This window comes from Haloferula sp. BvORR071 (assembly GCF_000739615.1).
Classification (GTDB): Bacteria; Verrucomicrobiota; Verrucomicrobiia; order Verrucomicrobiales; family Akkermansiaceae; genus Haloferula.
Genome location: NZ_BATP01000016.1, coordinates 57,672 through 115,342 on the forward strand (window position 1 = coordinate 57,672; position 57,671 = coordinate 115,342).

The 57,671-nt window shown below is 63.3% G+C and carries 43 protein-coding genes and 1 tRNA gene (2 of these 44 cut by a window edge); 14 read left to right on the plus strand and 30 right to left on the minus strand.

What is annotated here, in order from left to right; genetic code table 11:
* Together BV071_RS07705 and BV071_RS07710 are read left to right on the plus strand one after the other, a co-directional pair.
* Positions 1-225: the 3' portion of a hypothetical protein gene (locus BV071_RS07705; RefSeq protein ID WP_035604514.1), read on the plus strand. Its footprint begins 132 nt before the window's first position; only the last 225 of its 357 coding nucleotides appear in the window; its start codon lies beyond the left edge, outside the window; it ends in the stop codon at positions 223-225.
* 152 nt (positions 226-377) lie between these two features.
* Positions 378-1,241: a sugar phosphate isomerase/epimerase gene (locus tag BV071_RS07710; RefSeq protein WP_052573030.1), complete on the plus strand. Its 864-nt coding sequence runs from the start codon at positions 378-380 to the stop codon at positions 1,239-1,241.
* An 83-nt stretch (positions 1,242-1,324) separates the two neighbouring features.
* Here the strand turns inward: BV071_RS07710 and rnc are convergent, their stop codons facing one another.
* Together rnc and BV071_RS07720 are read right to left on the minus strand one after the other, a co-directional pair.
* A complete protein-coding gene (gene rnc / locus BV071_RS07715) occupies positions 1,325-2,035 on the minus strand; it encodes a ribonuclease III (RefSeq protein WP_035604517.1) in 711 nt (236 codons plus the stop codon).
* A gap of 63 nt (positions 2,036-2,098) precedes the next feature.
* Positions 2,099-2,173 (minus strand) — tRNA-His (locus tag BV071_RS07720).
* Positions 2,174-2,281: 108 nt separating this feature from the next.
* Between BV071_RS07720 and BV071_RS34205 the strand changes: the two genes are divergently transcribed.
* Complete coding sequence (locus tag BV071_RS34205) at positions 2,282-2,587, plus strand: Smr/MutS family protein (RefSeq protein WP_035604519.1); 306 nt, start codon at positions 2,282-2,284, stop codon at positions 2,585-2,587.
* Here the strand turns inward: BV071_RS34205 and BV071_RS07730 are convergent.
* Positions 2,541-3,065: an ATP:cob(I)alamin adenosyltransferase gene (locus BV071_RS07730; RefSeq protein ID WP_035604521.1), complete on the minus strand. Its 525-nt coding sequence runs from the start codon at positions 3,063-3,065 to the stop codon at positions 2,541-2,543. The two genes, BV071_RS34205 and BV071_RS07730, sit on opposite strands and share 47 nt — an antisense overlap.
* Positions 3,066-3,651: 586 nt before the next feature.
* Here BV071_RS07730 and BV071_RS07740 point away from each other — a divergent pair.
* Together BV071_RS07740 and BV071_RS07745 are read left to right on the plus strand one after the other, a co-directional pair.
* A complete protein-coding gene (locus BV071_RS07740; protein ID WP_035604662.1) occupies positions 3,652-4,404 on the plus strand; it encodes a 7-carboxy-7-deazaguanine synthase QueE in 753 nt (250 codons plus the stop codon).
* Between the two features lie 72 nt (positions 4,405-4,476).
* Positions 4,477-4,878 carry a hypothetical protein gene (locus BV071_RS07745; protein WP_035604528.1) on the plus strand — a complete coding sequence of 134 codons (402 nt, stop codon included), beginning with the start codon at positions 4,477-4,479 and terminating at the stop codon, positions 4,876-4,878.
* A gap of 11 nt (positions 4,879-4,889) precedes the next feature.
* On the opposite strand, the gene BV071_RS07750 is transcribed toward BV071_RS07745, so the two are convergent.
* The 4 genes from BV071_RS07750 to BV071_RS07765 all read right to left on the minus strand — a co-directional run bounded on the left by BV071_RS07750 (position 4,890) and on the right by BV071_RS07765 (position 15,662).
* A complete protein-coding gene (locus BV071_RS07750; RefSeq protein WP_035604532.1) occupies positions 4,890-10,076 on the minus strand; it encodes a hypothetical protein in 5,187 nt (1,728 codons plus the stop codon).
* Entirely contained in the window at positions 10,073-12,619 is a 2,547-nt protein-coding gene (locus BV071_RS07755; protein ID WP_035604535.1) for a delta-60 repeat domain-containing protein, read from the minus strand. The genes BV071_RS07750 and BV071_RS07755 overlap by 4 nt, the downstream gene beginning before the upstream one ends.
* A 1,016-nt stretch (positions 12,620-13,635) precedes the next feature.
* On the minus strand, positions 13,636-14,562 hold the full coding sequence (gene trxB, locus BV071_RS07760; protein ID WP_035604537.1) for a thioredoxin-disulfide reductase: 927 nt from the start codon (positions 14,560-14,562) through the stop codon (positions 13,636-13,638).
* A gap of 173 nt (positions 14,563-14,735) precedes the next feature.
* Positions 14,736-15,662, minus strand: a complete 927-nt coding sequence (locus BV071_RS07765; protein WP_035604544.1) for a thioredoxin family protein — start codon at positions 15,660-15,662, stop codon at positions 14,736-14,738.
* Between the two features lie 77 nt (positions 15,663-15,739).
* Here BV071_RS07765 and BV071_RS07770 point away from each other — a divergent pair, with 77 nt between their 5' ends.
* Positions 15,740-17,410: a putative Na+/H+ antiporter gene (locus BV071_RS07770; RefSeq protein ID WP_265594195.1), complete on the plus strand. Its 1,671-nt coding sequence runs from the start codon at positions 15,740-15,742 to the stop codon at positions 17,408-17,410.
* A 12-nt stretch (positions 17,411-17,422) separates the two neighbouring features.
* The gene (locus BV071_RS07775) at positions 17,423-18,028 is read left to right on the plus strand and encodes a riboflavin synthase (protein ID WP_035604546.1); all 606 of its coding nucleotides are present in this window, start codon (positions 17,423-17,425) and stop codon (positions 18,026-18,028) included.
* Here the strand turns inward: BV071_RS07775 and BV071_RS07780 are convergent.
* Genes BV071_RS07780 through fabV form a run of 4 tightly spaced genes read right to left on the minus strand, consistent with a single transcriptional unit; the run spans position 18,006 to position 20,824 of the window.
* Positions 18,006-18,413, minus strand: coding sequence for a DUF2752 domain-containing protein (locus BV071_RS07780; protein ID WP_035604549.1), 408 nt, complete (start codon positions 18,411-18,413; stop codon positions 18,006-18,008). The genes BV071_RS07775 and BV071_RS07780 overlap by 23 nt on opposite strands.
* A complete protein-coding gene (locus BV071_RS32650; RefSeq protein WP_052573033.1) occupies positions 18,410-19,099 on the minus strand; it encodes a GYF domain-containing protein in 690 nt (229 codons plus the stop codon). Before BV071_RS32650 ends, BV071_RS07780 begins: the two co-directional genes overlap by 4 nt.
* Positions 19,100-19,124: 25 nt before the next feature.
* Entirely contained in the window at positions 19,125-19,613 is a 489-nt protein-coding gene (locus tag BV071_RS07790; RefSeq protein WP_075090862.1) for a DUF4190 domain-containing protein, read from the minus strand.
* Between the two features lie 11 nt (positions 19,614-19,624).
* Positions 19,625-20,824: an enoyl-ACP reductase FabV gene (gene fabV / locus BV071_RS07795; protein WP_035604676.1), complete on the minus strand. Its 1,200-nt coding sequence runs from the start codon at positions 20,822-20,824 to the stop codon at positions 19,625-19,627.
* Positions 20,825-21,307: 483 nt separating this feature from the next.
* On the opposite strand from fabV, the gene BV071_RS07800 reads away from it, so the two are divergent.
* Complete coding sequence (locus BV071_RS07800; protein ID WP_081885861.1) at positions 21,308-25,396, plus strand: autotransporter-associated beta strand repeat-containing protein; 4,089 nt, start codon at positions 21,308-21,310, stop codon at positions 25,394-25,396.
* Positions 25,397-25,557: 161 nt separating this feature from the next.
* On the opposite strand, the gene BV071_RS07805 is transcribed toward BV071_RS07800, so the two are convergent.
* Positions 25,558-26,772 (minus strand): substrate-binding domain-containing protein, encoded by a 1,215-nt coding sequence (locus BV071_RS07805; protein ID WP_035604556.1) that lies wholly within the window; start codon positions 26,770-26,772, stop codon positions 25,558-25,560.
* Positions 26,773-26,866: 94 nt separating this feature from the next.
* On the opposite strand from BV071_RS07805, the gene BV071_RS07810 reads away from it, so the two are divergent.
* On the plus strand, positions 26,867-27,259 hold the full coding sequence (locus BV071_RS07810; protein WP_265594196.1) for an AraC family transcriptional regulator: 393 nt from the start codon (positions 26,867-26,869) through the stop codon (positions 27,257-27,259).
* Positions 27,260-27,785: 526 nt separating this feature from the next.
* The gene (locus BV071_RS07815; RefSeq protein ID WP_035604560.1) at positions 27,786-28,427 is read left to right on the plus strand and encodes a response regulator; all 642 of its coding nucleotides are present in this window, start codon (positions 27,786-27,788) and stop codon (positions 28,425-28,427) included.
* 6 nt (positions 28,428-28,433) lie between these two features.
* Here the strand turns inward: BV071_RS07815 and BV071_RS07820 are convergent, their stop codons facing one another.
* The 6 genes from BV071_RS07820 to BV071_RS07845 form a co-directional block, all read right to left on the minus strand.
* Positions 28,434-29,237: a M90 family metallopeptidase gene (locus tag BV071_RS07820; RefSeq protein WP_035604562.1), complete on the minus strand. Its 804-nt coding sequence runs from the start codon at positions 29,235-29,237 to the stop codon at positions 28,434-28,436.
* On the minus strand, positions 29,234-29,980 hold the full coding sequence (locus BV071_RS07825) for a CorA family divalent cation transporter (protein ID WP_035604565.1): 747 nt from the start codon (positions 29,978-29,980) through the stop codon (positions 29,234-29,236). The genes BV071_RS07820 and BV071_RS07825 overlap by 4 nt, the downstream gene beginning before the upstream one ends.
* Before the next feature lie 71 nt (positions 29,981-30,051).
* Positions 30,052-30,813 carry a phosphoribosylformimino-5-aminoimidazole carboxamide ribotide isomerase gene (gene hisA, locus BV071_RS07830; protein WP_035604679.1) on the minus strand — a complete coding sequence of 254 codons (762 nt, stop codon included), beginning with the start codon at positions 30,811-30,813 and terminating at the stop codon, positions 30,052-30,054.
* Between the two features lie 55 nt (positions 30,814-30,868).
* The gene (locus BV071_RS07835) at positions 30,869-32,215 is read right to left on the minus strand and encodes an MFS transporter (RefSeq protein ID WP_265594197.1); all 1,347 of its coding nucleotides are present in this window, start codon (positions 32,213-32,215) and stop codon (positions 30,869-30,871) included.
* A 118-nt stretch (positions 32,216-32,333) separates the two neighbouring features.
* Positions 32,334-33,707, minus strand: a complete 1,374-nt coding sequence (locus BV071_RS07840; RefSeq protein WP_035604571.1) for an MFS transporter — start codon at positions 33,705-33,707, stop codon at positions 32,334-32,336.
* A gap of 2 nt (positions 33,708-33,709) precedes the next feature.
* Positions 33,710-35,419, minus strand: a complete 1,710-nt coding sequence (locus BV071_RS07845) for a hypothetical protein (RefSeq protein WP_265594198.1) — start codon at positions 35,417-35,419, stop codon at positions 33,710-33,712.
* A gap of 194 nt (positions 35,420-35,613) precedes the next feature.
* On the opposite strand from BV071_RS07845, the gene BV071_RS07850 reads away from it, so the two are divergent.
* Positions 35,614-36,750: a DNA-binding transcriptional regulator gene (locus BV071_RS07850; protein WP_035604574.1), complete on the plus strand. Its 1,137-nt coding sequence runs from the start codon at positions 35,614-35,616 to the stop codon at positions 36,748-36,750.
* A gap of 449 nt (positions 36,751-37,199) precedes the next feature.
* Here BV071_RS07850 and BV071_RS07855 read toward each other — a convergent pair whose 3' ends face one another.
* Positions 37,200-37,484, minus strand: a complete 285-nt coding sequence (locus tag BV071_RS07855; protein ID WP_035604575.1) for a metal-sensitive transcriptional regulator — start codon at positions 37,482-37,484, stop codon at positions 37,200-37,202.
* An 80-nt stretch (positions 37,485-37,564) separates the two neighbouring features.
* Between BV071_RS07855 and BV071_RS07860 the strand changes: the two genes are divergently transcribed.
* A complete protein-coding gene (locus BV071_RS07860) occupies positions 37,565-38,779 on the plus strand; it encodes a nickel/cobalt efflux transporter (RefSeq protein ID WP_035604577.1) in 1,215 nt (404 codons plus the stop codon).
* Positions 38,780-38,785: 6 nt separating this feature from the next.
* Here BV071_RS07860 and glnD read toward each other — a convergent pair whose 3' ends face one another.
* Complete coding sequence (glnD, locus tag BV071_RS07865; RefSeq protein ID WP_035604580.1) at positions 38,786-41,530, minus strand: [protein-PII] uridylyltransferase; 2,745 nt, start codon at positions 41,528-41,530, stop codon at positions 38,786-38,788.
* A 178-nt stretch (positions 41,531-41,708) separates the two neighbouring features.
* Here glnD and BV071_RS07870 point away from each other — a divergent pair, with 178 nt between their 5' ends.
* A complete protein-coding gene (locus BV071_RS07870; protein ID WP_035604583.1) occupies positions 41,709-42,014 on the plus strand; it encodes a DUF6172 family protein in 306 nt (101 codons plus the stop codon).
* 3 nt (positions 42,015-42,017) lie between these two features.
* Here BV071_RS07870 and BV071_RS07875 read toward each other — a convergent pair whose 3' ends face one another.
* The 8 genes from BV071_RS07875 to BV071_RS07910 all read right to left on the minus strand — a co-directional run bounded on the left by BV071_RS07875 (position 42,018) and on the right by BV071_RS07910 (position 52,672).
* Positions 42,018-44,150 carry a carboxy terminal-processing peptidase gene (locus BV071_RS07875; RefSeq protein ID WP_035604586.1) on the minus strand — a complete coding sequence of 711 codons (2,133 nt, stop codon included), beginning with the start codon at positions 44,148-44,150 and terminating at the stop codon, positions 42,018-42,020.
* A 169-nt stretch (positions 44,151-44,319) separates the two neighbouring features.
* Entirely contained in the window at positions 44,320-45,339 is a 1,020-nt protein-coding gene (locus tag BV071_RS32655) for a sigma-70 family RNA polymerase sigma factor (protein WP_052573035.1), read from the minus strand.
* Positions 45,340-45,385: 46 nt separating this feature from the next.
* Positions 45,386-46,420: a hypothetical protein gene (locus tag BV071_RS07885; RefSeq protein ID WP_035604590.1), complete on the minus strand. Its 1,035-nt coding sequence runs from the start codon at positions 46,418-46,420 to the stop codon at positions 45,386-45,388.
* Positions 46,417-47,631 carry a hypothetical protein gene (locus tag BV071_RS07890; protein WP_265594199.1) on the minus strand — a complete coding sequence of 405 codons (1,215 nt, stop codon included), beginning with the start codon at positions 47,629-47,631 and terminating at the stop codon, positions 46,417-46,419. The genes BV071_RS07885 and BV071_RS07890 overlap by 4 nt, the downstream gene beginning before the upstream one ends.
* Positions 47,632-47,712: 81 nt before the next feature.
* Positions 47,713-48,744 carry a hypothetical protein gene (locus tag BV071_RS07895; protein ID WP_035604601.1) on the minus strand — a complete coding sequence of 344 codons (1,032 nt, stop codon included), beginning with the start codon at positions 48,742-48,744 and terminating at the stop codon, positions 47,713-47,715.
* On the minus strand, positions 48,741-49,985 hold the full coding sequence (locus BV071_RS07900) for a hypothetical protein (RefSeq protein WP_035604606.1): 1,245 nt from the start codon (positions 49,983-49,985) through the stop codon (positions 48,741-48,743). The genes BV071_RS07895 and BV071_RS07900 overlap by 4 nt, the downstream gene beginning before the upstream one ends.
* Before the next feature lie 45 nt (positions 49,986-50,030).
* On the minus strand, positions 50,031-51,212 hold the full coding sequence (locus BV071_RS07905; protein ID WP_052573036.1) for a VCBS repeat-containing protein: 1,182 nt from the start codon (positions 51,210-51,212) through the stop codon (positions 50,031-50,033).
* A 59-nt stretch (positions 51,213-51,271) separates the two neighbouring features.
* Positions 51,272-52,672, minus strand: coding sequence for a hypothetical protein (locus BV071_RS07910; RefSeq protein WP_265594200.1), 1,401 nt, complete (start codon positions 52,670-52,672; stop codon positions 51,272-51,274).
* 110 nt (positions 52,673-52,782) lie between these two features.
* On the opposite strand from BV071_RS07910, the gene BV071_RS07915 reads away from it, so the two are divergent.
* Positions 52,783-54,069, plus strand: coding sequence for an SGNH/GDSL hydrolase family protein (locus BV071_RS07915; RefSeq protein WP_052573037.1), 1,287 nt, complete (start codon positions 52,783-52,785; stop codon positions 54,067-54,069).
* A gap of 326 nt (positions 54,070-54,395) precedes the next feature.
* Here BV071_RS07915 and ccsA read toward each other — a convergent pair whose 3' ends face one another.
* Both ccsA and BV071_RS07925 read right to left on the minus strand, forming a co-directional pair.
* Complete coding sequence (gene ccsA / locus BV071_RS07920) at positions 54,396-56,402, minus strand: cytochrome c biogenesis protein CcsA (protein WP_035604610.1); 2,007 nt, start codon at positions 56,400-56,402, stop codon at positions 54,396-54,398.
* 1 nt (position 56,403) lies between these two features.
* On the minus strand, positions 56,404-57,671 hold the 3' portion of the coding sequence (locus BV071_RS07925) for a cytochrome c biogenesis protein ResB (protein WP_081885864.1). 7 nt of this gene lie beyond the right edge of the window; the window shows 1,268 of its 1,275 coding nt (coding positions 8-1,275); the start codon falls outside the window, past its right edge — the gene reads right to left on this strand; its stop codon occupies positions 56,404-56,406.

Here is a 57,671-nt window from a genome sequence, read left to right on the forward strand (position 1 = left end):
CTCCCGGATGAGGAGGACCTGCCACCAATGGCGGCGGTCCCACCACCACCGGCAGCCCCGGGGCCTGTCGTGGAGGCCAGCACCCTGGCCATGGTGGTCTGGCAGAATGGCGTGCCCTGCTTGGAGGAATTGCCGGCGGAGGAGCTGGGACTGGTGCAGCTCAATTTCGGACTCCAGCCGGTGATCGCCTATCCGGACACCCTGTGGAAGGATCCTTGGAATTGAGCCGCAGCTGGGGATTCCGCGGATCCGCCCGCCCTTTAGAGGGATTGCCATGAATCGAGCTTGGTCCCTGCGGGGCGCTTTGGGTTAACCTGTCACGGTTACCGGAAAGACTCACAATCCGGGGCACGTTCCAGAATTCCATTCACAACCCGATGAAACGCCGTTCCCTTTTTGCCATGGTGCCCGCCACCTCCGCCCTGCTTGCCCTGCGTTCGCAAGGCAAGCCGATCGATCAAGGTGCAGTGACCGCCGCTGGATTCGCCATCTCCGTGCAAGCCTGGACCTTCAAGCAATTCCCGCTGTGGGAGGCTATCAAGATGGCCGCAGCCGCCGGTGCCAGCGCGATCGAAATGTTCCCCGGCCAAAAGATCGGCGGGCCGCTGAATGACACCCCGCTCGATCAGGATCTCTCCGACGAGAACATTGCCACGCTGCTGGCCCACGCCAAGGAGAACAAGATTACCCCTGTCAACTTCGGGGTGACCGGCATCTCTAACAAGGAGGCCGATGCCCGCAAGGTCTTCGAATTTGCCAAGAAGATGGGTCTCTACGGGGTGACCACCGAGTCGCTCGACGCCATCGATTTGCTGGAGAAGCTCTCGCAGGAGTACGACATCAAGGTTTGCTTTCACAACCACCCGAAGCCTAGCCCCTTGTGGGATCCCGAGAAGACCTGGAACGCGGTCAAGGATCGCCACGCCAACATCGGCTTCTGCGCGGATGTGGGTCACTGGACACGCTCCGGTCTCGATGCTCTGGAAGTGATCAAGAAGATCGCGCCGCGCGTGCGCTCCTTCCACATGAAGGACCGCGAGGCGATCGGCAAAAAGGACGACCACGATCAACCTTTCGGCACCGGCGTGATTGATATCATCGCTATCCTCGACGAAGTCCGGAAGCACGGCTTCGCCGGCAACGTGAGCATCGAGTACGAGTACAACTGGGACAAGTCCTTGGCAGAAGTGGCGCAATGCGTTGGCTACCTGCGCGCTTATAGCAAGTTCGCGAAGGCCTGAAGCGTCCTGACTTTCAATCAGCCCGGCTCTACTGTGGTGGGGCCGGGCTTTTTTACGCTCGAGGAGGTGACACGGAAGCAGGCTCAGGAAGCCTTCTCGGTCTTATCCTTGTCCTTCTCCCAGACGCGGGCGCGCAGGGCCTCCCCCGCAGCGCGGGCTTCGGCCTCCTTCTTGCTCTTGCCCTTGCCGATGGCGAGGATCAGGCCCTTCCAGGATACTTCCGCTTGGAAGACCTTGCGGTGGTCGGGGCCAGTCTCACCGAGAATCCGGTAGTTCGGCGCCTGCGGGGAAATCGCCTGCAGGCATTCCTGCAATTCGCCCTTCGGGTTGCGCTCTTCAGGGCTACCAGCCAGCGCCTCGATCTCGGACTGGAACAGGCGCAATACCAGATCGCGCGCACCGGGATAGCCAGTGTCCAGATAGACCGCGCCGATCAGCGCCTCGAAACCATCGGCCAGCGTCGACATCCGGCGGCGGCCGCCGGTCGCTTCCTCACCCTTGCCTAACAGCACGTAGCTGCCGAGATCGATGGTAAGGGCGAAGCGGGCCAAGGCACGGCGAGAAACGAGTTGCGAGCGCAGCTTCGTGAGACGGCCTTCCGGGAAATCCGGAAACATCTTGAAGAGATCCTCCGTGAGGATGAGTTGCAGCACGGCGTCCCCCAAAAACTCCAAGCGCTGGTTGTCGAAATGAGGGCGCTGGGACTCGTAGGCGAGGCTCGGATGGGTCATCGCTTCTGCAAGGAGAAGCGAATTGCGAAATTTGTATCCGAGGCGGCTCTCGAGACTTTCCATGGCACACGTGCCGTGCAGATCCGCCTCTTCAGACCGGAACGCCCGCGTTCCCGAAAAAAGAGGTGGGGTGACCGACGGGACTCGAACCCGCAACAACCAGAATCACAATCTGGGGCTCTACCATTGAACTACGGCCACCATTTTAACGGCGGGCGGGAGAACTAAGCGAACGATCCCCACTTGCAAAGCCCAAAATGCAAGGCAAGTGGAAGACCTCATTCTGCGGAACCGGCGAGGCTAACACCCATGAGCGAAGAACCCCACCGAACCCCCATCACTCCGGAGCTGGATCTGCACACCTTCCGCCCTTCCGAAATCGGGGAATTACTGCCGGAATACTTCGCAGAATGCCTCCGTGAGGGCATCCGCGGGGTGCGGGTCATCCATGGCAAGGGCACGGGGACCCTGCGGGAGGGTGTCCATGCCCTGCTCAAGCGCCTGCCTGAGGTTCAGGAATTCCACTACCCCGCGGCAGAAGGCGGCTGGGGCGCGACTTGGGTGGTGCTCAGGCCGCTCGAGCCAGAATCCACAGCAGATCCGACAGGCGATTGAAGAACAACCGCAGGTGCTGGGGAACCTCCTCCCCGCTCTCGTGAAGCACCAGCACCGCCCGCTCCCCCCGCCGGGCCACCGACCGGGCGAAATCCAGCCCGGCCCTAGCCAAGGAATGGTCGGCACCGGGCCTCGCCCAGTCCTTGAAAACGATGCCCCGGGCCTCGAAATCCTTGGCCCTGGCTACAATCCATTCGAGATCCCCCTCCCCCACGGCCGCAAAGCCGGCCTTCGCATAGCGATCCTCATCCCCCGGCAGGCAAGCGAACTGACCCATCAGCCCGATCAGAAGCTCCTGTACCCGGGCAATAATCTCCTCGACTTCCGGCATCGCGCCGGCGGCGCGGGCCAAGCCGAGGGCAGAATTCAGTTCATCCACGGCCCCTAGCACTTCCATCCGAAGGGAGGTCTTTGCAATACGGCGGCCGAAGAGGAGATCGGTTTCGCCGTCGTCGCCGCGGCCGGTGATAATGCTCATGGGCGGAGGAAATCACCGAACCGCCGGGATCCAATCCCAATCAATCCCTCCGGGTATCCAGAAGCTCCCAGCCCTCGTGGGTCCACACCCGACGGTAGCCCGGACAAAACGGTATGGCACCCACTTGCTTGGCCAGAATCCAGTTTCGGTCCTTCAGAAAAAGCAGGTAGGCCGCCACCGCTCCATCGTGGAGCCCCGCCGCAGGTGGCTCACGGAGAGGCACCGCCAGGCCAGGGACCCGGTCCTTTCCGATGCCTCGAACCTCCCAGCCGCTTTGGCCGATGCCAGCATTGACCAAAATCTTCTCCGCACTTGGTCGACACCCTTGAAACACCGCCTCCATTGCCTGGAAGTCAAACTGCTCCGGCCGGTAATTGGGATCGGTAGGAAAGAAGGAGAAGCAGGCCTTGAACAGAAATGCCCAGCCCAAAAGGGCAGGGATCCAGAGCCAGCGGTGCTTTATTCGATTCAGGTCCGCCGATTCGACAGAACTACCGCTCCAAGGTCAAACCAGCGACGATGAATTCCGCGCAGAGCACTTGGATTGATGATTGGAAGATTGCCGATTGGTGAGTTCTCTTCCGGCGTGCTCCTGTCCCGCCTGAACGACGGCCCGGAAATCTTCTTCACCCTGCAGGGCGAAGGGGTTTCCGCGGGGCTGCCCGCGGTCTTCGTGCGATCCGCGCTCTGCAACCTCCACTGCCGCTGGTGCGATACCGACCACACTTGGAACTTCGAGGGCACGCCCTGGAAGCACGACAAGGACGCCGATCCGGCCTACCGGAAGCACAAGAAGGCCGAGGTGACGATTGAGGTGCCGCCGCAGGAAATCGTCGCCCGGGTGGCCGCCCATCCCTGTCGGCGGGTGGTGCTCACCGGCGGGGAGCCGCTGCTCCAACAGGAGGCGTGGCTGGAGGTGATTTCCGGTCTGCGGGCGATCGATCCGGCCTACGTTTTCGAGGTCGAGACCAACGGGACCCGGATGCCCAGCCCTGAATTCCGGGCGGCGGTGAACCAGTTCAATGTGTCGCCCAAGCTGGCGAATTCGGGGATGGAGGCGAAGCTGAGGATCGTGCCGGGGGTGCTGGAATTCATAGTATCGGATCCAAAGGCGTGGTTTAAGTTCGTGGCCGTCAATGAGTCAGATATCGTTGAAATTGAGTCACTTTGCCGTGAATTCAAGATCCCGTCGGAGCGGGTGCTGCTGATGCCGGAGGGGCGCACCGCGGCGGAGCTGGATCGGCACGCCCAGAGCATCGTGGCCCACTGCCTGCTGCATGGCTGGCGCTTCTGCGACCGCCTGCACGTCCGCCTGTGGGGGGACAAGCGTGGAGTTTGATCATCAAGCCGCAACTTTTCACTCGCTCCCCGGTTTCTCACAACGGAAACTGGCCCCTGACCACCCTCCACCATGAAGCGCGACAACCATTCCGATTTTGAGAAGGACCCCGTGTGGGAACTCCTGCGGGAAAGCGCGGCCAAGCGACCCAGCCCGAACTTCGCCTCGAACGTCCTGCGGGCCGCCCGCTTGGAAGGCCAAGAACAGGTGAAGCCGTGGTGGAAGAGCTTCCTGATTCCGCTCTCCGCTGGCACGGCTTTGGCCGGTGCCGCCGCGTTGGTGGCGGTGGTGATGAGCATGCAGAGCGCTGCTCCGCAAGGTCGTGGCCCGGACAGAACCGCCGAGGCTCCCATCCCCAAGGAATCTTCCTTGGCTGCCTTGGAGGACACCGCCCAGACCGAAGTTTTCCTGACCGCTTGTGAGAACCTCGGTGCTTACAAGGACGAGGAGCTGGTCTCGATGATCGGCTTCTGAGAACCCAGCACCTAATGGGTGCGGGTTACTACGAGTCTCGCGAAGCGGGGGCCGTTCCATGGGAGCGTGATCCGTTCGCGGGTGAGCTTGCCTTGGGTGCCGACGATGGTGGCGGCTGGGCCGGGGAGCCAGGTTTTAAGGTCGTAGGAGACCTGCCAGGAGGCGTCGATCGGGGCTACTCCGGCGAGGCCTGATAGAGCGGTGCGGTCGAGGAGGGCCTCTACCTGGAAGCCTTGGGGGGTAATGGTTTGGGTGATCGGGAAGAGGGTTCCGGCGAGCGGATTGCTGCCGAGAGCGAGTTCCATGAGATTGCTGACGCCGTCGTTGTCCGGGTCGGCGGTGTCGAGGGCGTTTGGACCGCTGAGTGTGGGGTTGGCGGCGAGCCAGCGCTGCCAGGGATCGGCGATGGGAGCGGTGCTGGATAGATTGATGCGGGCGATGCCGCTGACACTTGTATCCCCTGCTGCCCGGGTGAGGCGGAACCAGTAGGTCTGTGCCGCCACCGGCTTGAAGGCGACCAGGCTGGCTCCGGCGCCGGGAAGCGTGGAGGCATTGTCGTTCTCTGTGAGGATCGCGGGGATGGTCGGTGGATCGGTGGTGAAGACCGTGAGGACGGTGTCGTATTCGCTGCCGAGGGTATCGACCCAGACGCCATTGCTGTTAGGTGCGGTCCACTTCCACCAGAGGCTGGCCTTGGAGGGGTTTAGGCTGGTGGCATAGCCGGGCTCGCCGGTTTCGATGCTGGCGCCGGTGCTTTCCACGCTGTCGGTGGCGCTGCTGCCGTTGAGGGTGCTGGCATTGGCGAAGAGATCATTCGCCGGGCCGCCGAGAGAGAGCGCGAAGCTCGAGGTGGTCTCGTTGTAGGGCCGGGTGGCGACCGCGATGTGGTAGGTCTGGCCAGCTACGACGTTTGCCGTAAATGATGGGGCGCCCGGCGCGAGGAAGCCCGAGGTGAGCCACTGCTGGCGGGTATTGCCGCGATAGAGCTGCAGGGCGAGCGAAGCGGTCGATTGCAAGCGCAGGCTGACCGGGCCGGTGGTGGATGGGGTCCAGTCATACCAGACCGAGCGGCCGGGCGGGAACTGGGTGGCGCTGCCGGTGCCATTCGAGTTCGAGTGGTCGGGTTCGAAGGGCTGGCAGGAGGCATTGGTGATGTCGCCATTGATCGTGCCGAAGGCCGCGGCGAGAACCTGGGCGTTTTCCCAATTGTCATTCGCCGGCGCTGCTCCCGGCGCGGGAGCGAGCAGTGAAAGTGTGGCGGCACGGGTTCGCTGCAGACTCGATTGGGAAACGAAGACCCACTGCTGCCCGACGGTGCTTTTGAGGCGCAGCGTCGGTGCACCGCCATTGGTGCGACTGGCTCCTGCGGTCATTGTGCTGGTTTCGCCATCGGCAAAGGCGAGCAGGGCATCCGACTCGGCCAAGGCACCCGAAAGCTTCAGCTCCGCGATACCGGCGGTGGACGCGGTCCAGCGCCAATAAAGACGGTTCTCCGTCTCATTGCCGAGAGTCACCGGGATCGACCATGAATCGCCTGACAGCGCCAGCGCGCTGTAGAAGCGGTCATTCGCCGGTGGGGCTTGAGCGAGAGACTCGCGGAGCTGCACATCCACCGGCCCGGGAGCCAAGGTGGAGACCTTGACAAAGTAGAGCACGTCCGGCACCGCATCGAAGGTGATGGAGACATCACCCGAACCCGGCACGGGTTGTCCCGAGCCGGCATTGGTCACAGAAACCGTGGTGCCACTACCGGGAACGCCGACGGCACGCCATTCCATGCGCACGCAAACATCGGTGGTCCAGGCCCACCAGAGCGTGCGACGGGCGGTCGGTGCCTGGACGCTGTCGACCTCGTAGGCACCGGTGGTGTTTACGGTGAAGGGATTGGCAGTGGGCGCGATCAGGTAGGAGTTGTCCAGATTGCCATTCACCGGCACCACGCCGAGCTTCACCCAACCCGGGTCGGCGACCGCAGAAGGAGTATCGACCACGATGCGATAGGTTTCCCCGGCAAGGGCATCGAACTCCAGACGGCCCCAATGAGCATCCGAGGTTTGCGCGGTGATCGGGACCAAGCTGTTCAAGGCCGAGCCGCGATAGACCGCGATCCGCGCGAGCAGACCGGTGGTTTCCGTCTCCATCCAGATCCGGGCGTGGCGGGTGGTCTGCGGAGTCCAAGCCCACCACAGCGATTTCGCGGCGGCGCGACCGCCGGGCGCGGGTTCGCTGGCCTCGAAGCTGGCACCGCGCGGATAGGCCAAGGACTCGGCTTGGTCGGTATTCCAGACAATGGCGTTGGCGAAGGCATCATTCGCGGGTGCGGCGGCAGCGGTGACCAGATTGAGGATGATCAAGCCGCGGGTGCTGTCTGTGGAGTCCGCGGCGATCTTGTAGCTGGTGCCTGCCACCGCGGTGAAATTGAGCGTGGTGAATGGAGCGGCAGTGGCGGCCGAGGCTATCGGTGAAAGCGAAGCAAGCGCGCTGCCGGTGTAGACGGCCAGGCGCGGAGAGGCGGTGCTGCCATTGGTGTCGAGGGTCACGGGGCCGCTGGCAGCTGCGGTCCACTCCCACCACACGGAGTTGGTGGCGGCGGTGCCCGCATGGACAGGCTCGCTTGCTTCATTCCGTGCGCCGACATTGTCGGAACTGGTCCGCACGACATTGCCGCTGATCAGCGTGCGCGCGGCGAAGTTGTCGTTCAGCGGCGCGGCGGACATGGTGATGGAGATCGTGAAGTTCCCCGTGTCAGTCGGATTGCCATCGACGGCGATCTTGTAGATCGAGCCGGAGCTGACCGTAACGCCGAATTGCGATTGGGCCTCGGTGGCAGAGGGAGCACCAGAGCCCAAGGTCACGGCTGGAAAGAGCGAGTTGACCGCCGTTCCTGTGTAGATCCCCCAAGCGGGAGCGAAGCGCGGGGCTGTCACGCGGATCAGAGCCTTGCCGCTGGAAGGAGCAGTCCACTCATACCACACCGAGTGCCCGGAATTTCCGGCGGCGCTGGGAATCGCAACCTCGCCCCCTTCAGCCGTGGCAGCGGTCACGGTGCCACTTGCCGTTACCGCGGCACCGCTGAGAACGAGGCGGTTCGCGAAGGCATCATTCGGTGGAGCGACCGCCGGGGCCAGCGAGAGCTGCACGCTGCCCTCCTGGAAGGAGTTGCCATCCACCTGAAAGAAATACTGGGTGCCGTTGGTGGCATTCAGAAAGAGCGCGCCGCTGCTGTTCCAGCCGCCCGATTGATCCTTCGCCACGTTGGTCAAGGCGTTCAGCGCACTGCCGGTGTAGATCCCCAGCACGGAATCGAAGCTGCTACCCGCGAGTGAAACGCGGTAGCGGCCCGCTGCCGGTGCGGTCCACTTCCACCACACCGTAGAGGAAGCGTATGGATCACTCAGGCCTGAAAGTGGTTCGGAACCGGCATCCTCACGGCTGGCATCTACATTCGTGCCATTGGCTGTCCACGCGCTGCCGGTCATGTTGATCGCGTTCGCGAAGTTGTCGTTCGCCGGAACCGCGATGGCGTGGATGTTCAGCTTCGAGCTGCCGTTGTAGTTGTTCTCACGGCGGAGCTGGATCGCATACTCGGTGCCGCTGGTGGCATCGAGTAGGATGCGGCCGAAGGTATTGCCCGCAGTCGAACCAATCTTCTCGCTGCCAACGCTGACCAAGGAATCCAGTGCAGTGCCGGTGAAGACCTTCACGCGGTTGAACTGCACGCTGCCAGCGCTATCGATCACGAAGCGTGCCGTGGAAGGCGCGGTCCAGCGATACCAGACGGTCGGCGGGCCTAGGCCATCGATGCCCGGTTCATTGTTCTGCCAGCTCGCGAATTCGAGATCAGTGGTATTCGTTGCAGTCGGACCGGAGAGAAGGAGGCGGTTCGCGAAGTCGTCGTGGGCAGGCGACTGGATCATCCGCAGCGAGAAGCGGACGCGGTTGTATTCATCCCCTCCCCTCAGGCGCACCACGGTGCCGGAAGTGACCTGATAGAAGAAGGTCACCGCGCCGAGCGTGGGACGGGTGCCGGAACGCGGGTCGGTCGGCAAGAGCGTCAGAGCATTGACTGAGGCCCCGGTGAAGGGCTCGACCGTGCCTTCCATCATCGCGACGGCCAGCACGCCGGTGGAGGGGGCGGTCCAGTTCCACCAGATCGACTTCGATTCATCCATCGCCGCAGCCGGTTCGCCGGCCTCGCGGGTGGCGTAGGTGGTCCAGCCATCGCCGGAGGGCGCACTTCCTGTCAGGGTGGTGGCATTCGCGAAGTCATCATTGATCGGTGCCGACACCTGCTTGAGCGCCAGGCGGCAGACGCCGTGCTCGGCGAGGCCATTGACCACCGCGCCCTGGAGCTGGATGCGATAGGTCGTGCCCGAGACCGCCTTGAAATTCACCCGGCCACCGCCGAAGGCCTGGCCCAGCGCGAGACCGAAGGTGTCACTGGCATAATCGATGCGGGTCAGGCTGTTGACCGCAGCGCCGGTGTAAACGGCGACCATGTTGTCAAAGTCGCTGCGCTGGGTATCGATGCTGTAAGTGCCACTGCCGGGTGCGGTCCAGTTGAACCAGATCGTATTGCCCGCATTCCCCGCGATGCCCAGCGGCTCCCCGGCTTCAGAACCGGCGAGGCTGTTGGTTGCGAAAACTTCCGTATCCGTCCCACTGATCGGGGAGGCCGAGGCGAAGTTGTCATTCACCGGAAAGAGAGCACCGGAAACCCGGGTCAGCGAGACCTGCACCCGTGAGGGCAAGAGCGCGTCGGCGGTGGCGGTGGGAGAGAGATTATCCGTCCCAAGGACCTGGATGTAGTAGGTCTTCCCGGACACCACATCCATGTTTGCCTGCGCTGAATGGGCCCGCTCGAAGTGAGAGGAGGCGTAGGAGATCAAGCGCAGGTCATCGAGCGAGGTGCCGCGGTAAAGCCCGAGCATGACGTCCGCCTCGCTGCCCCAAGTGCGGACGCGGTAGGTCGCAGTGTCCTTGGCGGTCCATTTCCACCAGATGGTCTGGCCATTCGGGTAGCCATTGAGGATCGGCTCATTGGCCTCGCTGGTCGCCTCGTGGAGCGTGCCGCTGGCAAGCCAGAAGGTGCTGGTATCAGCGGTGGCGGAGGCGAAGTTGTCATTCACCGGCGGCGCGGCGGAGGCGACCGCGAGGCTGGCAAGAACGCTGGCGAGAAGGGAGCGAAGGGCGTTCATTGCGGAAGAGCGGCCGGGGGTTCGCCAGCGGTGAGAATCAAGCGGAAGTAAACGTGCTGCGGCGCGGGCGTGATGCGGGCGATCCGGAGGTCGCCCTGCGCTTCGATCGTGATCATGCGGGTGATGCCATCGGCAGTGTCGCCGCTTTCATGCCACTGCTGCAGATCGGTGGACCACTGGACGCGGGCCACCGGCCGGCCCTCGACTTGGCTCTCGGTCCACTCGATCCCCGGCCCCTCGACCGGAGGCAAAGGTTGTGCTGGGCAGAGCCAATTCGTGCCACTGCCGAAGTAGGCGAGGTAGAGATCGCTGGTTTCCTCGGGCGGAGGCGGTGGCATTGTTAGAAGCGAAGGCCCGCCGCCAGAGGGTGAGATCTTGATCAGGCCCCGCTTGGTGAAAACATTGTCCCAGCCGGTGAAGCTGCCACCGACCATCAGGCCGGTGCCGGTATCGGAGACGATTGAGGTGACCTCGCCATCCTCCGCGGTGGATTGGAAGGAAGTATCCAGTGCGAGCGAGGGCAGCGGGAAGCGGGCGATGCGCCGCCATACGAAGTTCGCAATCGTGTCGAAGGCACCGCCGACATAGAGCGCGCCGTTGTTGATGCGGAGGATGTTCACCGCATTGTTAGGCGCGGGATTCCATGCGGTCGCGGTGCCTGCCCCGCCGAGCGGAAGCTGCGCGAGATTCGCCCGCGGCGTGCGGGCCATGCGGGTGAAGCGGCCACCGGCGAAGATAAAGTTGCCATCATTCGCCAGCGAGAAGACCGCTTGGTTCGGGCGCGGCTGCCAGGCGATATCGGGAGCATTGCCGATCAGGCGAGCGAGGTAAGGTGCGACCCTGAGGTTCTGCCCCTCACCGAAAGTGTTGAACTCGCCGCCGACATAGACCTCGCCGTCGATTTCCAGCAGCGAATGCACCGCGCCATCCGGCAGCGGCTCGAAGGTACCATCAATCGCCCCGGTGGCATCGAAGCGCGTGAGGTTTGGCCGCGTGAAGCCATCCACGAATTTGAAATTGCCACCAATCATCCAGCCGGTGCCGTGCTTCATGAGGCAACTCACGAGATTGTCCGGCTGCGGGTGGAAGCTCGGGTTCCAAATGCCGGTGGTGGAGTTCACGCGGATGCAATTGTAGAGGCCATCCGGCATCTCGAACTGACCGGCGAGCAGGAGGTCGCTGCTGGCGGTGAAGTTATCCGCGCCGGTGACCATCGGGTAGTTGCCCTTGAGGTTCGGGTTCCAGGTGCTGTCGATGACACCGGCGGTGCTGAGGCGGAAGGCAGCGCGGCGGGTCGTGCCATTCACGCGGTCAAAGTCGCCCCCGACGATCCACGAGCCGCCACCAGTCTCCAACTTCATCACCAGCACCTTGCCTGCGGCTTCGATCTCGCCGGGATAGGTCGGTGCGGCACTGCCCAATGCTTGTGGGAATTGCGCGAAGCCGGAGCCTGCCAGTGCACCGGAATCGAAGCGGCCACCGGCCCAGACGCCTTGTGCGCCATCCGGCACGATGGCCATGACAGCCCCCTCGATCTGCGGGACGAAGGAGACATCCACCGCGCCGGTCTTGAGGACGCGGGCGATCTCGCGGACGCCATTCGCCGCAGCCATATTGCGGAAGTCGCCGGCGGCGTAGATGGCGCTATCCGCCAGCGCCAAGCGAGTGATCAAGCGGTCGGGCTGGGGCTTCCAATTCGAGTCGGAGGTGCCGTTGGTTAGATTGGCGCGGGCGAGGAACTTCGTGGAGGAGGCACCCACCTGGGTGAAGGAGCCGCCGAAGTAGACGTGGGTGGCATCAAGGGCGATGTCGTAGACTTGGAAGTTCGGTGCGGGTCGCCAGGTGTTATCGGCTGCGCCGCTGCTGAGGCTGGCGCGGCCGAGGTAGGAGACGGTGGTGCCGCCCAATTGCGTGAAGCGCCCGGCGATGTGGAGCCAGCCATTCGCAGCGATGATGCGGTCCACCTGGCCATTCGCATCGCACTTCCACAAGGAGTCGGGCTTGCCCGTACCGGTGGTGGAGACCAAGGCGAGTTGCTGGCGAGGCAGGCCGCCGACATCGCTGAAAGCGCCGCTGATGAAGAGCCCCTGCCCTGGGACCATGGCTAGACTGATGACATCGCCATTCGGTGCGGGGCGCCAGGTGGCATCGACGGCGCCGGTGGTGTCATTGACGCGGGCGACGAAGGGGCAACTGGTGTTGTTCACCACGGTGAAGCCGCCGCCGAGGTAGAGCCAGGGGGCCGCGTGGACCATGGTGGTTACGGCGCTATTCGTAGTGACGGGAAAGGCTACGCGGGTGCCGTTGGATTGGATGCGGAGGAGCTGGGTCTCGCGAGTGCCGTTGTAGTAATTCGTAATGCCACCGAGAACGAAGCTGCTATCGGGCATCGGCTGGATCGCGCGGATATCGCCGCGGATGCGCAGATCGGCGATCTGGGTGGAGGTCTGGGCTTGGGCGGATGAGAGCGCGGCGAGCCAGAGGTAGAGGAACGCACGCCAGAGGGCGCGCGCCGCCGGGGGGAGAGCAGGCACAGGTTTCATCGGAATCTTCGTTGCCGTCCGGCGGCGAAGGGGGCATGCCGGGCGGGGGGTGACAGCAAGACTATCCGAGGCCTAGGGAAGCGGTTTGGGGCCCGGGATTCAATTAGATTCCGGGGGGGCGGGCAGGTTGCAAAACGCAGGGTCTCTCTTGCTTTGGTTCGGTCTGCTGTTCCGAGCGGGCTTTTCGTGGGAAGGCAGAGGAACCACGGATTCGCACGGATTTACGCGGATTAAGATCCGGTTGTGGGATTCTTTGTTGGTGTTGATCGGTGGGTTTGGGCTGGGGTTGGGAGGAGGGATTTTTAACAGGAGGAAGGCAGGAGGAAGACAAGGACTCTTCTAAGCTTGCCGATTGAGGGCGAAGTGGAGGCGTAGAGGTCTGAGGTGGCGGAGCGGGTGGGCTGATTCTTTCCGGCAGGGCTGCGAGCTGTTAGATGAATTCGAGAGCTGCGAATGATCGCAGCAGTCCGAGGGCGGCGGGGCCGCGGCGGGAGGGAGGACGCGAGAAGGGAGGTGTGGCAGGATTTGGGGTAAACCTGCCCAGCCGGAACGGCGTAGACGTTCCGCTGCGGGTGGTGGGGCGCTGTGGTGGAGTTGGGGAGCACGCCGGGTGAGGTAGATGCCGCGCGGTTCTTCACGGCAACAGGGTTGCCTGCCGAAAGCGGCAACAGGGTTGCGCGCAGTCCAAGGCGGCGGGGCCGCGGTGGGAGGACGCGGGGGCGAGGGCGGGCCACAGCTCCGGCGCTGGCGGCGCGCTTGGGCTGATTCATTCCGATCGCGCAGGCGAACCGCAAGATACACTCGAAAGCTGCGGATTACCGCAGCAGTCCGAGGGCCTGCGGCTTTCATACGGGGGCACGCAGGATGGCAAGCCAGATCCCCATCTGTAGCGGATCCGAGCCAGCACACCCGGTGGGCGGTCCGTGGAGCGGGCTACTAGGGTCGCTTCGTCCGCCTGAAGGCGGGACTACGAACGCTTGGTGACGGCTGCGAGGGATTGTTGCCCCTGCCCTACCTCACTCGTGGTCCGCGAGGTAGCGCTCGGCTTCGAGAGCGGCGGCGCAACCTTGGCCGGCGGCGGTGATTGCCTGGCGGTAGTAATGGTCGGCGACGTCACCGGCGGCGAAGAGGCCGGCGGTCTTGGTCGCGGTGCGGCCCGCTTGTTGGAGAATGTAGCCGTTCTCGTCCTTGTCCACGAGGTCGCCGAGGAAGGCGCTGTTCGGGACGTGGCCGATGGCGACGAAGACGCACTTCAATTCGAGTTCGCTCTCTTCGCCGGTGACGAGGTTCTTGATCGCGGCGGCGCGGACTTCACCGGCTTCGTCGGTGAGGTAGGCGGTGACGGTGGAGTTCCAGACCGGCTCGATCTTGGGATTCTCCAGGGCGCGATCGGCCATGATCTTGGAGGCACGCAGCTCTTCGCGGCGGTGGATGAGGTAGACCTTGCTGGCGAAGCGGGTCAGGAAGGTGGCTTCCTCCGCAGCGCTGTCGCCACCGCCGATGACGGCCACTGGCACGTCGCGGTAGAAGGCACCATCGCAGGTCGCGCAGGAAGTCAGGCCGCGGCCGATGAGCTGCTTTTCATTCGGCAGCCCGAGGTGCTTCGGAGCGGCACCGGTGGCGATGATCACGGTCTTCGCCTCACGATCGCCGGAGGAGGTCTTCACGAGGAAGCTGCCGTCGGCACGCTTCTCGACGCCTTCGACGTTGGTGTATTCGATGCGGGCGCCGAATTTCTCGGCCTGCTTCTGCATGTTCATCATCAGCTCCGGGCCCATGATTCCTTCCGGGAAGCCGGGGAAATTCTCGACCTCCGTGGTGGTGGTGAGCTGGCCGCCCGGCTGGGTGCCGGTGAGCATGAGCGGGGTCAGATTGGCACGGGCGGTGTAGATGGCCGCGGTGTAGCCGGCGCAGCCGGTGCCGATGATGATGACGTTTTCCATGGTCCTGCGAAAGTCGTAGTGGGAGTCGGGGCCGCGGAGTATTCCGGCGGGATCGCCGCGGCGTCAACCACCGGGGGCGGGAAATCGTGGAGGGCAGAGGGAAGTATTCCCGGATTTGGAATCTCAAATTTGAAATTTCAGATCCCGGGATCGCCGCCCCTTCCCGGCTTGGCTCACTGGATGCCCCGGGCGGCCTTCTGCTCCTTGATCCAGGTCTGATCCTCGGAGGAGAGGTAGCGCTCGCCGGTCTGGGCGCGGTGGCCGTCCGGCTCCGCGAGGATCAAATTCCCGTCATTGTATGAGGCCAGCTTGGCGAAAATGGTGCGCCCCTGGTGGTCGGACCACTCGCGGTAGCCCTTCTTTTCCAAGGAGGCCCGCCAGGTCTTCTGTTTCTCTTGGGCGATCGAGACGCCTTGCTTCATCTGGCCCCAGAGGAAGTCCTCCTTACCCCGGCGGTAGCCGGTGTAGCGGCCGATCACCTCCCCGGAGCCGGCGATGACCATGATCGTGGGGAAGCCGCGGGCGTTGTATTTCTTCTTCAGCTCGCGGTTATTGAGCTGCAGGCGCTTGTTGGTATCGATGTCCTTGCCGCTGGTGGGATTCAGGTCGACCACCAAGCGGATGGTGTTTTCCTTGGCCCAGGATTCAAACTCGGGCTTGTTCAGGAGCTGGTCGCTGAGCGTCTTGCAGGCGGCGCTGTTCTTGCTGTCGGTGAACCATACCATCAGCGGCTTGCCCTCCCGGCGCGCCATGCGGAGCGCTCGCGGCTCATCCTCCCCCCAGTTGGTGCCCGAGGTGGCACCGGCCATCACTTGGCTCAATTTCGGAATATCCGCGTCGGCGTTGTCGGGATCGGTCCAAGCGAGGTCGGCGTCCGTGTAATTCAGCTTCGCCAGCATTTCCGCGGCAGCTTTGTCCTGCTGGTTGCCGCCGGGCGCAATCGGCGTGCCGCCCTCCATGCCGCCACCACGAAGGTGCATGGGGATGCCGGAGGGGCCGAACCCGTTGTTTGCCGCAGCGGAATCCTCCTTTTTACTGCCAGCGCAGGAGCCCAGGGCGAGGGCTGCGGTCAGGTAAATCAGTCGGTGACTGGGTTTCATGGGCGGAACGCTAGGCAGATCGACGGCGGGATGCAATCCGAGGGAGGCGGGCGGCCCTGCGTAAAAATCCCATGCGGATGGCGGTCCCCCGCCCTGCCGGGCCGGTTTCCCTTGCCCCACTGTGGATCGGGCCGGAGCATGGCGCGGACGCGATGAAGAGATTCCCACTGCTGATCTGGCTCGTCCTGCTCTTGCTACCCGGGCTGGCAATGGCCGCGGAGCCGGCGAAGGCGCCGAAGTTCATCGAGTCGATGGCGGCCTTCCCGCAGCAGGAGAAAGCGGCGGGGCTGGAGACGATCGGGGCGAAGCTTGCCTTCCGCGTCAAGGAGGAGCCCTTCCTTCTGGTGGCGACAGTGATCTTCGTGCTGGCGATCCTGCATACCTTCCTGGCGGTGCCGATCACGAAGTATGCGCACAAGGTGCAGCACGATCACGACGAGCGAGTGCGCAAGGAGCGTGGCGGTGCCAAGGCCCACGAGATGGTCAGCTTCAAGGGCACGATGCTGCACTTCCTGGGCGAGGTGGAAGCGATCTTCGGGATCTGGGTGCTGGTCCTGTTAGGCGCGATGCTGTGGTTCTACGATCTCGATACGGTGCGCAGCTACGTGGGGCATCACGTGAACTACACCGAGCCGCTGTTTGTGGTGATCATCATGGCGCTGGCCTCGACCCGGCCGGTGCTGCGCTTCGCGGAGAACTGCCTGCGCTTCTTCGCGCGCTTCGGGAAGGAAACGCCGGCGGCGTGGTGGCTTTCCATCCTGATTGTCGCACCGCTGTTAGGGTCCTTCATCACCGAGCCCGGGGCGATGACGATCGCCGCGATGCTGCTGGCGAAGAAGTTCTACCGGCTGCGGCCGAGCCCGAAGTTCGCCTATGCCACGCTGGGTTTGTTGTTCGTGAATGTCTCGGTGGGCGGGGTGCTGACGAACTTCGCCGCGCCGCCGGTGCTGATGGTGGCGGCGAAGTGGGGACTGAGCACGCAGGAAATGCTGCTGCACTACGGCGACAAGGCGATCGTCGCGGTCCTCGCATCCAGCCTGCTCTACTTCGCGTGCTTCCGGAAGGAACTGTCGGAAATGTGCGAGCGCGCGGGCGACCACGACGGCGATGGTGTGGGCGATCTCAAGGAGAAGGACCGGCCGGTGCCGCTGTTTGTCACGCTCACGCATTTGGCCTTCATGGGCTGGACGGTGTTCTTCGCGCATGATCCGCCGCTGTTCATCGGTGGCTTCCTGTTCTTCCTGGCCTTCTCACAGGCAACGGCACATCACCAGCATGAGATCCAATTGCGGGGGCCGATTCTGGTGGGTTTCTTCTTGGCCGGACTGGTCGTGCACGGCGGCTTGCAGGGCTGGTGGCTGGCTCCGGTGATCAGCAGCCTGGGGAAGGAGGCCTTGTTCGCGGGCTCGACGATTCTCACTTCCTTCAACGACAACGCGGCGATCACCTTCCTGGCGAGCCAGGTGGAGGGCCTGCCGGCGCAGCTCAAGTATGCGGTGCTGGCGGGCGCGGTGACCGGCGGCGGCTTGACGGTGATCGCGAATGCGCCGAACCCGGCGGGGCAGGCGCTGTTAGGGCGTTTCTTCGGCGAAGGGGTGTCGCCGCTGAAGCTGGCGCTGGCGGCCTTGATTCCAACGCTGATCGTGGCGGCGGCGATGATCTACTTTCCCGACCGGGGAATCGACGCCATGTTTGCGCCGGAGAAGGAGAAGGGCTATGTGGCACCTGTCCCCGCGGAAACGCACTAAGAACCAGATTTCATGTTCACCGGATTGGTAGAAACGACAGGCCGTGTGCGCTCGCTGGAGCGGCGCGGGGAGCAGGCGCGGCTTTCGCTGGAGATCCCCTTCGCGGCGGAGCTGGAGATGGGCGAGTCCGTCGCGGTGAATGGTTGCTGTTTGACGGTTGCGGAGATGGATCCCGCTGGGGCTGATTTCGATTTGCTGGCGCAGACGCTGGCGGTGACTTCGCTGGGTGACCTAACAGATGGATCGGTGGTGAATCTGGAGCGGGCGCTGCGGGCTGGGGATCGCTTTGGAGGGCACTTCGTGCAAGGGCATGTGGACGCGACGGGCGAGGTGCTGGCGGTCACTCCGCAGGGGCAGGATCATGTCTTCGATGTGGCGCTGCCGCCGGAGATCGAGCGGCTGTGCATCGACAAGGGCTCGCTGTGCGTGGACGGGATTTCGCTGACCATCGCGGAGTTGAAGGAGGGCCGGGCGCGGTTTTGGATCACGCCTCACACCTACACCGCGACGCATTTGCCGGCGCTGAAGGCCGGGCGGCGGGTGAATCTGGAGGCGGACATGCTGGCCAAGCACGTGGCGAAGCTGATGGCCGGCTTCAGTGCGGGACGAGCAGAGTGAAGGGCCACCAGGGTAGATTACGGGTGAGCGCGAAAGTGATCACGCAGCCCGTGACCAACCAGGCCAGCCAGGCGGGGATTTGAGGCAGCGCATCGCGTCGCCCCTGCCATTCCCGGACCACGGCGATGCCAAGCACCGCCGCGGCCACGGAAAAAAGGAACACGACCAGCGGATTCATGGCGAGAGCTCCCGGGAGATCGCCATGCAACAAGTGGTCGGTGCAGCGCGTGCCGCCGCAGCCCGGGCAGTAGAGCCCGGTCATGCGGCGGAAGCCGCAGCCCGGCAGCAGCCTGACCAATTGCGGCCAGGCGAATTCAAGCAAGACGACGCCGGACACCCCGGCCATGGCTAGCCAGGACCATGGGTGCCGGAGGCGTAACTTCACTGCCCGCGGGCTTTGCGCTGCTGTTCAAACTGGTCGCGAATCTCCTGCTGCTTCTCCGGCGGAGCGTGCTCGACGGTGAAGTCCTCGATCCATTTCTCGATCTTGATCGGATCCATGCTTCCGACCTTCGCGATGAAGATTCCGATGACGATGGCACCGAGCAAACCGAGATAGCCGGTGATCAGGCCGCCCCGGGCCATCCCTTTACCGGAATAGGCGGTGGGATTGCCCTTGATCTTCGCGATCGCGAGGTGACCGGTGACAATCGCGGCGATGACGAGCGGCAGGTTGAAGAAGCCAACGACGCAGCAGGAGACCAAGGCGAGGATACCGCAGACCAAGGCGGCAATCGCCAAGCCTTGCGAAGGGGGCTGCCCCCCCTGATAGGCGGCGGGTACTGGGGCGGGGGCAGCCTGCGGAGCACGGTAGGGCTGCTCGGGCGCAGCTGTCGCCACGGGTGTCGGTTGAGCTTGGCCGGGATGAGCCGCATACGGGCCCGTTTCCGGACGCGGCGGTGCGGCTTCCACCTTCAGTTCAGCGATGCTCGAGACCGGCATCCAATCGGCCATGCCCTCGCGCCAGGCGAGATCGGTGGGGGCGATCTCCCCCATCGCGATCCGCGACTTCATATCTTCGAGGGCCACCGGCCCCTGCTGGGCACCGTTCTTCGCGTAATACCAGTTCATGACTTGATCAAATTGAGGGCGACGATCACGGCGATGCTTGCATGATGCCGATCACGGCAATGACGACGATAGCGAGGGTGAATAGAATCCCGAGATAGCCAAGAACCAATCCGGCGATGGCCATGCCCCGTCCGCTGACGGGAAAGAGCGAATTACGCATCGCCGACAGGGCCAGATGCCCGCAGATCACTGCGGGAATCCCGGGTATCGCGCTGAGGTAGCAGAAGAAGAGCGACACAATCCCACAGACCAGACTGGCGATCGCCAGATTGCTGGTAGGAGCTTGGGGCGGATAGCCGGGATAGGCACCATAGGGCATGCCCGGCGGAGCGTAGGGCGCCGACGGAAGCTGATGGAGTTCCGGCAGAGAATCCAGCCGGGTCCAGTCCTTCAGTCCATCCCGCCACAGCAAGGTCTCCGGCACGAGATGACCGCTGGCGATCATCTCGCGGAGCTGGCGCTCCTCCACCGGACCCGATTGTCCAGCCGGTGAACCGTAGTACCACTGTGGCATGAACCAATCCGTTAGGCCGGCGATGAAGACAGGCTGGGCAAGGGACGGACGGAGTCGGTCTCTGCGGCGTAGTCGACTCCCGGCAAGCCGAAGCCGAAGAGCTTGAGGAATTCCTTCTGATAGCCCGCGAAGTCCGAGAGCTCGTTGAGATTCTCCGTGGTGATGATGCCCCAGATCTTCTCCACTTCCTCCTGGATCTCGGGACGCATCTCCCAATCGTCGATGCGGATGCGGCCCTTGTCATCGAGGGTCGGGCCATTGGCCGCGCCGTAGTGGTCGGCGAATAGGCGCTCGATCTGCTCGATGCAGCCTTCGTGGGTGCCCTTCGCCTTCATGATCTTGTAGAGGATCGAGATGTAGAGCGGGACCACGGGAATCGCCGAGCTGGCCTGGGTGACCAGGGCCTTGTTCACGGAAACCACGGCGGTGCCAGCGCCGAAGGCGGCGTTCATCTCCTTGGCGGTCTCTTCGAGGTGAACCTTGGCGCGGCCGATCGTGCCATCGGTGTAGATCGCCCAAGTCAGCTCAGGCCCGATGTAGGAATAGGCCACCGTCTTGAAGCCATCCGCGAGCACGCCGGCTTGCGAAAGCGCATCGATCCACAGCTTCCAGTCCTCGCCGCCCATGACCTTCACGGTCTGGGCGATCTCGTCTTCGGAGGCGGGCTCGATGGTCACCGGCTCGAGCTGCTTCTTGTCGGTGTTGAGGTTCTTGTTGGTGTAGGTGTCACCGGTCGGCTTGAGGACCGACTTGTAAACTTCACCGGTCGCGGGATCGGTGCGGCGTGGCGAGGCGAGGCTGTAGACGATCATGTCCACGGTGCCGAGGTCGGCCTTGATGGCGTCGATCACCTGCTGCTTCACCTCGTTCGAGAAGGCATCGCCATTGAAGCTCTTGGCGTAGAGGCCGGCCTTGGTGGCGGCTTGCTCGAAGGCGACGGAGTTGTACCAACCGGCGGAACCGGTCTTCCCTTCCGAACCTTCCTTTTCAAAGAACACGCCGATGGTCGCGGCGCCACCGCCGAAGGCCGGCACGATGCGCGAGGCGAGGCCGTAGCCGGTGGAGGAACCGATCACCAGCACCCGCTTCGGGGCATTGGCGAGGGGCGGCTTGGACTTCACGTAGTCGATCTGCTCCTGGACGTGCGCGGCGCAGCCATCGGGATGGGAGGTCGTGCAGATGAAACCACGGATTTTCGGCGAAATGATCATGTCGGCGCAAGGGTTTTGGAGGTTTTCGGGGTAGCTGGCAAGTCCCACCACCGGCCAAAGAAAACGGCTGGAAATTTGGAACCGGCACAACAACTCCCTGAATTTGAGAAAGAAAGCGGGTATCGGCCGATGGCAAGGCTGGAGGAACAGGCCAGCACCTCGATCCGAGGAATGCGCCAAGTGTGGCAGCATCCAAGGAAATGGTCACCGCGAAGCGATAGGTCCCGCCGTTCCTCTGCTGTCGCCCCGATCAATCCTTATTATTCTTAAAAGCATTAAATAGAGTTTAGTCGGGCCATCGAATTTTAGGTTTATAATATTTCCGAAAACTTATCGTGACGATTAATGCAATGCGTCGCGCCAGGTGGATCTAGCACGGTTGCGGTGGAAAGCGGCTCTGAGCGGAACTCCTCCCCTCCTCTTCAAGGCCGTCACCCGGCCCTGAGGGCCGGTTCTTGAACCATATCCACAACACCTCCTATTATGACGACTCGATCTATCTCGTCTTCCTTGGTCGCGCTGGCGCTACCCATATCCTTTGCAGGAACCGCTTATGCTGCATCCTTCACTTATGATGCGGATACTGTCACCACCGGCACCCAGGACGGTGCCGGAAGCGGTTGGAACACCGATGCCGGCAACAGCAACTTCTGGAACGGCTCCGGGAACGTCGTTTGGCCTAACACCACCGCCGACGACATCACCTTCGGCGCGGGCAGTGGTGCCGCGGGCGCCGTGAGCGTGGGCACGGTCAACGCCAACAAGATCACCTTCGGCAGCGCCGGATCCGGGAACTACTCGCTGACGGGTGGCACCATCACGCTGGGAGGCACCACGCCAACCCTGGCGGTGAATAGCGACGCGAGCATCGCTTCGGCGATCGCGGGTACGGCTGGATTCACCAAGACTGGCACGGGCACCCTGACCCTCTCGGGAACGAGCAGCTACACGGGTGCCACCACGATCAACGGCGGCGCCGTGAACTTCAGCACCGGTGGCTCGACCGGCGGTGGGACCCTGGCCCTCGCCACGGCGAGCGGCAACCGGGCGGTGATCAACATGAGCAGCAGCGGGACCCTGACGCAGAATACCACTGTCAATGTGGGTGGCGCCGGGGCCTCGGCCAATGGCGCAGGAGCCATCAACCAGACCGCCGGCACGGTGAACCTGATGAACAATGCCGGCTACCTGCAGCTCGGCTTCGGTGGCTACGGCTCCTATCAGATGTCCGGCGGCACGTTGAATTTCACCAACGCCTCGGGCTTCCGCATCGGTGACCATACCGGCGGGCTCGGCTCCTTCGTCCAAACGGGCGGGACCGTCAATATGACCCGCTACTTGGTGGTTGCTGGCAACCAAGGTACCGCGCCTGTGGCTGCGGCCACGATCAGCGGGGGGACCATCAACGGTGCGACCGGCCAATGGATCATCCTCGGCAACGGCGGCACCGCCGTCGGGACGATGAACGTGGGCACCGCGGCCGGAGGCAACGGCACCGTGGTCTCGCGCCACAGCAATGGCATCACCTTCGCCGACGCAGGCAACGCCACCGGGATCCTCAACCTCAACAGCGGCACGGTGCAATTCAACAGCGGAGTGATCCGCAAGGGCTCTGCCACCGGCACCGGCATCGTCAACCTCAACGGCGGAACGCTGAAGGCCAACGCCGCCGGTCTGACCCTGATCAACAACACGATCAACAGCGCGAACGTCTACAAGGGCGGGTTCACGGTGGATACGCAGACTTTCAGCGCCACGATTTCCGCCAACCTGCTGGCCACCACCGGCAACGGCATCTACGCCGCGGGCGGAACGATCAACCTCGCTGCTCCGGATGGCATGGGTTACATCGGCGCGCCGCTGGTGACCGTTTCGACCAGCGGAACGGGCACTGGCGCCAGTGCAGTGGCAAATGTGGTGAACGGCCAGGTCACCGGCGTGGCGATCACTTGCCCCGGACAAGGCTATGTCGCGGGTGACACCGTGACCTTCAGCTTCGTCGGCGGCGGTGCAACCACCCCGGCCGTGGCTTTCGCCCGGCTGCTGGCGGCGGGCGACCTCGCCGCCAACGGCACGGGCGGGCTGACCAAGCTGGGCAGCGGCACGCTCTTCCTCACGGGTGCCAATACCTTCACCGGCCCCATCTCGGTCACCGGCAATCTGACGACCAACGATCTGTCTCTGGCCAATACCACCCTCAGCATCCACGGCTTCGATCCCCTTCTGCCAGGGCCGATCACGGCAAGCAACAGCCTGACGACCGGCGGCACGGTCCAGGTGCAAATCGATGGCACCTTCAGCCCCGGCAACTCCCCGGTGATCTACTACCCTTCCGGCGGCTCGATCGGCGGCAGCGGCATCAGTGCCCTGCAGCTGCAGACCGGCACGCTGCCACGCGGCGTGGTAGCCTCCTTGGTGGACAACCCCGCCAACTCGTCGGTGGACCTCAATGTCACGGGTTTCAATCCGCTCACCTGGAAGGCCACCACCAGCAAGGTTTGGGACATCAACACGAGCACCAACTGGACCATCGGGGCGGGTGCCCAGAAGTATCTCGACAACGACCTAGTGCTCTTCAACGACAGCGTGGCGGCCGGCAAATCCGACGTGACACTCAACACCACGGTGATTCCGCAGAGTGTGACCTTCGACAACTCGATCCGGCCTTATAGCCTGAGCGGCAGCGGCTCAATCGGCGGCAGCGCGGCAATCACCAAGTCGAACGACGGGCTCCTCAAGCTGCTGACGACGAACACCACGACCGGCACGACCACGGTCAATGGGGGCACCCTGCAACTCAGCGATGGCGTCACCAATGGCAGCATCGCGGGTCCGCTGGTGAACAATGCCACGATGATCCTGGAACCGGCTGGCACTGCGACGCTGGCGGGGAACATCGGCGGCGACAGCGCGGGCATCTTCAGCAAGAATGGCAGCGGCACCCAGGTGCTACTGAGCGCGGCCAATACCTCCGCCGGGACCTTCCAGGTGAACGCGGGCATGCTACAGTTCGGAAACGGAACCACGAACGGCTCGCTCGGCAATGCGGCCTATCAAGTCGCCGCGGGCAGTACGCTGCGTGCAGAGGAGGCCAGCGCTGCCGCCCTGCCATGGGCGGGCATCAGCGGAGGGGGCAGGGTCGAGCTGAACTCCGCGCAAGCGGTGAACGGGTCCGCCGACTGGGGCACGCTCGCCTTGCCAGCCGAATTCACCGGTGTGCTGAAGGTGGAGAATGGCCGGGTGAATGCCAATGGTGGTAGCGCCGCCACCGGCGGTGCCGCCAAGGTGCAAATCCTCTCCGGTGCCCAGTTCCTCGGGTTCGGCAGCACCACTCCCTACACCACGCCAATCGAGATCGCGGGCAGTGGCTGGGGCGAGAATGGCTATCCCGGCGGCCTGCGCCTTGCAGGCGGTGCCACCGCCACTTGGGCAGGCAGTGTGACCCTGACCGCGGACTCCGGCATCATGGCACAACGCGGCACGAACTTCACGGTCAGCGGGCCGATCACCGGTGCCTATGCCTGCGAGTTCTACGCGGGTGACCCGGTGGCAGAAAACGGTGTGCTCACCGTCGCGCCCACCACTCCGGGGCAGAACACCTACGCCGCCACCAAGATCAATGGCCGCCCGGGTGGTGCGATCGTCGCCGGTAGCTCGCAGGCCTTCAGCAGCGGTCCGCTTGAAGTGGCGAATGCCATCCTCAAGCTCGACGGCCATGACCTGAGCTTCGCCAACCTCAGTGGTGCGGGCGGTACGATCGGTAACTACAATGCCGCGACTCCGGCGACCCTGAGCGTGGGCTCCGACAACAGCAGCACCAGCTATGCAGGTGTGCTCCGCGATGGCGCGCTCGCACCGCTGGCACTGACCAAGACCGGCACCGGCACGCTCACGCTGACGGCAGCCAGCAGCCACACCGGAAACACCACTGTAGCCCAAGGCAGGCTGGCGCTTGCCACGCCTTCACTGGGGGATGCCTCCTCAGTCACCATCGCCAACGGTGCGGTGCTCGAACTGAATACCGGTGCGGCCGATACCATCGGCAGCCTGACGCTTGGCACGACCACACTGACATCCGGGGTATTCAACTCCAGCCACCCGATCTACGGCAGCTACTTCTCCGGCACCGGCAGTCTGGTGATCGGCGGGGCTTACGACTCTTGGGCGGAAGCCAAGGGTCTTGATGGCACTCCCGGCAAGGAGAAGGGCGCGACCGATGATCCGGACAAGGACGGCATCGAGAACCTCGCCGAGTTCTACCTGGACGGCAATCCGCTGGCCAGCGACGCCGCGATCCTGCCGGCCGTGACCACTGATGCCAGCTACCTCACGCTGAGCTTCAAGCGCCGCGATGATGCCGAGGGCGATGTGACCACGCAGGCAGTCCAATACGGCTCCAATCCGCCGGCATGGACCACGGTCACGCTGGGCGCGAGCTCTGCCACCGATGCCAACGGAGTGATCGTCACCGTCACCGAGAACGACGCGGCTCCGGATGCGATCACGGTCAAGATCCCGCGAAGCTTGGCCTCGGGCAACAAGCTCTTCGGCCGCTTGAACATCGCCAAGTAAGCGAGGGGCACTTTTCCAGGAGGTCGAAGTCGAGGTCGACAAACGGGAGCGAGGTGACGCAAGTCGCCTCGCTCCTTTGGCTTCCCGACGCCTAGCTCCGCCGCGGCACGTCGGGGAATTCAACCCAAGTCCGGAATCCGCAGCCTCATAGAAAGCCTGTTTCAGCACTCGGTGATCCCGCCTCGCCTGGCATGGTCCCGGTAGGCACGGGGTGTCATGCTCTCCGCGGAGCGGAAAGCGCGGGCGAAATCGCTGCTGCTGCCGAAGCCGCTTTGCTCCGCCACGAGAGTGATCGAGAGCTTGGTTTGCGCGAGTAGTCGACGCGCTTCCGCAAACTGCCGCTGGCGGATGACTTCGCCAGGAGTTTGCCCGGTGGCGGCCACGAAGTACTTGTGGAAGGTCATCTTCGAGACCCGCTGCGTTTCATCCAACAGACGCTCGACGGTCAGACCATAGCAGGCGTGCCGGTTGATGTAGTTCAATGCGCCGGAAATGTCACAAACCTCGGCCAGCTTCAGGCCGGTCGATTGGCGCACGTGCAGATCCACAGCCTCCACTGCCATCGCTTGTTTCTCCGGCATGCGTCCCCGGATCATGCCATCGAGAGCCTTCAAGGCTTCGGAGCCGATGACTTCATTTGCGAACTCCACGCTTGTTAGAGTGGGCGAGCTGGAAAGGCAAAGATCCACGTCATCCGCACTGATCACCGCGACATCCTCCGGCACGCGCAGACCGAGTGCCAGGCAGACCCGCACCAGATAGTTGCCCCCACCATAGCTCACGCTCATCACTCCCGCTGGCTTGGGCAGCTCACGCAGCCAGCGGGCAATACCTTCGGGCACCGGCTCAACCGGGGCATCGACATCCGCCAAAAAAGCGGTGTCCAGCGGCTCGACGTGGGTGGCGAGCCCGGGATTGAGAGGCCTGGCAGCCTCACCGAAAGCTTTTACGAAGCTCTTCTGGGTGCCGGTGTCGCGATCCATGATCAGCATGCCCAGCGAACGTATCCCCTGCTGTCGGAAATGCTGCGCCGCTGTCTCCACCATCCGGTGGAAGCAGCCACCCAACATCACTACCCCGGGCCGTGGCGTGAGGGGCCCGATGTTGACGATCGGCGGCGCGTCCACGAGCCCGCTCATCAAGCCGCTGAATTCTTTGTCATCGAGAATCGTGAGCAGGCCGTCCGGCTTCCAGCGATTGAGCGCGGCGAGTTCGGCCGCCGCCTTGCGGGGCTTGGCGATGTCCGGTGTGACCCGGAAATCCCGGATTACCATCGGCGGATTGAGGTCCGCATAGGAAAGCGCGCCGCGCATCGAGCGATGAACGGAGGCACTGGAGAAAGGAGCGACGAAGCCGATTTTGCGTGGCTGGAGCATCCGCCTCATACCCTTAGACAAAATGTATATTGATTTCAACCAAGCTCTATAGAAAGCGGCGGCCCCTTTCCGGCAGCGTGGTGGCATGGCAAAAGTGCCGGATCCCCTCCCCCTGCAGGATCGAACGAGCGCCCTGAAGGCTGCTCGCCCGATCGTCACGCGGGCAGAAATCGCTGCGACGCTCGGCTACATCCAGCGCCACGCCTGTGACGGGGTGAGTCCCGCCACGGTGGTGAAGGAGACGCAGTCCGTGCCGCTCGGCACCTTCAGCCGCCACTTCCGCGCCGCGACGGGCCTGACCCTGCGTGGAGCGCTCCGCCAGCGCCAAGTGGAGGAAGCGCGCCGCATGCTGCTGCGCACGGAACTCTCACCGCAGTATATCGCCGAATACTGCAGCTTCCGCGATGTGCACGCCGCGGCCCGTGCCTTCCTCGCGGCGGGCTCCGAGGTGCCGCATGCCCTGCTCACGCCCAAAGAGGAAGCCTGAACCACCGCAGAGCCCACTTCCGACTCCAGCCTCACCATCAAGCACCATGACCGCCCGATCCGCCTTCATCACACCGCCGATCACCCCCTTTCCCGGGTAACGAGAAATCTCGCTTTCCAGGAGTGAGAAGAGGGGGGGGAGGCGTTCGGGGGAATAGCCTCCCTCCCACATCTCCGGAGAACTGCCGACAATCCCAAGAAACGGAATCAAGCACCGATCATCGCAACAAACGCACCCGTGCCAATGCTACTACCTTTATCGTAGCAAAGCCGGGGAGCATCGAAACCAGCTTCACTTTACTGCCGGGCTTGCCCGGCACTACCTCGCTTCCGGCTTCCGTGGCGAGGATTCCTCCCCGGGAAATCTCTGGTTCAAATGGCTATCCAAGATCGGGTCAGCGGCCGTGTTGCGGCGTGACCGGATTCCCCGGCCCTTTGTGCCCATGACTTGCCTCCGCTTCCTGGGGGTCCCGGGTTGGCATCCTTCGCTCCGCTCCACCGGATGAGTTCTTCCACGCCATCCTGACATGAATGGAGAAACCATCCACTTGATCGACGACGACTCAGGCCTGCGCAACGCCCTATCCCGCCTGCTGCGCTTGCATGGCTACGAGGTGCGTGCCTTCGCCAATGCGACGGAGTTCCTGAACAATTGCCACTCGCACGAAATCGGCTGCCTGCTGCTGGATGTCTCGCTGCCCGGTCTCAGTGGACTGGAACTGCAACGGCAACTGGTCCGCTCCCGCGTGACGGCCCCGATCGTTTTCCTCACCGGACATGCCGACGTCCCTACGACCGTGCGCGCGGTCAAGGCGGGCGCGATCGATTTCCTCACCAAGCCGGTGGAGACTTCCGACCTGCTGCAGGCGGTGCGCAACGCGCTGGCCTATGGTGCCTCCGTCCGTGCAGAACGGGGGGAAACCTTGCGGCTCGCCGCGCTCTTCCGCCAGCTCACCCCTCGCGAGCGGGAGGTGCTGGAAGGCGTGGTGGCGGGCAAGCCCAACAAGATCATCGCGGATGAACTCGGCATCGGCGAACAGACGGTGAAGGTCCATCGGGGACGGATGATGGAGAAGATGCAGACGGATTCCCTGGCGGATTTGATCCGGATGGTCCAGCGGCTCAGGCGCGAGGAGCCGGACTGCTACCGGCCGCCGATGGCCTCCTGATCTTCCTTACCAGGTGCCAGGATCCATTCCGTAGAACTTTACCAGCTCTGCGTAGATCTCAGGCTCTTCACGTTTCAGGCCCTTGGACCGCTCGAAAAAGGTCTCGGTGGCCACGGCGAAAAACTCGGCGGGATTCTCCGCGCCGTAGTCATCCATGACGGTGCGCTTGCCCGCATTGACCCGCTCGCAGAACTGATCGTAGGCGGGCAGGAAGGCGCGGGACCACTTGCCGTAGTCGCTGGCCTCCTCAAGCTCGGGCACACCGTCCGCAGCGCCGTCTTCTTGGTCGATCTGGTGGGCGAACTCGTGGAGCACCACGTTCAGGCCGTCTTCGGGATTGAGATCGCCTTGCTTCACCGACTGCCACGCCAGCACGACGCTGCCCGTGCCCCAGGATTCGCCGAGGTTCACGCCCTCTTCGCCCCACTCGTTCTTCACGGTGAAGGCATCCGGATAAACCAAGATGCTACGAAGCCTCTCGTAGTAGTCCTGCGGGCGGCGGGCGATGAGCAGGCAAGCCGGGGCGGCGATGGCCAACTGCATCTCCTCGGTGACGCGCTCCAGGCCGCCGCAAGCCTCGAAGGATTTCTCGGCGAGGAAGACCTGCATCCAGCCTTCCGTCTCCATGCGGATCTCCTGCGGGATTTCCTCCCAAAGCGGGAAATACTCGATCACAATGCCTCGCTGGCGTTCGTCCAAACGTTGCGCGCGCAGACGGCTGCGCTGATCCCCAATCCGCTTGGAGTGCAGGAAGACCACCAGCGCCACGATGGCAATGCCGGCAAGCAGGAGCCACAAGCCGGCGTTCATTTGCACGACTCGGACTTGCGGATGACCCACCACACCACCAAGCCGCCGGTGACCAAGCCGCCGAAGAGGATCAGCCAGAAGAGCCCCTGTGTGAAGGAGGGGATGGCCACATTCATGCCGAAGATCCCGCCGATCGCCGCGAGTGGCAGGAAGAAGCCGGCGAGCAGGTTCAGGCGGAAAGCGGTCACGTTCAGCTTCTCCGCCGCCTCCTGCTGCTGCTCGCTGCGCTCCGCCATCCAGAATTCCATGGTCAGACGGGCGTCGTGATTGAGCTGCTCCGCGGCGCGCTCCAGCTCCCGGGCGCGGTCACGGTAGGAGCGGAGCTCGCGGTTGTCTTCGTCGTGCTGCAAGGTCTGCTCGATCGCCAGCGCGAGGTTGCGCGAGGCACGGGACAGCGGACCCGAAATACGCGCCAGGGCGAAGATGCCCGCCGCGGTGTCCACCGCCTCGACCAGCTCTTCCTGCTCGTCGATGTATTTGGTATAGCGGTCGAGCAAGTCGCCGAGTCGTTTGAGGCCGCGCCCGCCGCTGTAGTCCATCCAGACCTCATCCTGCCGCCGCCAGAAGATCAGCGGCTCGCGCTCGGGCACGCCGGCCTTCGGCACCTCGTGCACCACCAGCAAGAGTTCATCGCGGCCGACGACGCAGCGCTGGTTGCCCGGGCGGTTGCTCAGCTGGTCGAGAATCTCCTCCTCCGGGTCGAAGCTGGAGGGCAGGTAGGGAAAGTCGGAGCACTTCGACATGGCGGGGGCCAGTGGAAATCTTCTATCTCAAATCTGAAATCTCAAATTTCGCGGCAGCGATGCTTGCCCGCTCAGCGCCGGTTCCATGCCACCAGTTCGTCGTAGCGGATTCCACTACCTCCGAAAAGGTCGAGCGCGGAACCGACCGTCAGGTCGACCTTCCCGCCGGACAGTTCCGAAACGAGCTCCACGTCCGCCATGGTGGCGGCGCCGCCCGCGTAGGTGACAGGAGCGTCACCCCAGTTCCCGAGCATGGTCACGAGTTCGGCATCGACGCCGCGGCAAAGGCCCTCGACATCCGCGGCGTGGATCAGGAATTCGGCACAGGATGGAGCCAGCAGGTCCAAGGTCGCGGGCGTGAGATCGAGGTCCGTGAGAGTCTGCCAGCGGTCCATCGCCACGGTCCAGCCGCGCTCGGTGCGGCGGCAGGAGAGATCGATGACGAGACGCTCCGGCCCCACCGTTGCGACGAGTTCGCGCAGGCGTTCGGGGGAAAATTTCGCGCCCTCGAAGAGCCAGGAAGTGACAATCACCTGCGAGGCACCGGCAGCGAGCCATTCCGCGGCATTGCCAGCATGGATGCCGCCGCCGATCTGCATGCCGCCGGGCCAGGCGGCGAGCGCTTCCTTGGCGGCCTCGTCATTGCCCGGGCCGAGCTTGATAATGTGCCCGCCGGTCAGCACGTCGGCGCGGAATTTCGCGGCGAACTCCCCTGCCCCGGCGCTGGCGACGAAATTCTCGCGCGGGCCGGGGCCATCGTCACGCAGCGTGCCGCCGACGATTTGCTTCACCTTGCCCTGGTGGAGGTCGATGCAGGGGCGGAACTTGGTCATGGCCGCGGGAGAGTCCGCGCTGGCGGCCACTAGTCAAGGACAGGAAGCTTCCCGGCTAGCTGGGATTGTGGATCGCGGCGGCGTGGCCGCGCTTCTCGTCGATAAAGCAGGTCAGCACCAAGCCGATCACGATCAAGCCCGCGAGCAGCAACAGCGCCTGCGGGCTGCCGCTCTTGTCCTTCACCCAAGCGAAGGGATAGGTCATGACCGCGGCCAGCTTGATCATGAGGCCCCAGATGCCGAACATCTCGGCGGATTTCTCCGGCGGGGAGAGATAGCCAACGAAGGCACGGTTCGCGGAACCCAGCGAGCCCAGACCGAAGCCCAGGAGGTTTCCGATCACCCACAGCGGCCACTTCGCGAAATCGGCATCCTTCCCGCCTGCATCAACGAAGGCATCGTGACGGTGGGCGTAGTACGCGAAGCCGACCGAGGCGAGGATCCAGACCAAGGCGAGCACAACCGAGGTGAAGCGGTGGCCGAGGCGGTCCTGGCAGAGCATCGGCAGGAAGGTGCCAAGGATCCCGGAGATTGTGATGATCGCCATGAAGATCACCAAGTCCACCTGGGTGAAGCCGTATTCGGAGGCGAGCTTGCTCGCGAAGGAGACGACCACATTCGTCCCGGTGGCGAAGAAGAAGGATGCAACCATGAGGATCGCCAGATCCCGGAAGCTGCGCAGATGCTTGCAGGTTTCCATCAGACGCACATAGCCGGCGGCGATCAGGTTCTTGCCGCTATGGGGCTCGGTATCGATCTCCGGCTCACGCAGCCACAGCAAAGTGGGCACCGTGAAGGCCAGGAACCACAGTCCTGCCATCATAAAGAAGGGCCGCCATTGCGCGACTTCCTCGACCTTGAAAACCTTCATGCTGACAGCCGTGACCGCGAGGAGAAAGAGCGCCGCGAAATAGGCGAGGCCCCAAGAGAAAGCACTGACGCGCCCGACTTCGTTTTGCCGCGCCAAGGTCGGCAGGAAGCTGGCGAGGAAGTTCTCGCCGATCGCGAAGGCGAAGTTCGCGGGCATGTAGAGCAGGAGCGCGAGCCAGACCTGCCCGGGCTGCAGGAAGTAAAGGCCGCAGGTACAGACGCTGCAGATCACTCCGGTGACAATCAGGCCGGCCTTCTTGCAACGCCGTTCATCCGCCACGGCGCCGACGAGTGGCGAGACGAAGGCGGCCACCAGCATGCTGCCCGCAAAGGCGATCGCCCAGAGCTGGTTCTCCATCGCCTTGTCGGTAACGATGATCTTCCCGAAGAAGATCGAGAAGAGCATGGTATTGACGATCAGCGTGAAGGACTGGTTCGCCACATCATAGGAGATCCAGGACCAAATCTGCTTCTGCTGGGGAAGTCCTTTGAGCGGATAGAGATTCATGGCGGGGCCTAACGGCGCGGCCATGCTCGCCGGAATCCGGGGCAATGCAATGCCGGGTTGCTGGTGTTGAGGAAGGGCTGGGGGGAGATTCGCCGAGGGAATTGCATTGCGATCCTCGGCGGACTCTCGCCCAGCCGTTCCGCTACGTGGGGAGGGCGCGCCGATGGAGGCCGCCTGTCCATAACAGCAAGAACGCCAAAGGATGCAGGAAGGCCATGGCCAGGAACCAGGGGCCGTAACCCTTCCCGGCCACGGCATCGAGCAGCGGCCCGACGACGCCTTGAACCGCCTGATCCAGAAAGCCAGGGGGCTTGGTGGAGGGCCCGGCGACCATGGTGGCGACCAGCAGGTTCATCGCGATGCCGCCCAAGGTGCTGCCCGCCGCGACAATGCCGAAGGCGGTCCCGAGCGAATGCTTGGGCACCAAATCCACCACCAGCGCGCTGATATTGATCAGCCAGGCGAGTGCCGCGAAGACGGCGCAGACAGTAAGCGTCAGGGCCGTGGGCAAGCCACCAGCCTGCGCAATCAGCGGTGAAAGCGGCATGATTGTCGCGCAACCCAGCATGACCCGCAGCCGGGCGCTCACCGGCGAGATCCCCTTCTTCACCAGCCAGCCGGAGAGCCAGCCACCCGCCAAGGATCCGGCACCTGCCGCGGCGTAAACCTGCCAGGTGACGGTCAGCTCGGCCTGTACTAGACCGCGCTCACTGCTCAGGTATTTGGCAAACCAGAACTGATAGAAGTACCATACCGGATCGGTCAGCAGCCGCCCCAGCAGCAAGAGCCAGACCGGTGGATAGGCCAGCACCCGCCCCCAGGACCAAGGCGGCTTCCCTTCCCCAACGGAAGCCTCGCCGTCCTCAATCAGGCTCAGTTCCCCGGCCGTCAGCAGCGCGCTCTCGCGCGGCTTGCAGTAGAGCAGCAGCCAAGGAAGCAGCCAGACGAAGCCCGCGAGGCCGGTGACCAGGAAGGCGATGCGCCACCCCGTGCCCGTCTCGAACCATGCCAGTGCGGCCGGAAACTCCGCAGCGTAGTCGAACTTCGCCAGCGGGATGGCGATGTGCGGCGCCAGCACCGCGCCCACCATCGCGCCCATGGTGTAGAGCCCGATCGCCAGCGCGCGTTCACGCGAGGGAAACCACTCCGAGACCGCCTTGGATGCAGCAGGCCAGACACCAGCCTCGCCCAGGCCTAACAGAAAGCGGCAAGCTCCCATCGAGCGCAGGCCCTGCACCCACGCGGTCGCCATATTCGCCAGCGACCACCAGATGACGAAAGCGGCGGTTCCCGCACGCGTGCCAAGCCGGTCCACCAGCTTGCCGGAAACCAGGTAGGCGAAGGTGTAGGCCAGCAGGAAAAGGTTCACGACGTTCGCATAGTCGCGCTCATCCATTCCCAAGTCCGCCTGCACCGTCGGCGCGAGTGCCGACAAGGTTTGCCGATCGACGTAGTTGAGCACCGCCGCCAGGAACACCAGCACGACGATCCACCAACGCAGTCCCCGAATCTTCATGCTCACGGAATGTCCGAGCCTCGCGCGTCGAACTCCAGATAGGCAAGGCTGATGCACCAGGCCGCGCCATAGTTCACCCAGCCTTCCGCATGCCGGTAGCTGCCCTCCGGATTGAAGGGATACATCTCCGTGCCCGGCATCGAGTCCAGCGAAGCACGGCAGAGCTCCAGGCGCGCGCAGACATTCTTGTGGAAGGGTTGCGGCCAAGTGCGCTCGATGCCGGTGAACCCGTCGCTCTTGCCCGCCGCAGCGGCCAGGCGCGGATTGCGGCCGAAGAGCGCATCGGCATGCGATACCGCGAGCTGCTGCATGCGTTGCTTGAGCGCGGGATCTCCGGCCACCCAGGAGGCGGCGAGGAAGATCGCCGGTGCCGCGGCGCTATTGCCCGCATCATTGAGCTTCGGAATCGTCCAGTTCTCCTCCAGATCGTAGCGCCGGAAGTCCCACATGTTGTTAGACCGCGATGCGGCGACTTCGGCCCAGGCGCGAATCTTCTCGCGTAGGCCCGGCGGTGCTTCCTGCGGATAGTGGCGCAGCAACCAGACGAGATTGGGAATCGTGCGGTGCTCGCTCATGCGCTGCCCCTTGGTGGTGCGCGGATCGGACCAATCGAGCTTCTCGACGCACCACGCAGCTTCGGCCAGCGCCGCCTTCAGGTAGCGTTGCGGATCGGCCAGGCCATCGCGCTTCGCCACCTCATGCATCAGCAGGTTCGGCACGATCGAGTGCCCCGGCGCATGGCGGCCCTTGTAGGGATGAAGCAGCCCGCCGGTGGGATTCTTCTCCAGAAGCTGCGCCGGAGTCAGGTAGGTCGCCGGGTCCCACCACTTGTCCACTTCCAGCGACTTCGCCCAGTTCGCCTCGCAGAAATTACGACACTTCTCATAGAAGGAGCGCGGCAACCACTTCTCCAACTGCGGCCAGGCCCAGACCACGTAGGCGATCTGCTCGACTGTCTGGGAGTGGATCTGCTGTGGATCGGGATCGCCACTCGGGTCTTTGGTCGCGGGATGGCAGAGGTAGTAGCCCGCGCCCCAGTGGATCAGCTTGACCACATCGGGAGCCTCCGCCGCGGGGGGCTCGAACTCGGTGTAATATTTCCGCACCGCATCCATCACGCCCTCGCTGCAGGGATTGTTGGAATCGAACTTGAACTCCGGGGCCAGCACCCGGCGCTTGTCCGCTTCCCAATCGATCTGCCGCGGCATGACGGCGATGCGCCCGGGGTCCGCGCGGTAGAGCAGCACCAAGGCGGGCAGGATCGCATCGTAATAAGTCCCGTCACGCCACGGACAGCCGCCGTAGGCACTGGGATGGGTCCCGGTCACGCTGCGGGAATCGATCAGGAAGTCCACCGCCGGCTGCCAGAAGCGATCCTGCCAGAAGTCCGCCTCGATCAAAAACGGATCACTGGTCCCCGCCTTCAGGTCTCCGCCGCTGAGTTCGATCCGGAACTCGCCGCCCGCTGGTGGCCGCAATTCCGAAAAATCGCCGATCCCGCCTTGGACCGCGCCGTGGAAGATCTCCACCCCGCTCCCATCCCGCACCCCGAAGACCGAGCCATCCGGACTCAGCGGCGCGGTGAAGCGCTTGGGCCTCCCGCTCTCATACCCCACCTGATTCAGCGCGAGGACATGGATATCGCGGGCCAGTGGAGCGGCCCCGGAAGGCTCCGTCGCGATGGCCGAAATCATCACGAATGGCAGGCTCATTCCGCTGCGGAGCAAGCCCCGGATCCCGCTGCGGGGGCGCATTATCGCGGATTTATCAGACACATCACTCGCGCTTTTATATAATTTAATTTCCATTTTAAGCATCTCACCATGCAACGGATGTTTGACACATGGGAATCGTATCTTTCTCTTAGGCGTTTACATTAGGGAAGTTCTGGCAATGCTCGCGGGCCGTGAAGTCCTCCTACCTGCATATCGGGTTGATGCTCGATCCACTCAGCGGCTACGGCAGTAAGATCCTCGACGGGATCAGCCGCTATGTGCAGCGGAAACCGAACTGGCGGATGGCATTTTTTGACCGAGAACGGAAGGAACTCGCCGAGCTGGTGGAGACCTGGCAGGGCGACGCGATCATCTGCACGGTGGTGGATCCGCGCTTCCGCGAGGCCGCGGCGAACCGGAAGGACATTCCCGTGATCAATGTGGCCGGCCTGATGGACGAAACCCAGGTCTGCAGCGTGCTGAGCGACGACCACGCGATCGGCCGCTTGGCCGCGGAGCACCTGATCAGCCGTGGCTTCAAGGACTTCGCCTTCGTCCGCAAGCGGGACGGCACCCGCTATTCGCAGGATCGCGGTGCCGGTTTCCAAGCGCGGGTCGAGGAAGCGGGCTTCAAGGTTACGAACATCAATCTCTCGGCCAATCACAGCGATGACGAATTGATCGAAAAACTTGCCGGCCTGCCCCGCCCGCTCGGCGTTTTCGCCGCGCTGGACCGGATCGCTGGCATGGTGCTCGAGGCCTGTTGGAAGGCAGACTTCAAGGTGCCGGAGGAGATCGCGCTGGTGGGTGCGGGAAATCACACCCAACTCTGCGAGCTGAGTTCCCCCACTCTTTCAAGTGTCGAGACGGATATGGAGCGGCGCGGCTACGAGGCGGCGGCTCTGCTCGACCGAATCCTCTCCGGCGAGGAACGCCCGACGGAGCCGGTGCGGATCGCTCCAGCGCATGTCGTGGAGCGCCGCTCGACCGATGTCTTCGCCTTCGACGATGCCGATGTGGTCGCAGCCCTGCGCTTCATCCGTGAGAATTCCGACTGCACCATCAAGGTCCGCGACGTGGTCGCAGCCACCACGATCTCCCGACGCTCCCTCGAAGGGCGCTTCAATGCCCTGATCGGCCGGACTCTCCACGACGAGATTTGGCGCGCTCACTTCGACTTGGCGATGCGCCTGCTCTCCTCCTCGGACCTGTCGCTGCAGGACGTCGCGGAGCGCTCCGGTTTCCGGACCGCCAGCGCGCTGGTGAATCTCTTCCGCCAGCGGCTCGGCGTGACTCCGAAGGAATTCCGAGTCAGCAACCGGCGCTAAGGGCGCGAAAATGCGGAGAAAGGAGGGCCGAGTCCGGCCGGTATTCTAGCTTTGGTCCTGAAAGACCAAGAGCGTGAGCCGTCATCCCCCCCGGAACTTCGACTCACGCTCTTTCTGGTTTTAAGCTAAACGTCCTGGTCGTCTGGTCGGCTGAAGTCCCCCCGGAATTCAGGATCGAACAAAATGACGAGCCGCTTGGTTCGGCTGGCACCGAGGTCTGCGTTGGCAAGCCATCGGTCCGGGGAGAATGCCTTCCGAAGTGGCATTGGCGAGGACTAAATCGCTGAATAACACGGAAACTTATGCCCACTTATTCGCAATTCCCACAAAACATCCGTTTCATGGGAATGGAAATGTGAGCTGTTTGCCGATAAGTGCCTGGAAGGAGTACTGGCGGCGCTCAAAAAGTGCCTCTGCGGCAACTTTCTTGCTCTTCCGAGCGCGTTCCATCACTCGACGTAGCGCTTGAGCATGGTCGCCACTTCACGCAGTTGCTTGGCGCTTTTGCCGGTCGGCCCCATGTCCTCCAAGCAGTGCTCGAGATGCTCCAGCACGATCTTCTCCGCCAAGGACTTGATGGCCTTGCGGGCGGACACCAGCTGGTTGAGTACCTCGCCACACTCGTAGTCACCGCCGACCGTCTTCTCGATCGCCTGGAGCTGGCCGATGATTTTCCGCAAGCGGAGCTGCAGGGCCCGCCGATCGGCTTCCGGATCCTCGGGTGAGTGTGACATCGCTGCGGAGCCTGCCCCGGATGCGCTTTCCCGGCAATTGAACATTGCAAGAAAGAAAGGGGGTAGGGAGTATCCCCCATATGGATCTGCGCGAGATTTTGCTGCACGGCGGGGCATCGGCATGGCTGTACATTCCGGTGGCCATCCTGTTAGGAGCCCTCCACGGGCTGGAGCCCGGCCACTCGAAAACGATGATGGCGGCCTTCATCATCGCGATCCGCGGTACGATTGCGCAGGCGGTGCTGCTAGGCCTGTCGGCCGCGCTGTCGCACTCGCTGGTGATCTGGGCTCTGGCAGCACTGGCCTTGCGCTTCGGGAATCAGTGGAACGCGGAGACCACCGAGCCGATCTTCCAGCTCATTTCCGCTGCGGTGATCCTGGCGATGGCGGCATGGATGTTCCGGCGCATCCGGCTGGATGCAAAGGCTGAGCATGAGCACCACCACGGCCACCACGATCATCATGGCCACGATCACGGGCATGGCGATGACCATCACCACCATGATGGAGAGAGCCACGAGCACCCTGCGGAGATTGGCGCGGGCCGGCACATCCACACCGGGCACGGCACCATTCAAGTGGGCATCTTCGAGGACGGGATTCCGCCGGTGTTCCGGCTGCGCTTTTCCGAGCGCGGGAAGACCTTCATGCCCGAGGCCAAGACGGTGGCTTTGCGGCTGACGCGACCGCAAGGGCATATCGAAGACTACGGCTTCACCCAGCGCGATGGTTTCCTCGAATCAACCGCGACGATTCCGGAGCCGCATGCCTTCCAAGTTCTATTGAGCGTCTCCCACGGTGATCACTCACACAGCTACAAGCTGCCCTTCAGCGAAGAAGATCATGGGCATGGTCACGAACACGGGCACGGGCATGGCCACCATCATCACGATCATGATCATGGCGACGAGGAGTTCCAAGACGCCCATGAAGCGGCGCATGCCGCTGATATCGAGCGGCGCTTCGCCAATCGTCAGGTGACCACGGGACAGATCGTGCTCTTCGGCCTGACGGGCGGGCTCATGCCCTGCCCTGCCGCGCTGACCGTGCTGGTGGTGTGCTTGCAGTTGAAGAAGTACTCCTTGGGCTTCGCGCTGGTAGCGGCATTCAGCATCGGACTTGCCCTGATCATGGTGACGGTCGGCGTGATCGCAGCCCTCGGCGTGCGCCACGCGGAGAAGAAGATGAAAGGCTTCAACAAGCTGATGCGCCGGGCACCATACGCCTCTTGCGTGGTGCTCGTGCTGATCGCCGCCTACATGGCATGGCATGGGTGGACGGGCCTCGCCAAGTGAACTGGCTCAGCTGTCCTTCTTCCCGATCAGATCCTCGATGCTGTGCTGCAGCCGGTTCAGCAGTTCGTCATCAGCCACCTTTTTCCCGTCGGAGGTCGTCACGTAGAAGGTATCCATCGCCGCGCCCTTCTCGGTGGAGATGCGGGCATTGGCGGTGTTGAGGCCGTGGGTATTGATCGCGTGGAAGAGATCGTGCAGCAGGCCGATGCGGTCGACCGCCTGGATCTCGATGGCAGTGCAAGCCGGATGCAGGTCGTTCGAGACATAGGCACGCACCGGGAAAGCCATGCCGTGGTCGTCCTTGGGGCGCAGGAGGTTCGGCTTCCGCCGGAAATAGCGCGCGTGCTCGTATTTCTCTAACAAGCCCACCTCCCGCAGCGTCGTCGACAAGCGCTTGCGCAGCGAGAGGTCCGACACCGGCTCGAAGTTCGTGGTGCAGACGCGGAAGATGTCCAGCACCACCGCGTCACTGCGGGTGAAGAAGTCAGCCGAGAGAATGTTCAGTTCCTCCGAGGCCAGCGCGCAGCAGATCTTCTCTAACAGGAGCGGCCGGTCGTGGGTGGCGATCACCAGCTCGGTGTAGCCCTTCTCCGGCATGTCCACCCACTGCAGCGAGCAATCGAAGACATCCTCATCCTTCTTCGGCTCCAGCTTGAGCACCGCCTTCACGTGGGCAGCCACGGAGGCAGCCTCGCGGAAGCGGAAGTAGGAGTCCGGCATGCGCTTGAAATGCTCGTCCACCGCGGGCTGGTCCTCTTCCTTGAGGGCCGCCTTGACTTGCTCCTTGAGGTCTTTCTTCTCCGAGCGGATCGAAGCGGCATAGCGCTCGCGTCCTTCCTTGAGGAAGGTCCGCGTGCTGGAGTGGAGCTGAAGCATCAGGGTCTCCTTCCAGCTCGACCAGGTCTCGGTGTTGGTGCCGTTGGAGTCCGCGTAGCTGAAGAGCAGCAGCAAATCGAGCCGCTCCTTGGTTTTCACGATCCGCGCAAACTCCGCGACCACATCCGGATCCTCGATGTTCCGGGTGGTGGCGAAGCGCCAGAAAGTCAGGTGGTGGTCCACCAGATACATTATCACCGCGCGGCGCGGACCGTGGACCTGCAAGCGATTGCAGAGGCGCGCGGCCAGCATTGCTGAGCCATCGGTGTGCTCGCGCACGTTCTCGGCGCGGCCGGTATCGTGCAGGATCAGCGCAAGATAGAGCGCGTAGGGATCCTCGGCCTCGTGCAAGAGCCGACGATAGATCTCCTTCCGCGGATCCTCGGTCCCGACCAGAGCATCCAACTCCTCAATGCAGCGCAACGTGTGCTCATCCGCGGTGTAGCGATGGAAGAACTCGTGCTGCACTAGGCAGTCCAGCGCGCCGAACTCCGGCAAGTAGCGGCCGAGAAACCCGACGCGGTGCATCTGCCGCAGAGTCCGGGAGACATCGCCCTTGCGCTCGAGGATCGCCTGGAAGGTCTCGCGGTTCGTCTTCGAATAACGGAAGGGACGGTCGACGGCCTCGCGATGCGCCTTGATCAGGCGGCGCATCGGCGGGCTGAGCCGCAGGTTCCGCAGCTGGGTGTGCTGGAACATCCGCATCATGCGGTTCGGATCCTCATCGAAGATCTCGTTGTTCAGGGGATAGATCCGGTTCTGGCGGGAGATGAAGCCATCGAACTCCTCGCGCTTCTTGCGACCCAGGGTGAGGAAGGACTTCAGGCCTCCCCGGTCCTCCTGCTCCTCCTGCTCGATTTCGAAGCTCTCCATCAGCGAGTTGGTGTGCTGATAGAGGCTGCGGGTGTGCCGGTAGTAGTCCCGCATGAATTCCTCGGTGCGGCGCAGGATGCTGCGCTGGGGATAGCGGAAATTCGTCGCGACCACCCCTTGCAGGCGCAGCGTGAGCTGATCGCTCCCCCGCCCTGCCTGGTAGTGGAGCTCATTGCGGACGCGGTGCAGGAAGTCGTAGGCGGCTTCGATCCGCCGCAGCGCGGTGGCGGTCAGCAGCTTGTCGTCCACCAGATCGTGGAGGTCGGTACTGCCGCGCTTCACCCGGGCCACCCAGCGGATGTTGTGATAGTCGCGCATCCCGCCGCAGCCCTCCTTCACATTCGGCTCCTGGAGGAAGACGGTCTTGGAAAATTTCTGGTGGCGCGTGCGCAGGTCCTGGCGGCGCAGGTCGAAGAAGGCTTCTTGGCCCTTCTTGACGCAGTCCTTGTCGAAGCGGGTCTGGAACTCGGCGAAGAGCTTCTTGTCGCCAGCGATCATCCGCGCGTCGATCATCGCCGTCTTGTTCTGCGGGTCGGCCTTCGATTGCTCGATGCACTCGGCCACCGAGCGGCAGGCATGGCCGACCTTGAAGCCGACATCCCACATCAGGTAGAGGATCTCCTGGACCAGCGCCGAGAGGTCCTCCGGCAGCTTGTTCGAGGCCCGCGGCAGCAGGAACAGCAGGTCGATGTCCGAGCCCGGATTGAGCGTGCCGCGGCCGTAGCCGCCGATGGCGACCAGAGCCAGCACCGGTGCCTCTTTGCGTTTGGACAGGGCGAGGTCGAAGAGCGAGCGCAGGACGACATCCAGCAACTCGGACCGCGAACCTGCGATTTCCAAGCCCCCGGCACCGGCGCGGTGGCGCAGCTTGATCCGGTGCTCCTCGATCTTGAGGAAACGGCGGTAGAGGGCGATGCGTTCGGCCGGCGAGAGGTGGCCTTGCACGGCGGGCTTGAGCGCCGTTTTCGCGTGGGCCTGCAGGGTCTTCAGGTGGGTGGACATCCGCTGCGTGCAGGGTGCGCGTATTTTCGCAGGGGTCAAGGCGCGGGGCAGAACTTGTGAACAAGCTGTGCGTAATTCCCCGCGCGGCCCGCAAACCGTTAGGAATCAGCGGCAGTCCTGTGAACAAGCCCGTTTTCCGCGGTGGACAAGTCCGGGCCCGGGCCTCACAAGCCGCGGCATGAAGAAGACCTTTCCCCTCACGGTTCCCGACCGCCAGCCCAAGACGGTGCTCGATGGGATCAAGAATGAGCTCCGCAGGTACCTGAAGCGCGAGCGCCGCAAGGCCCTGCCGGAGGGCGTCGACTTCTGGGACTTCGACTGCAAGGTCGGCAAGGGCCATGCTGCGCCTGAAGCCAAGCACCCCGGCGACGTTGAGCTCGCGATCGAGGATGCCCAGCGGGAAGGAGCCGCATCCGTTTACGTGGAGATCCTCTCCAAGCCGGGGCACCGCGCGAAGAAGGATGGAGCTGCCGGGACGGACTGAGCCTCAGGTCGCCCGCGCGGTCGCCTCGATCAGATCCCCGAGCACCGCCATCGCTTCGCGCTTTTGGGGATCCAGGCCGCTCGGCCATGAGAGGGCTTTGCCTTTCTCTCCCGGCTCAGGTGCCTCCTCGTCCGCCTTCCGGAGGGCTGCTCCATTTGCCAGCTCCGCCAGCTTGAGCGGAAAGATTTCCAGATGCTGGCGGTCGGCTTCCACGATCCCGGCAAAACGTCCCTGGCGTTCCTCCTCGCGTTGCTGGGCGATGGCCTTGTTTTCCTCGGTCTCCTTCCGGCGCTCCTCCAGGTTGAGGTTCACCCGGTTCGCCGCGATGAGCTTCTCCAACCGCAGCGCATCCTGCCGGAAGTAGCCGAGGTCCCGTGATGCCGCCACCCGGGCTGCGCTCTTCTCCGCCAGCTTTGGAGTGAAGAGCCGGTTCCGGTCCAGCGGCTTGAATCCGGGCGCGGGCTCGATCCGGTCCTGCTGGAGAGCGAAGGGCAGATCGCTCTCACCGCCGTCGCGGGCACTATCTGGCCCTGGCACCACGATGTCAGGAATCACCCCGCGGTTCTGGGTTGAGACTCCCGAGGGCCGGTAAAACTTCTGCACCGTGAGCCGCAGGCCACCCGCTCCCTTGCGACCGGCGAAGAAGGGCATCTTCTCGCCGAGGTCTTTGATCACTTGGACCGTGCCCTTGCCAAAAGTAGCGTGATCTCCCACCACCACGGCCCGGTTGTCGTCCTGGAGCGCGGCGGCGAAGATCTCGCTGGCGGAGGCGCTGCCGCGATCGGTCAGAACGACCATTGGCCCAGCGTAAAGCGGCTCCTTGGCCCTGGACTCCAAGACCACGGTTTCACCCAAGCCGTCCTTCACCTGAACCACCGGTGCCGGGCGGGTGAAGAAGCCGGTCATCCGCTGGACCTCGCCAAGCGAGCCGCCACCGTTGCCGCGCAGGTCGATCAACAAGCCATCGATCCTCTCGCTCTTCAGGCGGGTCAACAGCCGCTCGACATCCACGGAGCAGGCGGTCTGGTTTTTTTCAAAGTCGCGGTAGAAGGATGGCAGGGTGATGAGCCCGAGCTTGCGCTCAACTCCGTCCTCCTTCACCCGGATGAGCTGTGCGCTGGCTTGGCTGGCCTCGACCGCGACCGTGCCGCGGAAGAGGGAGACGGAAGCAACACCGGCTGCTCCAGAAGCGGGCTCAACACTCAGGGTCAGGGGGGTGCCCGGGATGCCTCGGATTAACTCGGAGACGCGGCTGACGCCCATGAACAGGATATCCACCTTCTCTCGCGGCCCCTCGCCATCGGGATCAATGGCAATCACGCGGTCACCGGCTTGCAGACCACCCTGCTGATCTGCCGGGCCATGCCGGACCAGATTGCGGATCCGGGTCGCGCCATCCGCCTCGGTTTGGAGCATCACGCCGATGCCGTTGATCTCGTTGCGCATGTCCTCGTTGAAGAGTTCGACCTCGCGCTCGCTCATGTAGTCCGAGTGAGGATCGAAGGATTGGGCCACGGCGCTCAGGAAGGTGGCGGCAAGCTTCGCGGGCTCGCTGTCCTCCTTGGCATCGGCCAGCACCCGGCGGTAACGGGTGCTGAGTTTCTCCGCGGGACTTTGAGCATCGGCGGCACCCTCGCGGCGCAGGATCTCCGCCAGCAAGGCAGCCTTTACCTGCAGGTTCCAGATCTCCATCGCCTGCGCCTCGTCCTGTGGCCACGCGGCCTCCTTGCGAGTCGCCGGGATCGTCTCGGCCATGGTGAAGTTGAAGTCCGGCGTTGCCAAAAGCTTGGCAGCCTCCTCCACCCGGGCCGTGACCCGCTGGACCCAGGTACGCGAGATATCGTTGGCCGCAGTCATGCACCCGCCCTTCAGCAATAGGTCATCGAGCGAGTCGCCGTAAGCCTTCTCGAAGCGGTCGATATCCTGGCGAGTGAAATAGACTTTCGCCGGATCAAGTGCCTTCAGGTAGCACTCAAGAAAGCGGCCACTCATCTCCGAGAATGGCTGCCGCGAGAAGTGCCCGTTCTGCAGCACGATCGCCATCCACTTGCCGACGTCATTGAAGTCCGCCTGTCCCGCCGGGGCGGGTGTTAGAGAAAGGACCAGTGCGGCGAGAATGCGGGAACGCAGAGTCATATGGAATACGGCTGGGGTCTGAAGTTCTCCGTCCCGAAGGGACGACTTATAACAGCCCGACACGGAGTGCCGGGGATAGGCAGCCACAATCAACGCGTCCTGTAGGGATGCCTCATGGGGGGCGGCGTCTTACCTGCGATTGCCGCGCTCAAAACCAAGACGACCTTGCTCAGGCCGAAAACCGGTCCGGAGCCGAGAGGTCGTATTTGAAAACCACCTCAATCCTCGGATCGGGAAATTCGATCTCTGAATCGTCCGGCGGTGTGACGCGTAAATTCCGTGGCGGCACCGCAAAACGGCTCGCGGTTTCGCGATCGAAGCCCGGCTCTTGGCTCGGCTCGGCAATGCCATCCACCGGCGCGAGCAGGGCTGCCGGAACCTCTGCGGTCGGAACTTCCGTTCGGGCGGCAACCGCTTTCGGCTCTTGCGAAGGCAGGCCGATCGCCACGGCCGCGACGATCGAGGCGGCAAGAGCCGCGGTCTGCAGCGGCCGGGCCGCAAAGAGCGCACGAAGCCAAAGGAACTTGTGCATGGGCGGCGGGATGATTCTTGGCAGCCGCTCCAGAAGGATCTCCGGCACCGGACTCGCGGCATGCGCCGGCAGACAGAGCGCCAGCAAGGCCGCCGAGGTCGCGATCCCGCGCCGCTCCAGCAGCACCCGCATCTTCTCCATCGCCCGCTTCAGGCGCATGCGCACGGCATCCTCGGTCATGCCAAGGGTCCGGGCCATCGAGCCATGAGAGCTACCGGTGAAAAAGCGGGAGAGAATCAGCTCACGGTCACGCGCGGGCAACTGCCCGATCACCTCATCGATCACCGGCGAGATCCGGTCCCAACGGGAATCATCGCCTGCGCTCGCGCCATCGGCAAAGGCCGCCGCGACCGTCTCACGTTGGCGGCGCCGCTCTTCAGCCCGGACGAGATCGATCGCCGCCGAGCGGCTCACCCGGTGCAGCCAGGCATTCAGGGAAACCCCGCCCGGCAAGCGTCTCAGCGCGGCCAGCTTGATCAGCACCGTCTGCGCGACATCCTCTGCCAGATCCGGGGCCTGCGTGATCCGCAGCGCCACCGAGTAGATCAGCCCCAGGTGGGCCGCCGCCAATGACGCAAAGGCCCGCTGGTCCCGGGTCGCCAGAAACTGCTCCAGCAGTTCGGAATGATTCCCGGGGGCCCTCGAAATGATCTTCATTGTGGTCTTCTTCCAGTATTCGTCGCCGCTTGGGGAAACCGAACAATTATTTTTCAGAACCTTGCGACATCGTCTCCTGCCACAGCGCGCGGGTCCGCTCGCTGGCGATCCCGGCAACGACGGCCTCAATCATCTTTGGACCGGCCCTCGAGGTCTTCAGTTGCGACAAGGCAGCAATCTGGAGCTCGGTCGAATCCATCGAGTTCAGTATGCGCAGCGCCAACCCTGCATCCGCGCAGGCATCCAGCTGAATCTGGGAGAGTGCGAAATTCTTCTGCACCGCCGGCAGGGTGTCGATGGCGTCCAAGACCTGTGGCCGCGCTGTGGAATCGGCCAAAAGGAAAGCGGTCCTGAAGATCTGGCCGCTATAGAGCCCTTCTCCCCAGCCGTGGTCCCTGATCATCCCCGCGACGGCATTGAGAACCTCCGGACTCGTGCGATCTTGCGTCATCATGCCCAGGATCCACGAGCCATCGTTGGGCTTGAGGAAGCCGCTCGCAAAGTCCGCTTTCAGCTTGGCGATTACATCTGCAGGGTGGGTCTTGCCTAGCTCGCCGAGAGCCGTGCGGTAGAAGGGGATCATCTCCTGCTGATGCAAGGCCTTGAGAGTGCCTTCGGGATCGGTCTCCAGCCCCGGGCGCAACACAGCCTTCAAGGTCACCTCATGCCACGCGGGCCGCGCGAGCGCGATCTTCTCCGGCAGAGTAAGGTCAACGGCTTTCACAAACCCGAGCCACGCGGTCAGCCGGAATTGAAGGTTCGAAATCTGATTCAGCAGCTTTGCGGCATCCGCGGGATTTCCTGCCGCCAGCTTGCGCGCCGCGATGGCGACAAGGTCATTGAGCCCATCCAGCTGCGGGAAATGCTCCAGCTCTTTGAAGAAGGCACGGGGGTCGTTCTCCGCGAGTTTTCTCAGGGCATCCAGGGCGTGGGCCGAATCTCCCCCGCGCAGCACTGAGTCAAGCCGAACACTGGCAGACTTCGCCGCTGCGCCATGCGCTGCGGCTGGATTCTCCCCCGGGAAAAATCCCACCGCGAAGCCCGTCGCGCCGAGGGCGATGATGCAGAGGGTGAACTTCATGGGCTGATCTCACGAACCCGCTCGAGAATGCGGTCGCGATAGGGCGAAGGTCCGATCTTGGTGGTGAAGTCCTGCGCGCTGGCCGGATCGAAGGCCATCCACTTGATCAGCAGGTCTTCCCCGGCGTTGTGCCCGTCGGCATCGTTGGAGATGGCGTGCGCGAAATCGATGGCGAGGCGGATGTTGCCGCCCTGCCCGAAGAGCGCGGAGGCGGCACTTTCCAACATGTGGTTGCGGCTGGCCTCCGGGAGCTCAGCTTTTTTGATGGAATCAAGCAGGACGCGCGCTCCGGCATCCCCCTGTGCGTAAGCCGCGATTCTTGCCATGTCGGCGGGGAGAGAATCACGGAAATCCGGCGGGACGCTGCTCCAATCAATGCTGGGGACGCCGGAACGGGAGATCATCTCCTCCATGCCTTGGTCGAAGCGGGCCGGTCCGATTCCGTCCCAAGACTTGCCTGTCGGATCGAAGTTGGCGAAGAGCGCGCGGGCTTTCGCCTCCTGTTCGATCAAGTCGGCGAGAAGACCCTCACCCGGAGCCGATCGCAGCTTCGCCAAACCTTTGTCGTCCAAAAATCGGGTGTAACCCAGCATGCAACCATTGGTCAAAGTCACCCGCCCGGCACGGCAAAGTTCAAGCAAACGGAGCGCACTCGCCGGATCCTGTTGAACTGCGTAAGCCACCGATTCCAGAGTTTTGGAGGGCCACGCGAATTTGCCCTGTTCGAGAAGATCGAGGAAGAGCCCCGGGGCGGCCCGGACCGGTAGCACCGTCATTTCACGCGCCAGAGCCACACGCGAGAATTCTTCCGACTCCGCCAGCAAGCGCAGGAAGACTTCGGGCTCGTTCTCAAGCCCCTTGGCACAGCGCTCCACAAGATCATCCCGCAGATTCCCGGGAAAGGTGGCGACGATCGCGTCGAAGGTCGCACCATCCCTCTTGGCGATAGCCGCGAGGAGCTTGTCCAGTTCGAGGAGTTCTTCGGGATTAGAGGGACCATCCCGCAGCGAGCCGATTCGTGCGCGGGCCCGCGCGAGATTGCCGCCCGAGATTTCGCAGAGCAACGAAGGCAGATTACCGCCGCGCGGCGGTGACACCGCAGCCTTGCTGGCTGCCACCGCAGACTCCGGCTTCACTGGCGAGGGCCGCAAGCCTCTACCGGTAGCAAAGCCCGCGATGGGAACGCAAACTGCGAGGGCAGTCCGGAGCATCGCTTGCTTCCCAGCCATAGGCGGACGATCCCAAATGCGGGCGGCGCTGGCAAGTGCGCCGGACTACTTCGGGAGCCCCATTCAGGGGTCGCTGGCTTTCATCAGCTCGCGGGTCCGCTCGCTGGCAATCCCGGCAAATACGGCAGCGACCATCCCGGGCTCGGCCCCCGACTGCTTCAGGCCCTTCAAAGCGCTAACCTGCAATTCGGTGGAGTCCATCGAGTTAAGAATCCGTAGCGCCAGGCTGGCATCCGGGCAGGAAGCCAAGGGAATCTGCGAGAGGACGGAGTTCTTCTGCACCGCGGACAGGGTATCGATGGCGTCGACCACCACCGCCTTGTCCGCGGGCCCAGCTTCATCAAATGCCGAGGTGAAGATCGGCCCGGCATAGAGCCCCTCCCCCCAACCATGATCCTTCAGGGTCTTGGCTGCGGCACCGAGCACCTCCGGGCTCTGGCTCTGGGTTGTCATCGTGGACAAGATCCACTGGCCGTCGCTAGGCTTCAGCAAGCCGCTCTTCATGTCGGCAGTCAGCTTGTCGAACACCAGGTCGGGCCGGGTCTTGCCGAAGTTGCCAAGGGCCGACCTGTAGGACCCGACCGTCTCACGCCGCCGCAGGAGTTCCAGGGTGCCATCGGGATCAGCCTTCATTGCGGGCCCCAACACCGCAATCAGGCCAATCTTTTCCCCTACAGGCTGGGCGAGACGGGCGATGTCGAGCTTCTCGAGCAAGGAGCGGCCTTCGAGTCCCTTGACATAGGCAATCCACGCCGCGTCCCGGAATCGGACATTGGGGATCTGGTTCAGGAGCTTCGCCGAATCCGCAGGGTCCCCGGCCGCCAGTTTCGATGCCGCCAAGCTCACCAGTTCTTCGATCCCGTCCAGCCTCGGGAAATGCCCCAGCTCCTTGAAGAAGGCGCGGGGATCTTCCTCTGCCAGCTTCCGCAGGGATTCTAGGGCGTGGGCGGAATCGCCGCTGCGCAAGACGGAGTCGAGCCTCGCGCTCTTCGCTTTGGACGGGCTGCCCGCGGGCTGCGCCGGACTCTCCCGCGTGAAGTATCCCGCCGCGAAACCGGCCACCCCGAGAGCGATAATGCCGAGGGTGAACTTCATGGGGATACCTCGCGGACCCGCGCGAGGATGCGGTCGCGATAGGGTGAGGGCTCGATCTTGGTGGTGAAGTCCTGCGCGCTCATCGGATCGAATGTCATCCACTTGATGAGCAGGTCTTCCCCGGTATTGCGCCCGTTCGCATCGGTGGAGATGGCGTGCGCGAAATCAATGGCGAGGCGGATATTTCCCTGCTGATCGAAGAGTGAGGAGGCGGCGATCTCCAGCATCGTATTGCGCCGGTCCTCCGGCAGATCCGAATTCTTGATCGAATCGAGAAGGGTCCGGGCGCCGGCATCACCCTGGTAATTGACTGCGGCTTGGACCATGTGGCCGGGAAGCACCTCCTGTAGATCTCCCGGCACGCCGCTCCAATCCACCTCGGGAACGCCGGAGCGCTGGATCAATCGGTTCATGCCATCGATCACGCGGCGTTGGCGGATCCCGTCCCACGACTTGTCTCCATCGGCATCGAAGTTGGCGAAGAGCTCGCGGGCCTTCGCCTCCTGATCGAGCAGCGAACCCAGAGGCCCCTCCCACGCTGCCGCCCGCAATTTCTCCAAGCCATCTTGATCCAGCCTCTCCATGATGCGAGCCAAGGTGGATTCCTTGAGGCTTTTCAGTTTCCCTGCCTGGCAAAGCTGGAGCAGCCGGAGCGCCCCGGCCGCATTCGGATAAAAATCACGCAGTCCCGATTCAGCTCCTTGGGAAGCCCACGGAAATTCTCCCTGTTCCAGCAGATCGAGAAACAGGCCGGACTCCTGCCTGATCACGAAGCTTGGGTCGCAGTGCCTCGTCACCAGGGCCGCGCGCGCAAACGTTTCCGAGTCCGCGAGCAGGCGCACGTAGTTTGCCGGCTCGTCCATGAGAGCGAGGATGCAGCAATCCGTTAGGTAGTCCTGCAGCTCTTCCGGAAAGGTGGCGATGAGCGCGTCGAAGCTCTTGCCATCCCGAATGGCGATCGCCGTAAGGAGTTGCGCCAACTCCCGGAGATCTTCGGTTTTCTCCGGGCCATCCCGCAGCTCGATGATCCGCGCACGGGCTCGCGCCAGATTGCCGGTCGAGATCTCGCAAAGCAGGGAGGAAAGGTCAGACTCGCGCGGAGCTGCCGCGGCCGCCTCGGCAACCGCCGCTTCAGGCTTGGACTTGGCGGAGGAAGACGGGACTCCGCGCCCGATCGCGAAGCCCGCGATGGGAACGCAAACTGCCAAGGCAGTCCTGAGCATCGCTTGCTTCCCAGCCATAGACGGACAATCCCAAATGCGGGCGGCGCGGGCAAGAGCGCCGGACTACTGCCGGATCACGTGCACGCCTTTCTTGCTGCCGGCCGCGAACTCCAGCTTGCCGTCGCCATCGAGATCCACGGCCAGCACCTGGCAGCCGACACCGGAGTCGGTGTCAATCACCTCGGGCACCCACTTCACGCCATCGCCATCCTTGCGGTTGTAGAAGACCACGGCGAGGGCCGGATCCTTCGAACCCGGATCATTGGCCATATGCGCCCAGAAGCGCTTGCCGGTGATGAAGTCGATGCGGCCATCTTTGTCAAAGTCCCCGGCATCCAGACCATGGAGCTGGCTGAACTGCAGCCCGTCCGGACCGGTCTTGGCGGGATCCTCGGGAAGGATCTCGTGCTTGGTGAAGCTCACCTTGCCGTCCTTCTTCTCGTTCTCATACCACGCGAGACCATAGCCGTGGCCATTGAGGCTGGTGACCATGTCGTTGTCCTTGTCGCCATCGACATCGAAAACCAGCATCTGCGCGCCGCCGGGGCCAGCGAAGTTTTCCTGGTGCCAGGTCCAGGCCTCACCGGCTTTCGCTGGCTGCTCAAACCAGCCCTGCTTCTCGACGATGTCCACCCGGCCGTCGCCGTTCAGATCGCCCGCGCCGAGGCCGTGAACGTAAGGGGAATCGCTGCGCTTGTCGGAGATCGCGACAAAGGTCCAAGGCTTGGTGGGCTCCGACCAGTCGGCCTTGTAGTAGCCGAACTTGCCGTCCTCCATGCAGACCATCTCGTTCTTCTTGTCGCCATCCAGATCCACCCAGATCGGGCTTTCGGTGGCGCCTTGTGCCATGACGCGGTGGGCGGTCCACTCCCCTTCCTTGCCGGGGTTCACATACAGGTCGATGCCGCGGCCGGGGTGGCGGGCCATCAGGATGTCGTTCTTGCCGTCGCCGGTGACATCCGTCACCCAAGCGAGGAAGGAATCCTCCATGTAAGCTTCAATGCTGGCGGGCGCACCGGGGCGGTATTGCTTCGCCTCCTTGAAGTCCGGCCCCTTGAACCAGAAGGCCCCGGCCACCAGGTCCTTCACGCCATCGCCATCGATGTCACCCGCGCCGAGGCCTTCGGAGAGGAAATCCTTGCTCACGACCTGCTTGGTCCACTTGGCCTTGGCCGGCGGGGATTGGGCAAGGGCATAGGCGAGGGCCAAAAGGCCGGCGGGAAGAAGCAAGGCGCTGGGTTTCATGAAACGAAAAGTGCGTGAGTGAAACGCGAGGATAGTCGGATAACTTTCGGGCCGGATACCTACTCTTTTCCATGGCGTCCGGCCCACGCGGCATTGGCGGCGTCAGGGTCCATCTCGCGCCAATCCTTGGCCACGTCCTCCTCTACCTTGCGGCGCTGCTCCGGGTCTTGGAGTGAACCGGCCCACTCGAAGGCCTCCTGCGGATAGCGCTTCTTGATCTGCTCAATCAGGCGCATGGCCGAATTGTCCCGGGGCTGCCCGGCGGGCATCTTGTCGATCCAGTCCGCCGCCTGCAGCGGATCAGCCTTCACCCAGACGGAGAGCATGAGTTGCTCCGCGGATTCCTTCGCGGGACTCTGGGCCAAGCTTTGCACCCATGCCTTCGCGGCACCCAGATCGACCTTGGCCAAGCTCTCGGCAATATCGCCAGCGGCGGGACCCATGGCCGAGCCACCACCGGGAAGGCCAGCCATCACTTGCACCGCCTTGCGCGGATCCTCCGCCGCGATGTTGCGGAGCATTACCCGCTGCACTTCCACCTCGCCGGGGCCATGGTAGGCGCCCGCCCAGGCAAGCGCCGCCGCTTTGTCCCGGCGGGCCCACATCTCCACCGCCAGGCCGAAGGACTCGGTATTCCCACCCGCACTGGCAAAACGCGCCGCCACCTTGAGGGCCTCCTGCGGATCCCCGGAGGCGATCTCCACCACCAGGTCCTGCCGCACCCGATCCATCGACTCTTGCGGGAACTTCTCCAAAAGGGCCACCGCAGCTTCGGGGTCCTTCTTGCGCAGGACCTCGACCGATCCCTCCAGCGCCTTTCTCAAATTGTTGCCTTCCAGCTTCTCGAGCTCCGATATCAGCTTCGCGGGATCCTTCTTCGCCAGATTTCCGAAGGCCATCTGGAAGAGGTCGTCTTTGTTCTTCATGTCCTCGGACGCCAGCAGGAAGTCGATTCCGCCCTCCGGGTTCAATTGGGTAAAGCGGAACAGGGTCGAGAGGATGCCAGCCTCCAGGATGTCGTCATTCTTCACCCAATTGTGCACGTCGGAGTCCGGCTGGTGAAATTCCTCAAGCAGCTTCCGCAGCTCTCCCGCGAGTTCCGCGGCTGAGGGCTCGTCCAAGCTGGCGCAGGCCTGGAACATGCTGAGCATCCCCTCCATATTGCTGCCCCAGCCCTCGTGCGCCGTCTTGAGAAACCATTCGCGCGCCTGGCCTTTCGCAAAGGGTGTGCCCAGCACCGGACTGTTTGACTTCTTCTGGTTGCCCTCGCGTGTGGTTTTCGCCGCCACCCCGCCATCCGATCCGCCGTCTGTGGTGCTTCCGCCACCCGCCCTCTCACCGGAGGATCCATCGGCAGAACCGAGGCCACCCAAGCGCGGATGGAAGGTCCCCGCCACGTAGCTGCCGACGGCCAAGGCAATCACGGTCGGGATTTTCCATCGGGAGGGACTGGCAGGCATGCCCTGACACACTCCCAGCAAGGGACTTGCACTTCAAGCCCGAAGCAGGCACCCGCTGGCCGAACAAATCCTTGAAATCCGGCCGCCATGGCTCTCGTTAGACAGCAGCCATGATCCGCGGAATTCTCGCTCTCGCCCTGATTGCTCCTGTCTTCGCCAAGGAAGTCCCACCCCTGCCGGCGGAACTCTCCGCCTACGTGCTCGACCCGGCCCCGGAGCCGCAGGGCCTGCAGCTCAAGAAAGGCGACCGCGTGGCGATCTGCGGCGATTCGATCACCGAGCAGAAGAAGTACTCGGTGCTGATGGAGACCTACCTCACCGCCTGCCTGCCGGAGCTTGAGATCACCTGCCGTCAGTATGGCTGGAGCGGGGAGCAGGCCGGCGGCTTCCTGGGTCGCTTGCAGAGCGACGTCCTGCGCTTCCAGCCGACCTACGCGACGAGCTGCTACGGCATGAACGATTTCCGCTACGTGCCCTACAACGACGACATCGCCGCGGAGTATCGCAAGAACGAGACCGCGATGGTGCAAGCCTTCAAGAAGGCGGGTGCGCGGGTTCTGTTAGGCTCGCCGGGAATCATCGATTCGGTGCCGGCCTGGGTAAAGTCGGCCTCGGGCACCCAGTTGGATCTCAATCTCTCGCTTTCGAAGTTCCGCAACATCGGCATCCAGGTCGCCACGGCGGAACAAGTGGGCTTTGCGGATCTCTATCGCCCCATGCTGCTGGCCGACAATCAGGCGGAGAAGTCGCTCGGCCCTGACTTCAAGGTCGCGGGCAAGGACGGCGTGCATCCCAATTGGGCCGGCCAGGTGGTCATGGCCTATGGCTTCCTCAAGGGCATGGGACTCGATGGCGATCTGGGCACGATCAGCTACGATCCGGCAGGCAACAAGGCCGCGGCGACGGCCGGACATGAGGTGGTCTCTTGTGCCGATGGCAAGATCACTCTCAAGAGCAGCAAGCTTCCTTTCTCCCCAGGTCCCGGCGACGTGAAGAACGACGACTCAATCCGCGCGGGCATGGCGCTGGTGCCCTTCGATGAGGAGCTGAACCGCTTCGTGCTGAAGATCGAGGCACCCACCGCAGCGAACTACGAGGTGAGCTGGGGCGATACCACCAAGGCTTACACCGCCGAGCAGTTGAAGGCAGGAGTGAACCTGGCCAAGGACTTCGAGACGAATCCGCTGGTGCCGGCCTTCAAGAAGATCTGGGACGCGGTCGAAGCGAAGCAGGGCTACGAGACCCGCCAGATCAAGACCCTGGTCCACGGACCGGAAGGTGCGGCGGATCTGGATGGCACCTTCGCGGTGACCGAGAAAGCACGGGCTAAGCTGGCGAAGAATCTGGCGGACGCGAGGCAGCCCGCAGAGCACGTAATCGTGGTGACGGCGAAGTAGCTCCTAACAGGTGCACCCAGAGAATAGCGGTGAAACCGCCTTCGGACTGCTGTGATGATTCACAGCTTTCGAATGCACATGGAGGCGCGGCGTGGAATCGGGTCGAGGCGGCCCTAAGGCCGTCTTGTTCCCGGCAGGGGCGAGCGTGGCCTCGGATCGTGGACTTTCCGTTAGGACGCGAGGCGGCGACGGAATTGCTTCCTCTCACAGGGGCAGCGAGCCTCAGCCTTCACTCGAAAGCTGCGAATCATCGCAGCAGTCCGAGGGCGGCTGCGCCGCGGTTACGGGGAGCATCGGAGATGACAAGACGCCCGGGGTGCCAAGGCTCACACCTCCACTTTCTTGCCCGGAGCCAGGTCCTTTTCCTTCTCTTTCCCGGCGCTCTGGAAGCGGTCGATCAGGCAGGCGATGCCACCCCAGAGGATGAAGAGGGCCATCACACCATAGAAGGCGTAAAGCAAGCGGACTTTGTCCGCGGCGAAGCCGTAGTTGTGCAGGCCGATGCCAAGGAAGTTCACGTGCCACCAGGAGAAGGCGACCACGATGGCTCCGAACATCGAGCAGAGGTGCAGGCCCCACTCGCGGATGTAGCCACCGAGGCGGGCATGCAGGATGGCAAGGGTCCAGAGCACAATCATCAGAGCGCCGTTTTCCTTCGGGTCCCAGCCCCAGAAACGGCCCCAGGAATCATTCGCCCAGATGCCGCCGAGGACCGTGCCGATCAAGGATAGGCAGAGGGTCAGGCCAAGGCAGCCATAGACCGCGCGGGTGACCGAGCGACGTTGGGCGGAATCGCCATTGTCCAAGCCGAGGGTGCGGAGCAAAACATAAACCACCGAAATCAATGCGGTGATCAAGCCGGCAGCGTAGCCCAAGGTGATCGAGATCACGTGAGTGGAGAGCCAGAAATTCGACCGCAGCACAGCGATCAACGGATCCAGGTGGTCCTTGGCTTCACCCTGCTCGAAGGCCCGTGCCAGCACGATCAGGAAGGCCGCCACAATCGGGGTGATACCGAGCACAAAGCGCTTCTTGGTCATCCACAGCACCAGCAGCGCGAAGATCACCAAGGCCATGTTGATGAAGATGATGGTGTCGTAGAGATTCCCCACTGGTGGTCGCTGCATGATGATGCAGCGGGTCACAATCGGAATGATCACATTGAACAAGCCAGTCACCAGGAGACCGACCGTGGCCCAATAGGAAATCTTCCCGGCAAAGGAATCGCCGGTGAAGAGCATCACTGCGGAAACGACCGTCGCCAAAAGGAAGCAGACCAGCGCATTGATCAGCCAGTTCTTCCGGAAGTAGTTAGCCTCCATCTTGATCGCTCGATACTCGCCGCGCGCGGTCGCCCGGGCGACAACGCTCGACTCCAGCTCGGAGAATTTCTCACGGAAGGCGCCATCGCCTTCCGGCAGGCTCCGCGCCAGGTTCTCCAGCATGCGGACATCCTTGATCGACTGTTCCGGCTCGCGGGTGGTGCCAGTGAAAATGTTGAACATCCGGTCGCCGGCACTGACCCAGGTATCGTCCTCCTTGTTCCCGGGCGGGAAGAGCTTCAGCACCGGATTCGACTCGTTGGCCCGGTCCGTGATCTCCTTCTGGATGGTCATCACTTCCGGCGGCAAGCCTTGGCCGCTGGCTTGGGCGGACTGCATCGCCGCCCGGACTTTCGGGGCGATATCCATCACCTCGCTCACCGAAATGATCTTGCTGTCCTTGCTCTCCGAGCGTGGCAGCAACCCGTAGCGGGCGAAATCCATGTAAGCGGTGAGGGCCTCGAAAACCTGGATGCTGGAATAGAGTTCCAGCGTCTGCTTTTCCACCCCCTTACGCAGATCGGCGTCGATCGCCGAGTAGGTTGTCGCGGCCTCCTTGAGCTGATCGAGACCCGGTTTCAGCTCGTTGTAGCTGTAGCGGTCGCGGCGCTCGCGGGCGGAGATGCCCACCGCCGTGATCACTTCAGAATTGTCGATGCGGAAGGTCGGCAACTCCTTGGCCAGTTCCGGGCGGAAGAAGCAGTCGAGCATCCACTCCAGCGGGGTGAGCTTCAACTTTTTGCCATCCGGCCCGGCGATCTCCATGCTTCGCGCACCATGCAAGCTGAGCATGGTGAAGCTGGCGAAGGTCCCCAGCGGTTTCACTCGCCCGCCGTCTTGGACTGGCAGCAGAGAGGCCATCTCCACGGTCTCCGCCGGCCACGGCTTGTAACCCGGCACGCTGCGTACCTCGCCGCCCGTCCGGGTACCCAACGCGGCCCAAAGCAAGACGCCTAAAAAGGCGCACAAGCCCAAGCTGAAAACGATCCAGCGTCCGATGGTAGCGTTCATGTCAGGATGCTTTGGAAGCGGAAGCACCCTTGCCACGGGCAAGGAAGTTCCAGAGTTTCAAGAGGAAATGGAGACAGAGGCCGAAGCCGGCAATGTAGATCGAGATCTTAGGCCACTGATCGGACGGATTCTTCACAACTTCAAATCCTGAAACCGTGGCCGAGCCACCTTGTGAGGGTCCGCCGTTCATCATCGTGTGCTGATACAGCGTCATGCCGCCGTAGCGCATCGGCTGGTTCATTTCGATGAAGACCTTCGATTCGCGGCCGTCCTCGATGCGCATGATGTCGCTTTCGAAGAACTGCGGCTTGGTGGTGTTCGGATAGTTCTTCGTCCGGGCGTCGAGCAGGCGGACCTTGAAGGGCACCGGCCAGACCTGCTTTTCCATCCGGACCGCGAAATCGCGGCCGTCCGCATGCACAGTGAAGGGCAGGCGCGGCTTGAAGGTATCGGGCTCAGGCACCGAAAGCAGGAACCAGTCACCTTGCTTGCCATCGCGGCTCAGCACGCGGGCGTAGAGACCAGGAGTGTCGCGTTCGGTGTCCTTGTTCTTTCCGCCCGGAGTCAGGAACCAGCCATCGACGATCTGCTCCGGATGCTCCGGGGCCATCTTGTCGACCGACATCGGCTTGGCATTCTGGATGTAGCCTTTCAGCTCCAGATCGAAGGGCAGCTTGGGCAGACGGATCGTGCGGCTCTTGTCGCCATCGAGATCGGTGTAATAGGCGTCCTTGATGAAATTGACGGCGCCGACCGGCTTGGCATCCTTGACCTCGATGACCTCCACCGAGGTGTCGGTGAGGGACTGAGCGTAGTCGGAAGTCGTGGGCAGGATCGGGTTCTCCACCTCGCTGAGCATCATCAGGCCGCGCTCTTCCTTGAAGTGGGCCACGCCGCCGGCGACGATCATCAGGATGATGCCGAAGTGGGCGATCAATACACCGATGGTGCGGACGCCCTTGCGCATGCGGATCACGCCGCCAAGCGTGAGATTCAGCACCAGCAGGGCACAGACCCAGAAGCCGCCGGGCAGCGGGGGCAGCCTCTTGTCTTCACCGGCGAATTTGTCGGAAAGGAGGACCGCATCCGGGAAGACGACCCAAGAGCGGTGGTCGAAATACTTCTGGAGGGTGGCGTGGAGCCCATGGTGACCCTGCTCGAGCGTGGCGAGCCAGGTCAGGACCATCAGGATCAGCAAAAGGGCAGTCGCGAGCCCGAATCCCGAGAGCACATCAAAAATGCGCGCGGGAATCGACTTCGGGGCAGAGG

Excerpts from the sequence above, each read along its gene's own strand:
- BV071_RS07710 (WP_052573030.1), top strand. The coding sequence starts at position 378 with ATGAAACGCCGTTCCCTTTTTGCCATGGTGCCCGCCACCTCCGCCCTG.
- rnc (WP_035604517.1), bottom strand. The coding sequence starts at position 2,035 with ATGGAAAGTCTCGAGAGCCGCCTCGGATACAAATTTCGCAATTCGCTT.
- BV071_RS34205 (WP_035604519.1), top strand. The coding sequence starts at position 2,282 with ATGAGCGAAGAACCCCACCGAACCCCCATCACTCCGGAGCTGGATCTG.
- BV071_RS07730 (WP_035604521.1), bottom strand. The coding sequence starts at position 3,065 with ATGAGCATTATCACCGGCCGCGGCGACGACGGCGAAACCGATCTCCTC.
- BV071_RS07745 (WP_035604528.1), top strand. The coding sequence starts at position 4,477 with ATGAAGCGCGACAACCATTCCGATTTTGAGAAGGACCCCGTGTGGGAA.
- BV071_RS07750 (WP_035604532.1), bottom strand. The coding sequence starts at position 10,076 with ATGAACGCCCTTCGCTCCCTTCTCGCCAGCGTTCTTGCCAGCCTCGCG.
- BV071_RS07755 (WP_035604535.1), bottom strand. The coding sequence starts at position 12,619 with ATGAAACCTGTGCCTGCTCTCCCCCCGGCGGCGCGCGCCCTCTGGCGT.
- trxB (WP_035604537.1), bottom strand. The coding sequence starts at position 14,562 with ATGGAAAACGTCATCATCATCGGCACCGGCTGCGCCGGCTACACCGCG.
- BV071_RS07765 (WP_035604544.1), bottom strand. The coding sequence starts at position 15,662 with ATGAAACCCAGTCACCGACTGATTTACCTGACCGCAGCCCTCGCCCTG.
- BV071_RS07770 (WP_265594195.1), top strand. The coding sequence starts at position 15,740 with ATGGCGGTCCCCCGCCCTGCCGGGCCGGTTTCCCTTGCCCCACTGTGG.
- BV071_RS07775 (WP_035604546.1), top strand. The coding sequence starts at position 17,423 with ATGTTCACCGGATTGGTAGAAACGACAGGCCGTGTGCGCTCGCTGGAG.
- BV071_RS32650 (WP_052573033.1), bottom strand. The coding sequence starts at position 19,099 with ATGAACTGGTATTACGCGAAGAACGGTGCCCAGCAGGGGCCGGTGGCC.
- BV071_RS07790 (WP_075090862.1), bottom strand. The coding sequence starts at position 19,613 with ATGCCACAGTGGTACTACGGTTCACCGGCTGGACAATCGGGTCCGGTG.
- fabV (WP_035604676.1), bottom strand. The coding sequence starts at position 20,824 with ATGATCATTTCGCCGAAAATCCGTGGTTTCATCTGCACGACCTCCCAT.
- BV071_RS07800 (WP_081885861.1), top strand. The coding sequence starts at position 21,308 with ATGACGACTCGATCTATCTCGTCTTCCTTGGTCGCGCTGGCGCTACCC.
- BV071_RS07805 (WP_035604556.1), bottom strand. The coding sequence starts at position 26,772 with ATGCTCCAGCCACGCAAAATCGGCTTCGTCGCTCCTTTCTCCAGTGCC.
- BV071_RS07815 (WP_035604560.1), top strand. The coding sequence starts at position 27,786 with ATGAATGGAGAAACCATCCACTTGATCGACGACGACTCAGGCCTGCGC.
- BV071_RS07820 (WP_035604562.1), bottom strand. The coding sequence starts at position 29,237 with ATGAACGCCGGCTTGTGGCTCCTGCTTGCCGGCATTGCCATCGTGGCG.
- BV071_RS07825 (WP_035604565.1), bottom strand. The coding sequence starts at position 29,980 with ATGTCGAAGTGCTCCGACTTTCCCTACCTGCCCTCCAGCTTCGACCCG.
- hisA (WP_035604679.1), bottom strand. The coding sequence starts at position 30,813 with ATGACCAAGTTCCGCCCCTGCATCGACCTCCACCAGGGCAAGGTGAAG.
- BV071_RS07835 (WP_265594197.1), bottom strand. The coding sequence starts at position 32,215 with ATGGCCGCGCCGTTAGGCCCCGCCATGAATCTCTATCCGCTCAAAGGA.
- BV071_RS07840 (WP_035604571.1), bottom strand. The coding sequence starts at position 33,707 with ATGAAGATTCGGGGACTGCGTTGGTGGATCGTCGTGCTGGTGTTCCTG.
- BV071_RS07845 (WP_265594198.1), bottom strand. The coding sequence starts at position 35,419 with ATGAGCCTGCCATTCGTGATGATTTCGGCCATCGCGACGGAGCCTTCC.
- BV071_RS07855 (WP_035604575.1), bottom strand. The coding sequence starts at position 37,484 with ATGTCACACTCACCCGAGGATCCGGAAGCCGATCGGCGGGCCCTGCAG.
- BV071_RS07860 (WP_035604577.1), top strand. The coding sequence starts at position 37,565 with ATGGATCTGCGCGAGATTTTGCTGCACGGCGGGGCATCGGCATGGCTG.
- glnD (WP_035604580.1), bottom strand. The coding sequence starts at position 41,530 with ATGTCCACCCACCTGAAGACCCTGCAGGCCCACGCGAAAACGGCGCTC.
- BV071_RS07870 (WP_035604583.1), top strand. The coding sequence starts at position 41,709 with ATGAAGAAGACCTTTCCCCTCACGGTTCCCGACCGCCAGCCCAAGACG.
- BV071_RS07875 (WP_035604586.1), bottom strand. The coding sequence starts at position 44,150 with ATGACTCTGCGTTCCCGCATTCTCGCCGCACTGGTCCTTTCTCTAACA.
- BV071_RS32655 (WP_052573035.1), bottom strand. The coding sequence starts at position 45,339 with ATGAAGATCATTTCGAGGGCCCCCGGGAATCATTCCGAACTGCTGGAG.
- BV071_RS07885 (WP_035604590.1), bottom strand. The coding sequence starts at position 46,420 with ATGAAGTTCACCCTCTGCATCATCGCCCTCGGCGCGACGGGCTTCGCG.
- BV071_RS07890 (WP_265594199.1), bottom strand. The coding sequence starts at position 47,631 with ATGCTCCGGACTGCCCTCGCAGTTTGCGTTCCCATCGCGGGCTTTGCT.
- BV071_RS07895 (WP_035604601.1), bottom strand. The coding sequence starts at position 48,744 with ATGAAGTTCACCCTCGGCATTATCGCTCTCGGGGTGGCCGGTTTCGCG.
- BV071_RS07900 (WP_035604606.1), bottom strand. The coding sequence starts at position 49,985 with ATGGCTGGGAAGCAAGCGATGCTCAGGACTGCCTTGGCAGTTTGCGTT.
- BV071_RS07905 (WP_052573036.1), bottom strand. The coding sequence starts at position 51,212 with ATGAAACCCAGCGCCTTGCTTCTTCCCGCCGGCCTTTTGGCCCTCGCC.
- BV071_RS07910 (WP_265594200.1), bottom strand. The coding sequence starts at position 52,672 with ATGCCTGCCAGTCCCTCCCGATGGAAAATCCCGACCGTGATTGCCTTG.
- BV071_RS07915 (WP_052573037.1), top strand. The coding sequence starts at position 52,783 with ATGATCCGCGGAATTCTCGCTCTCGCCCTGATTGCTCCTGTCTTCGCC.
- ccsA (WP_035604610.1), bottom strand. The coding sequence starts at position 56,402 with ATGAACGCTACCATCGGACGCTGGATCGTTTTCAGCTTGGGCTTGTGC.